The organism is Parahoeflea olei, from assembly GCF_001703635.1.
In the GTDB taxonomy this organism is placed as follows: Bacteria; Pseudomonadota; Alphaproteobacteria; order Rhizobiales; family Rhizobiaceae; genus Hoeflea; species Hoeflea olei.
In genome coordinates this window covers 1-57,671 of sequence record NZ_LQZT01000042.1, presented here as the reverse complement: position 1 = coordinate 57,671, position 57,671 = coordinate 1, and the positions used below count along the sequence as shown (strand labels likewise).

The 57,671-nt window shown below is 65.0% G+C and carries 48 protein-coding genes and 1 pseudogene (1 of these 49 running past the window's edge); 37 read left to right on the top strand and 12 right to left on the bottom strand.

Features of this window, described 5'->3' with window-relative positions:
* The 24 genes from AWJ14_RS16965 to AWJ14_RS16850 all read left to right on the top strand — a co-directional run.
* Nucleotides 1-370 carry the 3' portion of a flagellar basal body-associated FliL family protein gene (locus AWJ14_RS16965; protein WP_066181918.1) on the top strand. It extends 152 nt beyond the left edge of the window, so the window shows 370 of its 522 coding nt (coding positions 153-522); its start codon lies beyond the left edge, outside the window; its stop codon occupies nt 368-370.
* Complete coding sequence (gene fliP, locus AWJ14_RS16960) at nt 367-1,104, top strand: flagellar type III secretion system pore protein FliP (protein WP_066181915.1); 738 nt, start codon at nt 367-369, stop codon at nt 1,102-1,104. Before AWJ14_RS16965 ends, fliP begins: the two co-directional genes overlap by 4 nt.
* A gap of 413 nt (nt 1,105-1,517) precedes the next feature.
* The gene (locus AWJ14_RS16955) at nt 1,518-2,492 is read left to right on the top strand and encodes a flagellin N-terminal helical domain-containing protein (protein WP_066181912.1); all 975 of its coding nucleotides are present in this window, start codon (nt 1,518-1,520) and stop codon (nt 2,490-2,492) included.
* Nucleotides 2,493-2,763: 271 nt separating this feature from the next.
* Nucleotides 2,764-3,738 (top strand): flagellin N-terminal helical domain-containing protein, encoded by a 975-nt coding sequence (locus tag AWJ14_RS16950; RefSeq protein ID WP_066181909.1) that lies wholly within the window; start codon nt 2,764-2,766, stop codon nt 3,736-3,738.
* 272 nt (nt 3,739-4,010) lie between these two features.
* Entirely contained in the window at nt 4,011-4,988 is a 978-nt protein-coding gene (locus AWJ14_RS16945) for a flagellin N-terminal helical domain-containing protein (protein ID WP_066182717.1), read from the top strand.
* 312 nt (nt 4,989-5,300) lie between these two features.
* Entirely contained in the window at nt 5,301-5,918 is a 618-nt protein-coding gene (locus AWJ14_RS16940) for a hypothetical protein (RefSeq protein ID WP_066181906.1), read from the top strand.
* Complete coding sequence (locus AWJ14_RS16935; protein WP_066181903.1) at nt 5,915-7,165, top strand: MotB family protein; 1,251 nt, start codon at nt 5,915-5,917, stop codon at nt 7,163-7,165. Before AWJ14_RS16940 ends, AWJ14_RS16935 begins: the two co-directional genes overlap by 4 nt.
* Before the next feature lie 2 nt (nt 7,166-7,167).
* Entirely contained in the window at nt 7,168-8,811 is a 1,644-nt protein-coding gene (locus tag AWJ14_RS16930; protein ID WP_139112683.1) for a chemotaxis protein, read from the top strand.
* Complete coding sequence (gene fliK / locus AWJ14_RS16925; RefSeq protein WP_066181900.1) at nt 8,808-10,238, top strand: flagellar hook-length control protein FliK; 1,431 nt, start codon at nt 8,808-8,810, stop codon at nt 10,236-10,238. Before AWJ14_RS16930 ends, fliK begins: the two co-directional genes overlap by 4 nt.
* Nucleotides 10,207-10,758, top strand: a complete 552-nt coding sequence (locus tag AWJ14_RS16920; protein WP_425349657.1) for a transglycosylase SLT domain-containing protein — start codon at nt 10,207-10,209, stop codon at nt 10,756-10,758. The genes fliK and AWJ14_RS16920 overlap by 32 nt, the downstream gene beginning before the upstream one ends.
* 281 nt (nt 10,759-11,039) lie before the next feature.
* Nucleotides 11,040-11,711: a transcriptional activator Rem gene (rem, locus tag AWJ14_RS16915; RefSeq protein WP_066181897.1), complete on the top strand. Its 672-nt coding sequence runs from the start codon at nt 11,040-11,042 to the stop codon at nt 11,709-11,711.
* Between the two features lie 117 nt (nt 11,712-11,828).
* Nucleotides 11,829-13,091, top strand: a complete 1,263-nt coding sequence (locus AWJ14_RS16910) for a flagellar hook protein FlgE (protein WP_066181894.1) — start codon at nt 11,829-11,831, stop codon at nt 13,089-13,091.
* A 37-nt stretch (nt 13,092-13,128) separates the two neighbouring features.
* The gene (gene flgK, locus AWJ14_RS16905) at nt 13,129-14,592 is read left to right on the top strand and encodes a flagellar hook-associated protein FlgK (protein ID WP_066181891.1); all 1,464 of its coding nucleotides are present in this window, start codon (nt 13,129-13,131) and stop codon (nt 14,590-14,592) included.
* A 4-nt stretch (nt 14,593-14,596) separates the two neighbouring features.
* Nucleotides 14,597-15,649, top strand: a complete 1,053-nt coding sequence (locus tag AWJ14_RS16900; protein ID WP_066181887.1) for a flagellar hook-associated family protein — start codon at nt 14,597-14,599, stop codon at nt 15,647-15,649.
* Between the two features lie 52 nt (nt 15,650-15,701).
* Nucleotides 15,702-16,049, top strand: coding sequence for a flagellar biosynthesis regulator FlaF (gene flaF, locus AWJ14_RS16895; protein ID WP_066181884.1), 348 nt, complete (start codon nt 15,702-15,704; stop codon nt 16,047-16,049).
* Nucleotides 16,046-16,495: a flagellar biosynthesis repressor FlbT gene (gene flbT / locus AWJ14_RS16890; protein ID WP_066181881.1), complete on the top strand. Its 450-nt coding sequence runs from the start codon at nt 16,046-16,048 to the stop codon at nt 16,493-16,495. Before flaF ends, flbT begins: the two co-directional genes overlap by 4 nt.
* Entirely contained in the window at nt 16,486-16,887 is a 402-nt protein-coding gene (gene flgD, locus AWJ14_RS16885; protein WP_066181879.1) for a flagellar hook assembly protein FlgD, read from the top strand. The genes flbT and flgD overlap by 10 nt, the downstream gene beginning before the upstream one ends.
* A gap of 1 nt (nt 16,888) precedes the next feature.
* Nucleotides 16,889-17,155, top strand: a complete 267-nt coding sequence (locus AWJ14_RS16880; protein WP_066181877.1) for a flagellar biosynthetic protein FliQ — start codon at nt 16,889-16,891, stop codon at nt 17,153-17,155.
* Between the two features lie 167 nt (nt 17,156-17,322).
* Nucleotides 17,323-19,410: a flagellar biosynthesis protein FlhA gene (flhA, locus tag AWJ14_RS16875; protein WP_066181874.1), complete on the top strand. Its 2,088-nt coding sequence runs from the start codon at nt 17,323-17,325 to the stop codon at nt 19,408-19,410.
* On the top strand, nt 19,407-20,162 hold the full coding sequence (fliR, locus tag AWJ14_RS16870; RefSeq protein WP_066181872.1) for a flagellar biosynthetic protein FliR: 756 nt from the start codon (nt 19,407-19,409) through the stop codon (nt 20,160-20,162). Before flhA ends, fliR begins: the two co-directional genes overlap by 4 nt.
* 1 nt (nt 20,163) lies before the next feature.
* A complete protein-coding gene (locus AWJ14_RS16865; protein WP_066181869.1) occupies nt 20,164-20,571 on the top strand; it encodes a hypothetical protein in 408 nt (135 codons plus the stop codon).
* Nucleotides 20,572-20,628: 57 nt separating this feature from the next.
* Complete coding sequence (locus tag AWJ14_RS16860) at nt 20,629-21,207, top strand: rod-binding protein (RefSeq protein WP_066181865.1); 579 nt, start codon at nt 20,629-20,631, stop codon at nt 21,205-21,207.
* Between the two features lie 5 nt (nt 21,208-21,212).
* The gene (locus AWJ14_RS16855) at nt 21,213-21,584 is read left to right on the top strand and encodes a hypothetical protein (RefSeq protein ID WP_066181863.1); all 372 of its coding nucleotides are present in this window, start codon (nt 21,213-21,215) and stop codon (nt 21,582-21,584) included.
* The gene (locus AWJ14_RS16850; RefSeq protein WP_066181861.1) at nt 21,581-22,126 is read left to right on the top strand and encodes a hypothetical protein; all 546 of its coding nucleotides are present in this window, start codon (nt 21,581-21,583) and stop codon (nt 22,124-22,126) included. The genes AWJ14_RS16855 and AWJ14_RS16850 overlap by 4 nt, the downstream gene beginning before the upstream one ends.
* Before the next feature lie 37 nt (nt 22,127-22,163).
* Here the strand turns inward: AWJ14_RS16850 and AWJ14_RS16845 are convergent, their stop codons facing one another.
* Complete coding sequence (locus AWJ14_RS16845; protein WP_066181857.1) at nt 22,164-23,153, bottom strand: glycosyltransferase family 2 protein; 990 nt, start codon at nt 23,151-23,153, stop codon at nt 22,164-22,166.
* A gap of 147 nt (nt 23,154-23,300) precedes the next feature.
* Between AWJ14_RS16845 and AWJ14_RS16840 the strand changes: the two genes are divergently transcribed.
* The 3 genes from AWJ14_RS16840 to AWJ14_RS16830 all read left to right on the top strand — a co-directional run bounded on the left by AWJ14_RS16840 (nt 23,301) and on the right by AWJ14_RS16830 (nt 26,302).
* Entirely contained in the window at nt 23,301-24,473 is a 1,173-nt protein-coding gene (locus tag AWJ14_RS16840) for a glycosyltransferase family 4 protein (protein WP_066181854.1), read from the top strand.
* 121 nt (nt 24,474-24,594) lie between these two features.
* A complete protein-coding gene (locus AWJ14_RS16835; RefSeq protein ID WP_139112682.1) occupies nt 24,595-25,380 on the top strand; it encodes a WecB/TagA/CpsF family glycosyltransferase in 786 nt (261 codons plus the stop codon).
* 43 nt (nt 25,381-25,423) lie between these two features.
* Nucleotides 25,424-26,302 (top strand): DUF6492 family protein, encoded by an 879-nt coding sequence (locus tag AWJ14_RS16830; protein ID WP_066181848.1) that lies wholly within the window; start codon nt 25,424-25,426, stop codon nt 26,300-26,302.
* Nucleotides 26,303-26,320: 18 nt separating this feature from the next.
* Here AWJ14_RS16830 and AWJ14_RS16825 read toward each other — a convergent pair whose 3' ends face one another.
* Nucleotides 26,321-27,586 carry a lipopolysaccharide biosynthesis protein gene (locus AWJ14_RS16825; RefSeq protein ID WP_066181845.1) on the bottom strand — a complete coding sequence of 422 codons (1,266 nt, stop codon included), beginning with the start codon at nt 27,584-27,586 and terminating at the stop codon, nt 26,321-26,323.
* Nucleotides 27,587-27,851: 265 nt separating this feature from the next.
* On the opposite strand from AWJ14_RS16825, the gene AWJ14_RS16820 reads away from it, so the two are divergent.
* Nucleotides 27,852-30,806 carry a GNVR domain-containing protein gene (locus AWJ14_RS16820; RefSeq protein ID WP_171904897.1) on the top strand — a complete coding sequence of 985 codons (2,955 nt, stop codon included), beginning with the start codon at nt 27,852-27,854 and terminating at the stop codon, nt 30,804-30,806.
* A gap of 203 nt (nt 30,807-31,009) precedes the next feature.
* On the top strand, nt 31,010-31,909 hold the full coding sequence (folD, locus tag AWJ14_RS16815; protein WP_066181839.1) for a bifunctional methylenetetrahydrofolate dehydrogenase/methenyltetrahydrofolate cyclohydrolase FolD: 900 nt from the start codon (nt 31,010-31,012) through the stop codon (nt 31,907-31,909).
* 210 nt (nt 31,910-32,119) lie between these two features.
* Here the strand turns inward: folD and AWJ14_RS16810 are convergent, their stop codons facing one another.
* The 3 genes from AWJ14_RS16810 to AWJ14_RS16800 all read right to left on the bottom strand — a co-directional run bounded on the left by AWJ14_RS16810 (nt 32,120) and on the right by AWJ14_RS16800 (nt 36,800).
* The gene (locus AWJ14_RS16810) at nt 32,120-34,159 is read right to left on the bottom strand and encodes an ATP-binding protein (protein ID WP_066181836.1); all 2,040 of its coding nucleotides are present in this window, start codon (nt 34,157-34,159) and stop codon (nt 32,120-32,122) included.
* Nucleotides 34,160-34,333: 174 nt separating this feature from the next.
* Nucleotides 34,334-35,593 carry a 6-phosphofructokinase gene (locus tag AWJ14_RS16805; protein WP_066181833.1) on the bottom strand — a complete coding sequence of 420 codons (1,260 nt, stop codon included), beginning with the start codon at nt 35,591-35,593 and terminating at the stop codon, nt 34,334-34,336.
* 169 nt (nt 35,594-35,762) lie between these two features.
* Nucleotides 35,763-36,800 carry a LacI family DNA-binding transcriptional regulator gene (locus AWJ14_RS16800; protein ID WP_066181830.1) on the bottom strand — a complete coding sequence of 346 codons (1,038 nt, stop codon included), beginning with the start codon at nt 36,798-36,800 and terminating at the stop codon, nt 35,763-35,765.
* 369 nt (nt 36,801-37,169) lie between these two features.
* Between AWJ14_RS16800 and AWJ14_RS16795 the strand changes: the two genes are divergently transcribed.
* The 5 genes and pseudogenes from AWJ14_RS16795 to AWJ14_RS16775 all read left to right on the top strand — a co-directional run bounded on the left by AWJ14_RS16795 (nt 37,170) and on the right by AWJ14_RS16775 (nt 44,079).
* Entirely contained in the window at nt 37,170-38,519 is a 1,350-nt protein-coding gene (locus tag AWJ14_RS16795; RefSeq protein WP_066181823.1) for an ABC transporter substrate-binding protein, read from the top strand.
* A gap of 420 nt (nt 38,520-38,939) precedes the next feature.
* Nucleotides 38,940-40,118: a carbohydrate ABC transporter permease gene (locus AWJ14_RS16790; RefSeq protein WP_425349653.1), complete on the top strand. Its 1,179-nt coding sequence runs from the start codon at nt 38,940-38,942 to the stop codon at nt 40,116-40,118.
* 11 nt (nt 40,119-40,129) lie between these two features.
* Nucleotides 40,130-41,272: a carbohydrate ABC transporter permease gene (locus tag AWJ14_RS16785; protein WP_066181820.1), complete on the top strand. Its 1,143-nt coding sequence runs from the start codon at nt 40,130-40,132 to the stop codon at nt 41,270-41,272.
* Nucleotides 41,273-41,282: 10 nt separating this feature from the next.
* Nucleotides 41,283-42,959, top strand: coding sequence for a beta-galactosidase BglA (gene bglA / locus AWJ14_RS16780; protein WP_139112680.1), 1,677 nt, complete (start codon nt 41,283-41,285; stop codon nt 42,957-42,959).
* Nucleotides 42,960-42,988: 29 nt separating this feature from the next.
* Nucleotides 42,989-44,079 (top strand): annotated as a pseudogene (locus AWJ14_RS16775) (ABC transporter ATP-binding protein).
* A gap of 252 nt (nt 44,080-44,331) precedes the next feature.
* Here AWJ14_RS16775 and AWJ14_RS16770 read toward each other — a convergent pair.
* Together AWJ14_RS16770 and AWJ14_RS16765 are read right to left on the bottom strand one after the other, a co-directional pair.
* Nucleotides 44,332-44,631 (bottom strand): hypothetical protein, encoded by a 300-nt coding sequence (locus tag AWJ14_RS16770; protein WP_066181814.1) that lies wholly within the window; start codon nt 44,629-44,631, stop codon nt 44,332-44,334.
* A 166-nt stretch (nt 44,632-44,797) separates the two neighbouring features.
* A complete protein-coding gene (locus tag AWJ14_RS16765; protein WP_066181810.1) occupies nt 44,798-45,097 on the bottom strand; it encodes a hypothetical protein in 300 nt (99 codons plus the stop codon).
* A 568-nt stretch (nt 45,098-45,665) separates the two neighbouring features.
* Between AWJ14_RS16765 and AWJ14_RS16760 the strand changes: the two genes are divergently transcribed.
* Nucleotides 45,666-46,064, top strand: a complete 399-nt coding sequence (locus tag AWJ14_RS16760; RefSeq protein ID WP_066181807.1) for a hypothetical protein — start codon at nt 45,666-45,668, stop codon at nt 46,062-46,064.
* Nucleotides 46,065-46,112: 48 nt separating this feature from the next.
* On the opposite strand, the gene edd is transcribed toward AWJ14_RS16760, so the two are convergent.
* From edd to zwf, 3 genes are all read right to left on the bottom strand, one after another.
* On the bottom strand, nt 46,113-47,930 hold the full coding sequence (gene edd, locus AWJ14_RS16755; RefSeq protein WP_066181804.1) for a phosphogluconate dehydratase: 1,818 nt from the start codon (nt 47,928-47,930) through the stop codon (nt 46,113-46,115).
* 89 nt (nt 47,931-48,019) lie between these two features.
* A complete protein-coding gene (gene pgl, locus AWJ14_RS16750) occupies nt 48,020-48,751 on the bottom strand; it encodes a 6-phosphogluconolactonase (RefSeq protein ID WP_066181799.1) in 732 nt (243 codons plus the stop codon).
* Entirely contained in the window at nt 48,738-50,210 is a 1,473-nt protein-coding gene (gene zwf, locus AWJ14_RS16745) for a glucose-6-phosphate dehydrogenase (protein ID WP_066181796.1), read from the bottom strand. The genes pgl and zwf overlap by 14 nt, the downstream gene beginning before the upstream one ends.
* Nucleotides 50,211-50,733: 523 nt before the next feature.
* Between zwf and AWJ14_RS16740 the strand changes: the two genes are divergently transcribed.
* On the top strand, nt 50,734-51,261 hold the full coding sequence (locus AWJ14_RS16740; RefSeq protein ID WP_245304343.1) for a hypothetical protein: 528 nt from the start codon (nt 50,734-50,736) through the stop codon (nt 51,259-51,261).
* Between the two features lie 6 nt (nt 51,262-51,267).
* Here the strand turns inward: AWJ14_RS16740 and AWJ14_RS16735 are convergent, their stop codons facing one another.
* Both AWJ14_RS16735 and AWJ14_RS16730 read right to left on the bottom strand, forming a co-directional pair.
* A complete protein-coding gene (locus AWJ14_RS16735; protein ID WP_066181792.1) occupies nt 51,268-52,554 on the bottom strand; it encodes an NAD(P)/FAD-dependent oxidoreductase in 1,287 nt (428 codons plus the stop codon).
* Nucleotides 52,555-52,566: 12 nt separating this feature from the next.
* Nucleotides 52,567-54,006, bottom strand: coding sequence for a glutamine synthetase family protein (locus AWJ14_RS16730; protein WP_066181787.1), 1,440 nt, complete (start codon nt 54,004-54,006; stop codon nt 52,567-52,569).
* Between the two features lie 302 nt (nt 54,007-54,308).
* Here AWJ14_RS16730 and AWJ14_RS16725 point away from each other — a divergent pair, with 302 nt between their 5' ends.
* Nucleotides 54,309-56,834, top strand: a complete 2,526-nt coding sequence (locus AWJ14_RS16725; protein ID WP_066181784.1) for a methyl-accepting chemotaxis protein — start codon at nt 54,309-54,311, stop codon at nt 56,832-56,834.
* The last annotated feature ends 837 nt before the right edge of the window (nt 56,835-57,671 follow it).

The following is a 57,671-nucleotide window of genomic DNA, read 5'->3' as shown; positions in this document are numbered from 1 at the left end:
GGAGGAAGCGGCCGCGGCCGCGGCCGAGGCGCCTGCAGCCCATGGCGGCGAAGGCGAAAAGAAGGGCGAGGCCGGGGCCAGGGTGCGCGAAAACCTGGTGACGCTTGAGCCGATCACCACAAATCTGTCATACCCCTCCGACAACTGGATCCGAATCGAGGTATCGCTGGTGTTCGTCGGCGAGACCGACGACGACCTTGCCGACAAGATCCAGGAGGACATCCTGGCCTACCTGCGAACCGTCTCGCTTCAGCAGATCGAGGGGCCGCGGGGCTACCAGTATCTGCAGGACGATCTGCGTGAACGCGTCAAGCTGCGGTCCAAGGGCCGCGTCAACAATATCCTGATGAGGACATTTGTGATCGAATGATCCGGTTTCTAACGGCCCTTGCCGCCATGATGGCATTCGCAACGGCGGCGCATGCGCAGGGCCTGGACCAGAGCGTGCTGCAGCTGCCGGTCGACGGCTCGGTCGCAAGCTGGATCATCCGCACCTTCGGGCTGCTCACCGTCCTGTCGGTGGCGCCCGGCATCCTGATCATGGTGACGAGCTTCCCGCGCTTCATCATCGCGTTTGCGATCCTGCGCTCGGGCATGGGGCTGGCGACGACGCCGGCCAACATGATCCTGGTGAGCCTCGCCCTGTTCATGACCTTCTACGTGATGGCGCCGACCTTCGACCGGGCCTGGGAAAACGGCGTCAATCCGCTGCTCGAGAACCAGATCACGGAGCAGGAGGCGATCGGCCGCATCGCCGATCCGTTCCGCGATTTCATGCTCGCCAACACCCGGCCCAAGGATCTCGCGCTGTTCGTCGACATCGCCACCGAGCGCAACCAGACCACCGAGACCGCGGGCAAGATCGACCTCAGGGTGCTGGTGCCGGCCTTCATGATTTCCGAGATCCGGCGCGGCTTCGAAATCGGTTTTCTCGTGGTCCTGCCGTTTCTGGTGATCGACCTGGTGGTCGCCACCATCACCATGTCGATGGGCATGATGATGCTGCCGCCGACGGCGATCTCGCTGCCGTTCAAGATCCTGTTCTTCGTCCTGATCGACGGCTGGAACCTGCTGGTCGGCAGCCTCGTTCGCTCCTTCGTCTAGCCTGCCGCGCGTCCGCTTCGGGCGCGCATGCGGACTTTTGCCGGCCCTGCGCATGTGTCAGGGGGGCGTGTCAGGCCTGCGCCTGGGGGCGGGATTTTCCGGTCCCGCGACCGGCCGTGCAGGGCCTGCTGCGGCCGGTCGCGCCGCTGCCGGACCGGCGCTCGGGGGCCGGAATGTTTTCCGCGCATCCCTCCACGGCTTTAACCAACCATTTACCACATTGAAATAACAACGGGTTTTGGATTTCGATTAATCTATTCGAAAGTCCGATCAGCGACTATGGATGTGCACGACGGCAAGGAAGTCCGATGCGTTCGGGTTCCGACAGGCATGACGCCATCTCGCCGTGACCGGTAAATCCATAAGTCCGGTATGTCCCTCCTCAGTATCTCGTAAAAACAAGGGACACCCCTATGACAAGCATCATGACAAACTCTTCGGCGATGGCTGCCCTGCAGACTCTCCGGTCGATCAACTCCGACATGGAGTCCACGCAGAACCGCATTTCGTCGGGTTACAGGGTCCAGAACGCTGCCGACAACTCCGCTTACTGGTCGATCGCGACCACCATGCGCTCCGACAACAAGGCCCTTGCAACCGTTCAGGATGCTCTGGGTCTCGGCGCCGCCAAGGTGGACGTGGCCTATACCGGTATGGATTCGGCCATCGACGTGGTTTCCGAAATCAAGGTCAAGCTCCTGGCCGCACGCGAGCCGGGCGTCGACAAGACCAAGATCAACAAGGAAATCACCGAGCTCAAGAACCAGCTCGTGTCGATCTCGGAATCGGCTTCGTTCTCGGGTGAGAACTGGCTGAACAACACCGCAACCACCGCTTCGGGCACCAAGAACATCGTCGGCGGCTTCAACCGCGACTCGTCCGGCCTGGTGACGATCACGACGCTCGATGTGAACACCACCTCGACCACCCTGATCGGTGCGGCCAACGAAAGCCTCGGCATCCTCACCAAGGATATCGACGCCAACGCGCTCGACCCGAACGCCACCACCACCACCGCCCGCAACTACTACCTGATCGACACCGGTTCGACCACGGGTACGCAGGCCTCCGGTACGGCGATCACGCTCACGTCGGCCACCACCGACACGCAGGTCGACGACATGCTCCGCGCCGTCGATTCGATGCTGAGCCAGATGACCGACGCCGCCTCCAACCTCGGTGCGGTCAACAAGCGCATCTCGATGCAGGAAGACTTCGTCTCCAACCTGATGTCCTCGGTGGACAAGGGTGTGGGCCGTCTGGTCGACGCTGACATGAACGAGGAATCGACCCGCCTGAAGGCACTGCAGACGCAGCAGCAGCTGGGCATCCAGTCGCTGTCGATCGCCAACAACAGCTCGCAGAACATCCTGTCGCTGTTCCGTTAAGCTTGGCACGCATCGCGGCTCCCTTTCCGGGAGCCCGTTTGAAGAACGCCGGGGAGCGATCCCCGGCGTTTTTTTAACCCACTGAGAAAATTTAAAATCTTCCAGTTCGGATTAAACCTTCTGTAACCATAACCCGTCATTAATGTGCTCGGTAAAGCGACGGGCCGTCCAGAACGTAATGAGTGGCGGCAGGCATGAAGCGTATCCGTAGCTGCCGGTGTTTGAGTCCGGCATGTCCCGTGTAATTTCGTGTCTAAAGGGACGATCTACTATGACAAGCATTATGACGAACGCCTCGGCGATGGCCGCACTGCAGACCCTCCGTTCGATCAACTCCGACATGGAGACAACCCAGAACCGCATTTCTTCGGGTTACAAGGTCGCCACTGCAGCCGACAACTCCGCCTATTGGTCGATCGCGACCACCATGCGCTCCGACAACAAGGCCCTGGCAACCGTTCAGGACGCTCTGGGTCTCGGCGCCGCCAAGGTGGACGTGGCCTATACCGGTATGGATTCGGCCATCGACGTGGTTTCCGAAATCAAGGTCAAGCTGCTGGCCGCGCGCGAGCCGGGCGTCGACAAGACCAAGATCAACAAGGAACTGACCGAGCTCAAGAACCAGCTCGTGTCGATTTCGGAATCGGCTTCGTTCTCGGGTGAGAACTGGCTCAACAACACCTCCACCACCGCTTCGGGCACCAAGAACGTCGTCGGCGGCTTCAACCGCGATTCCAACGGCCTGGTGACGATCACGACGCTCGACGTGAACACCACCTCGACCACCCTGATCGGTGCGGCCAACGAAAGCCTCGGCATCCTCACCAAGGATATCGACGCCAACGCGCTCGATCCGAACGCCACCACCACCACGGCCCGCAACTACTACCTGATCGACACCGGTTCGACCACGGGTACGCCCTCTTCGGGTACCGCCATCACGCTGACCTCGGCCACCACCGACCAGCAGGTCGACGACATGCTCCGCGTCGTCGATTCGATGCTGAACCAGATGACCGACGCTGCCTCCAACCTCGGTGCGGTCAACAAGCGCATCTCGATGCAGGAAGACTTCGTGTCCAACCTGATGGACTCCATCGACAGCGGCGTGGGCCGGCTGGTCGATGCGGACATGAACGAGGAATCGACCCGTCTGAAGGCGCTGCAGACGCAGCAGCAGCTGGGCATCCAGTCGCTGACGATCGCCAACACCAACTCGCAGAACATCCTGTCGCTGTTCCGTTAAGAGCGAACGAGCCAGTCAGTCCCCGGACTGACGCGGTTATCCCCGAACATCAAGGCCGCATCGGAAACGATGCGGCTTTTTTTCGTTCTCGCTCAAATACCTGCAAGAAGTTGGGGTTGAGTTAACTACCGATTAACCATAAACGTTTAGACCTTGATTACCGACGGTGAACCGGGATGCATGGGCAATGTATGCACCGGTCTGCATGATGCAAGATCACCGTAACCGGAACTTCGGCCGGTATGTCCCTGGGCAATTTTTGGGGCATTCACATGACCAGTATCATGACCAACACCGCCGCCATGGCGGCACTGCAGACGCTTCGGACCATCAACTCCGATCTTGAAATGACGCAGGCGCGCGTCTCCTCCGGCTTCCGTGTGGAAAATGCCGGCGACAATGCCGCCTACTGGTCGATCGCCACCACGATGCGGTCCGACAACAAGGCCTTGTCGACCGTCAAGGATGCGCTCGGACTTGGCGCCGCCAAGGTCGATATCGCCTATACCGCGATGAACAGCTCGATCGACGTGATCACCGAGGTCAAGGCCAAGTTGCTGGCAGCCCGCGAGCCCGGCGTCGACAAGACCAAGATCGACAAGGAACTGACCGAGCTCAAGAACCAGCTCAAGTCGATCTCCGAATCGGCCTCGTTCTCCGGCGAGAACTGGCTCAACAATTCCTCCACCGCCGCGGCCGGCACCAAATCCGTGGTCGGCGGCTTCAACCGCGACGTCAACGGCCTGGTGACCATCACCACGCTCGACATCAACGTCACCAGCCTGACGATGATCGGTGCGGCCAACGAAAGCCTCGGCATCCTGACCAAGGATATCGACGCCAACGCGCTCGATCCGGACGCGACCACCACCACGGCCCGCAATTACTATCTGATCGATACCGGCTCGACCACGGGTACGCCCTCGTCCGGTGCCGCCATCGCGCTGACCGCGACCACCACCGACCAGCAGGTCGATGACATGCTGCGCGTCGTCGATTCGATGCTGAGCCAGATGACCGACGCGGCCTCCAATCTCGGCGCGATCAACAAGCGCGTCTCGATGCAGGAAGACTTCGTCGCCAACCTGATGGACTCCATCGACAAGGGTGTGGGCCGTCTGGTCGACGCCGACATGAACGAGGAGTCGACGCGGCTCAAGGCACTGCAGACACAGCAGCAGCTGGGCATTCAGTCGCTGTCGATCGCCAACACCAACTCCCAGAACATTCTCTCGCTCTTCAAGGGCTAAGCGAAAGACCGTCCTGATCGGGGACGGATCGGGAGACTTCATTCCGCTGTGCCGCCGGTCATCGGCTATGGTGGATCAGTTGGACCGCGCCAAAATTGCCCTTGGTGCGGTCCAACGGCGTTTTGGGCACGGCATCTGCCCCAGATGGGGACCGGCCGGGCGGATGCTGTTCATGTTCACGCAAGTTTTGCTCTCTAGGATTCTGCCGGTGACCGCTTGGGTGCGCGCGTCCTGCGGCGCCCATCGTCGCCAATCGAAGGATATGATGTTGACCCGGCACCTGCCAGCCACTGTCCTCAGCCGGAGAAGACCATGACGGCCAGCCTTGCCCGGTACCTGCCGGATTTCGAAGGGACGCATATCGCGGCCTTTCAGGTGTCGCGTCACGACGGCGCGTCCACCCCACCCACGCTCCCTGCCATCGACATTGCCTCCGAGCGCGCCGCGGCCCGTGCGGAAGGCGAGGCCGCCGTGCGCGCCGAACTTGCCGCGCGCCACAAGGCCGAACGCGAGGCCGAGGCCGCGCGTCACGCGGCGGAACTCGAGGCGCTGCGGGCCGAGCTCGAGGTGAAGGCCGTGGCCACGCTTGCGGGCGCCTTGGCCGCGCAACGCGCCGAGATCGCCGAACAGCTCGCCGACGGCGTCGAGGCGGTGCTGGCCCCGATTGTCGACCGGACAATCCGCGCCCGGATGGTCGCGGCCCTCGCCGCGGAGATCCGGGACAGTCTCGATCCCGAGGCCGCCGGCCGCATCGTCGTCTCCGGGCCGGAAGGCCTGGTCGTCGCGCTGCGCGAGACCCTGGGGCCTGCCGCCGACAAGCTCGTCGTCCGCGACGGCGGCGGCATCGACATCGAGGTGGAGATCGACCGTACCCGCTTCGCCACCCGCATGGCGGCCTGGGCGGACGCGCTGGCGGAGACCGCTGAATGAGCGACTCCTCGACCACCCACCAGGGCAAGAACGAAATCATCATCGTCAAGCGCCGGCGCGGTGGCGAGGACGGTCATCACGGCGGCGTCTGGAAGATCGCCTATGCCGACTTCATGACCGCGCTGATGGCGTTCTTTCTCGTCATGTGGCTGGTCAATGCCGCCAACGAGGAAACCAAGGCGGCGGTCGCGAGCTATTTCAACCCGATCAAGCTGATGGACGACCAGCCGACCGACCGCGGCATCAAGCAGGTCGGCAACAGTTCCGACGGCGAGGCGACCAAACCCAAATCCCAGACCGACGGCGACGCCACCACCAATGGCCAGGGCGCCGAATCCGGCCAGATGGAAAACACCACCGCCGGCGAAAAACAGTCCTATTCGGAAGCCGATTACTTCGAAAACCCCTATTCGGTGCTGGCAGAGATCGCCCAGGAAACCGGGACGCAGACCAATATCTCGTCGAAGGGCGACGGCGGGGCAGCAGAATCCGGCCCGGCCACCGGCGCTTCGGGCGGCGAGGCCTATCGCGATCCTTTCGATCCGGATTTCTGGACCAAGCAGATGGCGCAGCAATCGAGCGCGCCCCCCGAGGATGGCCAGGCCATGGTCCAGCTCGACCCGGTGGTGCAGAGCGGTGTCGGACCGGGTCCTGTGCCGGCTGCCGCCGATGCGGCTGCTGCGGGCAATCCCGACGCCGGTCCGCAAGGCGACAAGATGGCCCCGATCGACGGCGAGGGCGGCTCCGGCGCGCAACAGTCGCCCGAACAGCTCGCCAGGGCCGAGGTCGAAGCCGAGGCGCTCAAGGACGAGATCTCGAAGGCGCTCGGCGGCGAACTGGGCAAGCTCGCCGAAGGCATCACCGTCACCCCGTCCGAAGGCGGGCTTCTGGTTTCCATCACCGACCAGCTCGATTTCGGGATGTTCGAGGTGGGCTCAGCCGTGCCGGGGCGCGATCTCGTCGTGGCCATGGAAAAGATCGGCGAGATCCTGTCCGAGCGCAAGGGCGCGATCGCCATCCGCGGCCATACCGACGCCCGGCCCTTCGCGTCCGGCACGGATGACAACTGGCGGCTTTCGATGGCGCGCGCGCATTCGGCGCTGTTCATGCTGGTGCGCGGCGGCGTTCCGGAAGAGCGGATTGTCCAGGTCTCGGGCTTTGCCGACCGGCGCCTGAAAGACCCCTCCAACCCGCTCTCCGAGGTCAACCGCCGCATCGAGATCCTGGTCGAGACCGAAGGGAGCTGACCGTGCCGCGCCTGTCCCGTCCCGGCCTCCTGCACGTCGCCCTGCTTGCAGCGGCGACGTTCGCCGTCCCGGCCGCAGCCGAGACGGCGGCACCTGCCCATGAGACGGCCGGCGACCCGGCTGCGCCCGCCGAAGCCGCACCGCATGCTGCGCCCGCCCATGAGGCGGCCGGTGCACCCGCGGAAGCCGCGCCGCACGAGGCGCCCGCTCCCGAGGCTGCCGGGCACGCCGCTGCGGATGCTGCAGCTTCCGACGTCTCCGCGCACGACGCCCCGGCACACGACGCCCCCACCCACGACGTCCCAGCCCACGGCGTCCCAGCCCAAGAAGCGCCTGCCGGGGAAGCGCCAGCGGAGGTCGCCGGTCCGGCCGGGGAGGCGCCCGCGCAGGCAGGCCTGGCCGCGCCCGGCTTTTCCATGGACGGCGATCTCGATTCGCTCGCCCCCTACAAATTGATGCGCTCGCTGCAATTCGTTCAGGATGCGGTGGTGCGCGGCGATCACTCGGCCATGGAAATGCAGCGCTTCCTGATCGGCGTCATCGACAGCCGGCTGCGCAGCGCCGACCAGAAGGTGTTCGACGATCCGCGCAATGTCGATGCCGCGCTGGTCTATGCCATGAGCGGCGGCAATCCCGAGACCCTCGACATTCTCGCGGCCAAGGACAAGTTCGGCAATTTCGACAACGAAGTCACCACCGTGCTCCGGGCCTATCTCAATGGCCGCGCCGCGAAGACCAAGACGACGCTCTCCGAAGTGGTCGAACTTTACCGCGACACCGAGATCGGGCCTTACCTGACCCTTGTCGCGGCCAATGTGATGGCGGCGCTGAACAAGGACGACGAGGCGCTCGAGATGTTCGACTGGGCGCGACTGACCTTGCCGGGCACGCTGGTTGAGGAAGCCGCGCTGCGCCGGTCGCTGTTCGTCGCCGCGCGCAAGAACCTGGTCGACCGGGCACTGCTCTATGCCGAGCTCTATGCCCGGCGCTTCATCAACTCGCCCTATGCCGGCCAGTACGCCGACCTGCTGGTCGACCTGGTGGTGCCCAACTACGGCAAGGTGGGCAACCAGCGGCTCGAACAGATCCTGTCCTTCATGGACCGCCCGCGCAAGCGCGAGGTCTATCTGCGGATCGCCCGCAAGGCGGTCATCTCGGGGCTGCGCGATCTCGCGGTCTTCGCCTCCGCCAAGGCCGAAGAACTGCTCGACCCCGAGGACACCGCGCCGCAGACGCTCGCCGATCTCTATTCCGGCATGGCCCGGATTCCGACCGATGGCGTGGGCGGGGTTCTGGCCCGGCTCGAAGCGCTGCCGGAGGCGCAATTGTCGCAGCGCGACCGGGCCTTGCGCGATGCCGCTCGGCGCATCGCCGAGGACGTTCTGCGCAAGCCGGACCCCGACAGCCTCACGCAAGCAATCGGGTCCAATGTGGGGACACCGGAAGGCGGGGATCCGCTCGGTGGCCGTCCGCCCGTCGAAGGCGACAATGGCAACACCGGGCCCGAACAGACCCTTGCCGCCGGGATGGATGCGGCCACGGCCGCGGCAGACGAGGCCTTCCAGGGCTTTGTCGCCACCAGCAAGGACGCGCTCGACCGCATCGACAAGATGCTCGAGCAGGAGAAGAAGGATGCAGGGTCGTGAGCACCTTGGATATTGTCTTGCCGCGACAGGTGCCTGTCCGCCCCCCGCTCAATGGCGGCGGCGAGGGCCCGAAGTCGGACCCGGCCGACCGCTCCGGCGGTGATGCGTTTTCCTCGCTGCTGGCGGGACAGAAGCGTCCGTCCTCCGGGGATCGCGACCAGGTCTCCGGTGAGGCCGGCGCGAAAGCCGATGCCGCCAAACCCGAGCACGAAAGCGAAGAGGACCTGACGGAGGCGGAAGGTTCGTCGAGCGCCGACGCCATGCTCGCGCTGCTGGCAAGCCTGCGGTCGCAGACGCCGGTCGCGGAAGACGAGATCACCCCGTCGGCAGACGAGCCGGCTGCGGATGCCGGCGATGACGCCGTTGCGGCCGACCCCGACGCGAAGGTCGTCAAGGGCCGGGCCCGGCCGGACAAGGATGACATGGCGGCTGCCGACAAGCCGGCCGCCGCACCCGCGGACGGCAAGGCTGCCGCTGCCGCCACCCGCCCCGAGACCGTGCCCGCAGGCACCGCCGCGCATGCCGCCGCAACCGCCGCCCAGGCCACCCGGACCGCGCCCGCCCAGGCGGTGGCGCAGGGGGCTGCCACGGCCGCCGCGCCTCGCACCGAGGCGCCGTCCCGCGCCAGGACCCAGGGCGACGACACCGTACGGACCAGGGACACCGCTGCGGCCGAATACAGGGAAGCCCTGCGCGCGCTCGGCGCGGCGCGGGACTCGGGCGCAAGCTCCCGGGCCACGACATCCGCCGACGCCCGTGCCGAAGGCGGGGCGGGGCGCCGGAGCGCGGGTTCCGGCGACGAGGCTGTGTCCGCAAGGGCAGGGCAGCCGGTCGAGGTCATCGAATCGCGCCGGTTCATGCCGTCGCAGTCGCTTGCCGGCAATGCGCAGATGCTTGCGCGCTCGCTGGCCGAGGCCACCGATTCCGCCTTGTCGACCCACCGCGCCGCTGCGGCCCAGGCCGCAAACGCAGCGCAGCCCGCCACCGGGCAGACGCTGCACACGCTCAAGCTCCAGCTCAATCCGCTGTCGCTCGGCAGCGTCACGGCGGTGCTCAAGCTCACCGGTGAAGAGCTGTCGGTCGCCATCCAGGTGGAAACCGGCGAGGCTTACCGGCAGCTCAAGGACGACAACCAGGCCATCGTCAAGGCGATGCGCGCCCAGGGCTATTCGGTGGACAGCATCACGGTCCAGCAGATGACGCCGTCCGACCGGTCTTCCGGCCAGAACGCGCAGCAGCAGGGCGCCCAGGGCGGGTTCCAGGGCCAGGGATCGAACGGCTCGGGCGATGCGCAGTCATCGGCGGGCCAGCGCAACGAAGGCAACAGCTCGGGTCATCAGGGAGGCCGGCAGAATGGCGGACAGATCCGTGAACAGGTCTCGCATCCGGGCGCTGCTGCTGGCCGCGCTGACGGCGTTTATCTGTAACGCCGGCACACCCGGCACCGCGCGGGCCGCAGCCGGCGTGTGCGAGGCGGAAATCCTGGCTGCGGCCAAGACCTACGGGGTGCCGCCCGGCATCCTCTATTCCGTCGGACTGACCGAAACCGGACGCAAGGGATCGCTCTATCCCTACGCGCTCAACATCGAGGGCAAGACGGTCTACGCAAAGGACCGCAAGGAGGCGCTGGTCGAGTTCGAACGGGCGAGAGCCGAAGGCAAGAAGCTGATCGACCTGGGATGCATGCAGATCAATCACCGCTACCACGGCGCCGAATTCGCCTCCGTGACGGCGATGCTCGACCCGCGCGCCAATGTCGATTACGCGGCGCGGTTCCTGGCCCGGCTGCACGCCCGTCATGAGACATGGACCATGGCGGTGGCGCGCTATCACGCCGGCCCCGACAACGATCCGGCGCAGAAGCGCTATGTCTGCCGGGTGATCGCAAACCTGGTGGCGACGGGCTACGGAGCCTGGACGGATGGCGCCAGAAGCTTCTGTCGTTGACGCAACCTGAGCGCGAAAATTCGTGTCGAGGAACTGCTTCTGGGTAATGTGACGGCAAAGAGGCAAAAGTTAACGGTGCAAGCGAAAAATTAAGCTTTTGTTAACTTTTGGCCGAGGAAATAGTCCTTATCCACAGCTATCCCACTAGATCTAGCCAAATCAGTGCGAAACATGGTTAATCAACTCTGAATTCACACCCTGCCGAATTCATAGTTTACCCAAATTCACCCAATTCGTACCTCTATCAGCGTGATGTACCACACTGATTCGGAGGCGGACGAATGATCGTAGTGGTTGATGACCGGCAATTGGTCAAAGACGGATACTCATCTCTTTTCGGCAGGGAAGGCGTGCCCTCGGCAAGCTTCGATTCCCATGAATTTGGCGAATGGGTCCATGCGGCGGCGGACTCCGATCTGGAGGCTGTCGAAGCCTTCCTGATCGGGCAGGGCAGCCGGACGCTGGACCTGCCACGGGCGATCCGTGACCGGTCGCAGGCCCCGGTGATCGCGGTCAGCGATACGCCGTCCCTGGAGTCGACGCTTGCGTTCTTCGACAGCGGCGTCGACGACGTGGTGCGCAAGCCGGTCCATCCCCGGGAAATCCTGGCCCGTGCCGCGGCGATCCGCCGCCGGCTGAAGAGCCTGGCCACCCACACCGACATCGGCCCGATCCGCGTGTTCTCCGACGGACGCGACCCGGAAATCGACAATCAGGTCTTCGCCCTGCCGCGGCGCGAGCGGCGGATCCTGGAATATCTTGTCGCCAACCGTGGCCGTCGCGTGACGAAGCAGCAGATCTTCAACGCCATCTACGGCATCTTCGACGAGGACGTCGAAGAGAACGTCGTCGAAAGCCACATTTCCAAGCTGCGCAAGAAACTGCGCAAGAAGCTGGGTTTCGATCCGATCGATTCCAAGCGGTTCCTCGGCTACCTGATCGACTGGAACTGACGCTGTTGCCGCCGGTCGAGCCCTTCGACCGGCGCTTTGTTTAGAGGTGCCGGAAACAGGTTCACGCAAGGCCCGCCAGCTAGTCTGGGAATATCGTTTGAAACGAGGATAGACGCGATGAGCCTTTATGGAATGATGAGCACGGGTGCTTCCGGAATGAACGCCCAGGCCAACCGGTTGAGCACGGTGGCGGACAATATCGCCAACGCCAACACCACGGCCTACAAGAAGGCCTCGGTGCAGTTTTCATCCCTGGTTCTGCCCAGCGCCAACGGCTCGTACAATTCGGGTGCCGTCTCCACCGACGTGCGCTATGCGATTGCGCAGTCGGGCAACCTTGAATTCACCACCTCGGGTTCGGACCTCGCCATCGATGGCGACGGCTTCTTCATCGTCGAGGATTCGGCCGGCATCCCGTTCCTGACCCGCGCCGGTTCCTTCAAATCCGATGGCCAGGGCAACCTGGTCAATGCCGCCGGGTTCACCCTGCTCGGCTACGATTACAACAGCGGCGTTCCTGCCCCGGTCGTCAACGGTTTCGACGGCCTGGTGCCGGTCAACATCTCCGCTGGCAGCCTGTCGGCGAAAGCCTCGACCACCGGCATCTTCTCGGCCAACCTCAAATCCAGCTCGACCGCGGTTGCCGCCGCCGATCTGCCGTCGACCAACTCCCCGACCGCCGAGTATACCCACAAGAGCTCGCTGGTGGCTTATGACAATCTCGGCGGCGAAGTGCTGCTCGACTTCTATTACACCAAGACCGGGGCCGACACCTGGGAAGTCTCGGTCTACGACCGCGCCGGCGCAACCGCGGGCACTTCCTTCCCCTATGCATCCGGACCGCTCGCCACCACGACGCTGACCTTCGACCCCACCAATGAGGGGCAGCTGGCAGCTGCGAGCGCGACCGACATCACCTTTAACGTGCCCGGCGGCGCCTCGCTCAACATCGACCTGTCCGGCATGACCCAGCTCAACTACGCCTTCACGGTCGATGATGCCGACGTCAACGGCAACGCGCCCAGCGCGGTTGAAAACATCGTCATTTCCAAGGACGGCACGATCTACGCCAAGCAGGAAAACGGCGAACTCAAGCCGCTCTACCGTATGGCGCTGGCCACCGTGTCGAGCCCGGACAAGCTGCGCCCGATGGCGGGCAACGTGTTCCAGCAAGGCGTGGATTCCGGCGTCATCACCACCGGCTTCGCCGGCTCCGGCTCCTTCGGCCAGATCGTCTCCAACGCTCTGGAAAGCTCCAATGTCGACATGGCCCAAGAACTCACGGACATGATCGCCTCGCAACGCAGCTACACAGCAAACTCAAAGGTCTTTCAGACGGGGTCCGATCTCATGGACGTGCTCGTCAATCTCAAGAGATAGCTTTGCCAGTTCTGGTATGAAGAAAGGTTAGCGTATCATGTCCTTGTCCTCGGCGATCAGTTCCGCCCAGACGTCTTTGTCGAATTATGCGACGCAGACCAGCATTCTGGCGCGAAACATCTCCAATGCCTCCAATCTCGACTATTCGCGGCGGGCGGCCATTCTGTCGACATCGACGGTCGGGGCGCAGGTCGTCTCGATCCAGCGCGCCCAGGACGAGGGCCTGTTCCGCAAAACCATCACCAGCATGTCTGTGGCCTCCGGCCAGCAGACCTTGCTGAGTGGGCTGAGCGATCTCAAGAACATCTTCGGCGGCAACGATTACGAAAGTTCGCCCGCCTCGCTGATCGCGGGAATGCGCGACACCCTGGCGAGCTATGCGGCCAAGCCCGGCGAGAGCACGCTGGCGCAGACCGCCATCGCCGACGCCAACACCGTGGCGATGGGGCTGCGCGACGCTTCGGCGGCGGTGCAGAACGTCCGGTACCAGAGCGACCAGGAAATCTCGCGCCAGGTTCACACCCTCAACGAATTGCTGTCCCGTTTCGAGGCCAACAACAAGGCGGTCTATTCCGGCACCCAGACCGGCCGGGATGTCAGCGCCGAACTCGATGAACGCGACGCGCTGCTCAAGGGGATCTCGGAGATCGTCGGCGTGACCACGGTCACCCGCGATGGCAACGACATGTCGCTCTACACCTCCGACGGCACGACGCTGTTCGAGACCTCGGCGCGGCAGGTGACCTTCAAGGCCTCTTCGGGCTTCGCCGCCGGCATCGCCGGCAACTCCATCTATATCGACGGCGTGGCGCTGTCCGCGGGCACGGGTGCGACGACCACCTCGCGCGGTTCGCTGCAGTCGCTGCTGCAGATCCGCGACGTCTATGCGCCGACCATGCAGGAGCAGCTCGACGAGATCGCCCGCGGCCTCATCACCACGTTTGCCGAGACCGACCAGTCGGCCGTGCCGACGCTGCCCGACGCCCCCGGTCTCTTCACCTGGGTCGGAGGCACGGTGCCTCCCGCGGGCACGATCGTCCCGGGCATTGCAGCCACGATCACCGTCAATCCGGCGCTGGTGCAATCGCAGGGCGGCAATCCGCAATTGCTGCGCGACGGCGGCATCAACGGCGCGGCCTATGTGGCCAACGCCGACGGCAGCGCCGGCTACTCGTCGCTGCTCGATTCCTATGTGCTGGCGCTCGACACGCCGATGGCGTTCGATCCCGATGCCGAGCTGTCGAGCTCGCTGAGCCTGGTGGATTTCGCCGCCGATTCCGTCGGCTGGCTCGAACTCAACCGCAGCGAGGCCAATTCCGCCCAGGTGACCCGCGAGGCCACGCGCTTCCGGACAAGCGAAGCGCTTTCGAACGAAACCGGCGTGTCGCTGGACGAGGAAATGTCGATTCTGCTCGAACTGGAGCAGACCTACAAGGCGTCTGCCCGGTTGATCTCGGTTGTCGACGAGATGCTCAAGGCGCTTCTGGCAGCAGCAGGGTAAGATCATGAAAGTCAGTTTCATTTCCACAATGGCACAGCAGAACTCGATGCGGTCGACGGTCGCGCGGGCGCAAAAGGAAATCGACAAGCTCAACAAGGAGATCGTCACCGGTCGCTACGCCGATATCGGCCTGGCGCTCGGAGCGAAAACCTCGAACAGCGTCTCGCTCAACCACGATGTGTCGCGCCTCAAGACGATCCAGGATGCCAATGCGCTTTCCACGCAGCGGCTGTCGGCCTCCCAGTCCGCGCTGGAGCTGATGTCCGACAGTGCCCAGCAGATGATGGAAGCCTTCATCACGGCCAATGGCTCCGACGATTCCAACAACCTGCTGATCGCGCGCCGCGACATCGAATCCTCGCTCGGCTCGTTCACCGTCGCGATCAACACCTCGTCGAACGGCGAATATCTGTTCGCCGGCATCAACACTGGCGTGAAGCCCGTGGAGGAGTATCTCGCCGCCGGGTCGACCCCGAAGGCCTTCTTCGACGCCACGTTCTCTGCCCATTTCGGCTTTGCGCAGGACGATCCGGCTGCCGCGGGCATTACCGTCGCGCAGATGGACGATTTCATCACCAACGTGCTCGAGCCCTCTTTCATGGGCCCCGACTGGAACACCAACTGGTCGAGCGCATCCGACACCAACATGACCAGCCGTATCCTTTCGAACGAGGTCGTGGAATCGAGCGTCAACGCCAACGAGAAGGGGATGCGCTATTTCGCGCTCGCCGCTGTGATCGGCATCGAACTGCTCGGTTCCCCGGTCAGCTCCGAGGTGCGCAACTCGATCAACGCCAAGGCGATCGAATATGCCGGCCAGGCGGTGACCGGCATCGACAACCAGCGCTCCAATCTCGGCGTGGCCGAACACCGCCTGGCCAAGGCCAAGGTGTCGCTGGAATCGCAGGTCAAGATCATCAAGCTGCATCTGGGCGACATCGAGGGCGTGGATGCCTACGAGGCCTCGACCCGGATGGATACCTTGGTTGACCAGGTGGAGTTGTCCTACACGCTCACCGCCCGGATACAACAGCTTAACCTAACGAACTACTTGTAGCTGCGTTCCCCGGTCCGCCGGGATAGAATGGACAAACATGAAGGGTGTCTGAATGTACCAGTTTTCCTATGCGGATGTGCAGGAGGATGGCGTTGCCGAAGCGCGCGAACGCGAACGCGAGGCAATAACCCATTCGATCTCGTTGCTCGAGGCTGCCAAGGCCAGCGGGCTGGAATCCCGCGACGCCACCGAGGCCGTCTATTTCGTCAGCCGCCTCTGGGTCCGGTTCGTGGAAGACCTGGCGTCGCCCGAAAACCAGCTGTCCGAGGAACTGCGCGCCAACCTGATCTCGATCGGCATCTGGATCCTCAAGGAAGCCGAGCGGATCCGCCAGCGCAAGTCGAACAATTTCCAGGGCATCATCGACATCTCACGCATGATCAGGGATGGCTTGAAATGAAAAGTTCACTGCGGATTTCCCTCAAGGCCGGCGAACGCATCTTCATCAACGGCGCCGTGCTGCGCGTCGACCGCAAGGTCGCGCTCGAGTTTCTCAACGACGTGACTTTTCTGCTCGAAAACCACGTGCTCCAGCCGGAGCAGGCGACCACGCCGCTCAAGCAGCTCTATTTCATCGTGCAGATGATGCTGATCAACCCCGAAGGCGCGGAACAGGCCATGGTCATGTTCCGCAAGTCGGTGGTCATGCTGCTGACCTGCTTCAAGAGCGAGGAAGTGCTCGCCGAACTCAAGCACATCGACGGCATGGTCACCCAGGGCCGGGCCTTCGAGGCGCTCAAGGCGATCCGCGCGCTCTATCCCATCGAGGAGCAGATCCTCAATTCGGCGGCGATGCCGGCCGGCACCATCGAACAAATCCGCAGGGAGCTCGCACCATGGTCGTAGTCAGCGGCGTCAACCCGGCAGCCACGGGCAATTCGCAGTCGGAGGCGGCGGCGCGCAAGACGACGCTCGATTACGACACCTTCCTGACGCTGCTCGTCCAGCAGATGAAAAGCCAGGATCCGACCGATCCGATGGATTCGACCGAGCAGATCGCGCAGCTGGCGACCTTCAGCCAGGTCGAGCAGACCATCATCACCAACACCAATCTCGAAAACCTGCTGCAGTCGTCGACCCTCAACCAGGCTGGCTCGATCATCGGGCGCACGCTGACCAATGCGGACGAGAGCATCAGCGGCATCGTCAAGGAGGTCAAGGTCGATTCCGACGGTCTCATCGCGGTGCTCGACAACGGCAAGCAGGTGCACGTCACCGCCGGCGTCACGATCAGCTAGGATGAACGAAGCCGACGCCCTTGATATCGTCCAGACCATGATCTGGACGGTGCTGGTCTGCTCCGGACCGGCCGTGTTCGTGGCCATGTTCGTGGGCGTGGGCATCGCCTTCGTCCAGGCGCTGACTCAGGTCCAGGAAATCACGCTGACCTTCGTGCCGAAAATCGTGGCGATCCTGGTCACGGTGGCGATCTCCGCCCCCTTCGTCGGCGCCCAGATCTCGACGTTCACCAACATCGTCTTCCAGCGCATCGAGTCCGGCTTCTAGTCGGCCGCGCGTCGAGCGCGCACGCGCAAGCGGGCTTTCGCGCCTTTGGGCGAAGTCCTTCCCTCCGCCCCGGCCGCTGCCACCTTCGCGCAAGCTTCACCCCTTAGGGTCGCCGCATCAGGTGCGCCCGCATGATGCCGGCGCCATGCTCCGGAGCTCCGCAAGAAATGGCCAATCCGCAGGCGCTGGCGATCCAGAAGACGAGTTTCCAGGGAAAGGACATGGGCTTTGCCTTCGGCATCGTCGTCATCCTTTCGATCCTGTTCCTGCCGATCCCGGCCTTCCTGATCGACCTCGGGCTCGCCTTTTCCATCGCCTTCTCGGTGCTGATCCTGATGGTGGCGCTGTGGATCAAGCGTCCGCTGGATTTCTCCTCGTTCCCGACCATCCTGCTGATCGCGACGATGATGCGGCTGTCGCTCAACATCGCCACCACGCGCGTGATCCTGTCCGAGGGCCATCTGGGCGCGGAGGCTGCCGGCAAGGTGATCGGCGGCTTCTCGCAAATGGTCATGTCGGGCGATTTCGTCATCGGCATGATCGTGTTCCTGATCCTGGTGACGGTGAACTTCATCGTCATCACCAAGGGCGCGACCCGCATCGCCGAAGTGGGCGCACGCTTCACCCTCGACGCCATCCCCGGCAAGCAGATGGCGATCGACGCCGACCTGTCGGCCGGGATGATCAACGACAAGCAGGCCCATGACCGGCGCCGCGAGCTGGAGATGGAAAGCTCCTTCTTCGGCTCCATGGACGGCGCGTCGAAATTCGTGCGCGGCGATGCCATCGCCGGCCTCCTGATCACCGGCATCAACATGTTCGGCGGCATCATCATCGGCTATGCCCGTCACGGCATGGAAATCGGCGAGGCCGCGGACGTGTTCGTGCGCCTGTCGGTCGGCGACGGTCTCGTCAGCCAGATCCCGGCGCTGATCGTCTCGCTCGCCGCAGGCCTTCTGGTCTCGCGCGGCGGCCAGCTCGGCACCACCGACGAGGCGGTGATCGACCAGCTCGCCGGCTATCCGCGCGCCCTGTTCGCCGCCTCCGGCCTCTTGTTCCTGCTGGCGCTGATGCCCGGCCTTCCCTTCGTCCCCTTCGTCCTGCTCGCCGGCGTCATGGCTTTCGGCAGCTGGGTGATCCCGCGCCAGCGCGACCGCAAGGCCCGTGCAGAGGCGCAGGAAATGCACCGCGCCGAGCAGGAGGAACAGGACAAGGAGAAGGATTCGGTCAAGTCGATCCTCAAGACCGCCGAAATCGAGCTGGTGCTCGGCAAGCAGGTCGCCACCCGGCTGCTGGGCAGCCATGAGGAGCTGGCGTTCCGCGTGGCCAAGATGCGCAAGAAATTCGCCACCCAGTTCGGCTTCGTCGTGCCCGAGATCAAGGTCACCGACGACATCTCGATCAAGGACAAGAGCTACCAGATCCGGATTCATGGCACCACGGTGGCGGCCAACGACCTGCGCGTGGGCGAACTGATGGTGGTTCTGGCCGGCAGCCGCCGCCCGTCGCTGCCCGGCGACGAGATCCGCGAGCCCGCCTTCGGCCTGCCGGCGCTGTCGGTTCCCGAAAACTTCGCCGAGGACTTGAAGCGCGAGGGCTTCCAGCCGATCGACAACATCTCGGTGGTGCTCACCCACCTCTCCGAGGTGATCCGCAACAACCTGCCGCAGCTGCTCTCCTACAAGGACATGAAGATCCTGATCGACCGGCTCGATCCGGAATACCGCAAGCTCGCCGACGAGATCTGCACCTCGCACATGTCCTATTCCGGCTTCCAGGCGGTGCTCAAGCTGCTGCTTGCCGAGCGCGTCTCGATCCGCAACCTGCATCTCATCCTCGAAGCCGTCGCCGAGCTCGCGCCGCATGTGCGCAAGACCGAGCAGATCGTCGAGCATGTGCGTATCCGCATGGCCCAGCAGCTGTGCGGCGACATCGCCCGCAACGGCCAGCTCAATGTCCTGAGGCTCGGCAACCGCTGGGATCTGGCCTTCCACCAGGCCTTGAAGCGCGACCCCAAGGGCGAGGTCATCGAGTTCGACATCGACCCGCGCATGCTCGAGGAGTTCTCCGAGGAAACCACCAAGGTGGTGCGCGAGCACATGGACAAGGGCGTTCCCTTCGTGCTCGTCACCTCGCCCGACTCGCGGCCCTATGTGCGGATGATCGTCGAGCGCATCTTCGCCACGCTGCCGGTCCTGTCCCATGTCGAGATCGCCAAGGGAATCGAGGTCAAGCTCTTGGGCTCCATTTCGTGATCGAGGATCCGGAAGGCACGGTGCTGGCCCTGTTTGCGGCATTCTGCCGGATCGGGGCCTGCATCATGGTGCTTCCCGGATTTTCCAGCTTCCGCGTACCCGTGATGATCCGCCTGTTCATCGCGGTGGCCGTTTCCATGGCACTGCTGCCGGTGATGTGGGACGCGGTCTATCCGCGGGTCCAGGGCGGCGGCGCGTCCTACCTTCTGCTGGTGGGCATCGAGATGCTGATCGGCGTCACCATGGGGCTGATCGCGCGGTACATCGTGATGGCGCTGCAATTTGCCGGCACCGGCATTTCCATGGCGATCGGCTTCAACGCCTCGCCCGGCAGCGGCATCATCGAGATGGAGCCCGAGGGCCACATCACGGCGGTGATCACCTTCACCGCCCTGTTCGTGTTGTTCCTGACCGACTTCCATCACATGGTGATCGCGGCGCTGGTGCGCTCCTACGATTTCATGCCGATGGGCTCGGGCTTCGATCCGCAAATGGCGCTGACGACGTTGGCCGACACGCTGGCCGGCGCCTTCATGCTGGCGCTCCGGCTGGCAAGCCCGTTCCTGGTCTACGGCCTGATCTTCAACCTCTCGATCGGCATGGTCAACAAGCTCTCGCCGCAGATCCCGGTCTACTTCATCTCGATTCCGTTCATCCTGTTCGGCGGCCTGGTGCTGTTCTATTTCGGGTCGCGCTCGTTCTTCACGTTGTTCGTCGCCGGCTTCGAGCCGCTGTATCTGGGATTGCCCTGAGATGTCCGGGTCGCGCGCACAAAAACTCGCCCGGCTGGTCAGGGTCCAGCGCCAGATCGAGCGGATGAGCGAAACCGAACTGTCGCACATCGTGCGCGAGCAGGCGGCGCTGGACGCGAGCCAGGATGCGCTGGTCCAGGCGATCGGCTCGTTCGACCCGGTCCACGCCTCGATGTCGCACCAGTATGCGCTGCGCTTCCAGCGCCTGTCCGCCCAGACCCAGCAGCTCGCGGGCATGAAAGCGGTGCAGGAAAAGCGTGTCCTGATCGAGAAGACCCGGGCCGACCGGCTCGCCGAGCAGGCGTCTGCGGCAGCCGAGGGCGAGGACCGCCTGGCCCAGGACGAGGGCCTGCTCGACCTGCTCGAATCCATGCTCGGCGCATCGCTGCAAGGCACAAGGCCAGCGTAAGCTTCATCTGGGAGAGTGGCCCGGACAACCTCCGTCTCCAGTTTCGCGGTGAAAGCCTTGGCTATTCAGACAGCAACCGATCTCATCCTCGACGTGGTCAATGCCGCCGACCCTGCGGTGGCGCGTAAGACCGAGGCGATGCTTGAGGCGGCTTCCGTCCGCAGGTCGGCGCAGGTCGCGTCGACCCCGGCGTTCGAACGCCAGCTTCTCGCCTCCGCCGATCCGGACGCCGTGGCCTTGCCCTCGCGGCCGGCCGTCGATGGCGACCGCAGCGCGGCCGCCAAATCCTACGAGCGCTTCGAGGCGATGATCCTGCAGAACTTCATCGGCTCGATGCTGCCGCAGGACAGCGAGGAGCTGTACGGCAAGGGCACCGCCGGCGAAATCTGGAAGGGCATGATGGCCGAACAGCTCGCCGCCGTGCTGGCCAAGGGCGGCGGCATCGGGATCGCCGAGCGCATGCTGGCCGACCGGTTCTCGAACCAGACCCGGCCCGAACCGGCCGGCGGCATCGATGCGAATGTGAGCAACCGCGCCGCATCCCTCGTCAACGACATCCAGAAGCGGATTTTCGCCAATATCTCGACCACGGGTGAGCCGGTAGAGCCCACCCCCAACACCCATCTCGGAGCATGACCCCCATGAGCGAAGCGATCTCTCAGGCCCAGCGTATCAACGGCGTTCTGACGCGTCTCGAAGCCGTTCTTGACGCCGAGAACGACGGCATCGGTTCGGATCGGGGCTTCGACCTCAAGCAGTCCAACGCCCTCAAGAGCCGCTGCCTGTATGACCTGACGGTGCTGTTCCGCTCGCTGGCCCCGGCCGATCTCGATGCCGACCAGAAGCAGCTTCTCGCGACCGTCAAGGCCAAGCTCGACCTGAACCAGCTCAAGGCCCGGGCGCATATGGAAGCGGTGCGCGACATCGCCGACATGATCAAGCAGACCGTCACCGCCTCTGAAGCGGACGGAACCTATTCGGCCGACCAGTTCAAGGCCCATCAATTGTCATGATCAAACTGCTGATCACCGGCATCTGGATATGCGCGGTGGCGCTGGCCTCGGTCTATTTCTCGGTCCAGATGGCCAACAAGAAGGAAACCGTCGAGCCGCCGGCGGCCATGTTCGGCGGGCTCGAAACCATCCGCGGCGAAATGGTCTCGATCCCGGTGATCCGGGACGGGGCCGTTCAGGGCTATTTCCTCACCCGGCTCTCCTACACGGTCGATCCGGAGCGGGCGAAGGCGATGAGCGTGCCGTTGCCGGAACTGGCCACCGACGTGCTCTACACCGCGCTTGTCGGCGAGCAGGTGATCGATTTCACCGGCGCGCGCAAGTTCGACCTTGAGGCCTTCAAGACACAGGTCAAGGAAACCCTCAACGCCAAGCTTGGCGAGGAGGTGTTTCACGATGTCCTGGTCGAGCAGATCGATTTCCTGTCGAAAGCCGATATCCGCTCCAACATGCGCCGCGGCAATGTCGAGACGAAGAAGGGCGAGTCGATGGGTCCGGTCGATGGCCCGCCCGCCGAGGACAAGGCCGCGTCCGGCCATTGAGGCCAAATCGCGCGCCGAGCCGCCGGCCCGGCCGCGCTCAGTTGCTTTCAGGGTTGCGGTACTGCTCGTTGACCAGCCCGAATTCCTCCATCAGCCGGCCGAGCGCCACCTGCAGGTGATAGAGCCCGATCACCGCCGAGCCGGTCTTCAGACCGAGCCTCAGCCCGCGCCAGGGAGCCGCCGCCAGCAGCGCCAGCGACTTGGCGAATGTCCGCACCCGGCCCTGCAGCCCGGGCGATTGCCGCTTTTCGAGGATCGACGAGATCGCGCCGTTCCGGAGCGAGCGCGCATTGAGCCAGGAGAATTCGGCCCGCCGCGGCATCAGCGTTTCCATCACCGCCGCCTCCGCGCACCAGGCGAAGGTGAAGCCGCAGATCCGGGCCCTGCGATAGAAATCGCTGTCGCCGCCGCCGATGAAATTGAACGCCGGGTCGAGGAACGGCCGCGGCATCATGTCGAGCACCGCGCGCGCGATCAGCACATTGCCGGAGGAATACAGGATCGGCACCGGGCCGGTCTCGCGGTAATGCGGGGTGAACACCGGATGCCTGCGCCAGCCGTCGAGCGTCTTGTCGGCGAAGACCGGGATCTGCGGTCCGCCGACCAGGTCTGCGCCGGTCTTGCGCGCGGTCGTCATCAGCCCCTCGATCCAGCCCGGCCCGGCGATCTCGTCGTCGTCGATCACGGCGATGTGGGTGAGCCGCGGAAAGCTGGCGAGCGCCTTTTCCCAGCCGGCATTGTAGGCATGGCAGTTGCCGCGCTGGTGCGCGACGATGACGATGCCCTGCACCGGAGAGGTCTTGAACCAGTCGGCCGCGGCTTCCGCGCCCGCAAGCCCTTCGGCGTCATTGTCCATCACGATCACCGCCACTTCGGTGCCGAGGCCCTGGGCCTGGATCGAATCCAGTGTCGAGATCAGGTGGTCGGGCCGCCGGAAGGTCGGCAGCGTCACGGCCACCCGCACCGCTTCCGGTTTCAGTCCGGCAGAGCGCGCATGCTCGGAAACAGGGGCGAGGTCAGGGGTCATTGTCTGGCATCCGCATCGTGAGACCCTGATCCAAGCACACGAATCTGAAGATTGCCTGAAAATCGGATGCGACATTTGAACCGAGGCCTTAATGCGCCTTTCAGGTGGATCGGCTAGATTGCCCCTTCGACTGAACCTGGACCCCGCATGCATTTCGTTTTCGTCTCCTCGCTCGTTCCCGTCCGTGCCCCGGCCTCCGGCTATGACATCGCCAACCGGGTGATCGTCGATGCCGTGCGGCTTGCCGGGCACCGCGTCTCGGTCATCGGCTTCCTGCAGCCCGGGCAGGAGCCCGACATGCCGGAGCAGACCCGCCTGCTCGGGCGGCTCGAAGTCACCAATGCCCGGGTCTCCCGAATGCAGCAGGCGCTGTGGCTGAAGGATGCCTTCGTCCATGGCGAGCCGGTGTCGGTCGCCAAGATGCATGCCGCCAGCCCCGCCGATCTTAGGGCGGCGCTCGAAAGCCTTGGCCCGGTCGACGGGCTGATCCTCAATTCGGTGCAACTGCCGGGCGCGTTTCTGGACCTGTTCAGGCAGTGGCCCTGCCTGTTCGTCGCCCACAATGTCGAGGCCCGCAGCGCCGCGGACAATGCGGCCGGCGCCGCAAGTCCGGTCACACGCTTCCTGTTCCGGCGCGAGGCCCGGTTGCTGGCCGAGCTCGAACGGGAACTCTGCACGCTGGCGCGCCATGTCTTCACCCTGGCCGAGGCCGACCGGGCGGAGCTCGGGGTCGGCGGCGACGACCGCTCGTCCGTGCTGCCGCTCGTCACCTCCATCACGCCGCCGGACGGGCCTGCGCCGCGCGCCGTCACTTGCGACGCCGGCATGATCGGATCCTGGACCTGGGCCGCCAACCGGGCCGGGCTCGATTGGTTCCTGGGCGAGGTGGTGCCGCGGCTGCCCTCCGATTTCTCCATCGCCATCGCCGGCTCCACCGGCGGCGACACGCCGCCTGCGCCCGGCAATGTCTCGTTCCTGGGCCGTGTCGCCGATGCCCGTGCCTTCATCCGCTCCTGCCGCGTGGTGCCGCTGATCTCGCGCACCGGCACCGGCGTGCAGCTCAAGACCATCGAGACCTTCGAAATGGGATTGCCGTCGGTGGCGACCCTCAACGCCTTGCGCGGCATTGCCGCGCCGCCGTCCAACTGCCTCGCCGCCGACGACCCCGATGCCTTTGCCGCGGCGCTGGTCGCGACCGTTGCGCGCTCGCGTGCGGGCGAGGGACTCGATCTCGACGGCCGCGCCTTCCACGCGGCCCAGCTCGCGGGGCTCGGCGAAGCCCTGGCCCGGGGCCTGGCGCGCTGCGGCAAACAGGGTTAACGGATGGTGAACCGGCAGTTTAACTGCATTTTCCGAATGCCGGTGCGGACGCGTTAAGAAACTGGTAACAGCTCTATCTGGACGGGCCAGGGGCGCCCCCTGCAACCGACGGGCGCCTGGAATGGACACACGAGCAATGGAACAGCAGCGGCATCGCGACATTATCGGCATCCAGGTGGCAGCGCTCGGCTGGCGCCAGGCGCTCGACGAGCTCGTTCTCGGTCTCGACGATCCGCAGCCGCAGCGCGTGTTCAACTTCCTCAACGCCAACAACGCCAATCTCGCCATGCGCGATCCGGCCTATCGCGACGTGCTCACGCGCAGCGAAGTGCTGCCGGACGGGGTCGGCGTCGACATCGCCTCGCGTGTGCTGCACGGGCTGTCGTTTCCCGCCAATCTGAACGGCACCGACCTGATCCCCGCATTGCTGGTGCATGCCGAGCGTCCGCTCCAGGTGGCGCTGATCGGGGCGCGGCCCGAAATGCTCGCCGGCGCGCTCGCGAAGTTCCGGGCGCTCACGCCCTGGCACAGCTTCCACGCGGTTGCCGACGGCTATTTCGACAAGGCCGACAGTTCCGCCGTCCTCGCGCGGCTCGCCGAGATCGACCCGGACATCACGCTGGTGGCGATGGGAACCCCGCAGCAGGAGATCTGGATCGACACCCATCTCCGTCCCGGTCACGGCCGGCTGGTCTTCGGCGTCGGCGCGCTGTTCGATTTCGTCTCCGGCGCGGTGCCGCGCGCACCGCTTTCGGTCCGCAACATGCGGCTCGAATGGGTCTGGCGCCTGATCCAGGAGCCGTCGCGGCTGTGGTACCGCTATATTGTCGGCAATCCGGTTTTCCTGTTCCACGTCTTCCGCTACAAGTTTGGCGGGGGGCTGCGCGATCGCCAGGTTCCCGCCTGAGTTTCGCGCACGAGCCATTTCGGTCAAATCCAACGGTGCCCGCATGAAAACAGCCGTCATGACCGCCTCCTATGCCGGCGACTACGACCGCTGCGCGCTGTTGTGCGAAAGCATGGACCGGTTCATGCGCGGCGACTGGCAGCATGTCCTGCTGGTCGAACGTGCCGATGTCGCCCGTTTCCGCGCGCTCGAAGGGCCGCAACGCCGGGTGATCAGCGAGGCCGAGCTGTTGCCCGGCTGGCTCAGGGCGTTTCCCGATCCCTCGAGCCTGGGCCGGCGGCGGATCTGGCTGAGCCCGTTTTCGGCGCCGCTCCGCGGCTGGCACGTGCAGCAGCTGCGCCGGCTCGCGATGGCGCGCCATGTCGAGGCCGATGCGCTGCTGTCGATCGATTCCGACGTGGTGATGGTGCGCCCCTTCGATCCCGCCAGCATGTGGGACGGCAACCGCCTCAGGCTGTTCCGCGTCGACAACGGCGCGCAGAAGACCAGGCTCGGCCATCTCGCCTGGCTCGCCCATGCCGGCCGGCTTCTCGGGCTGCCGCTCCGGCCGGAGCCCGCCCACGACTATATTTCCACCTTCATCGCCTGGCGCACCGACAGCGCGCGCGCGCTGCTCGACCATATCGAGGCGCATACCGGCCGCAACTGGGTGCGGGCGGTGATTTCCTCCCGCGACATTTCCGAATGCATGATCTATGGCCGCTTCGTCGACGAGGTCCTGGGCGGCGCCGGCCACTATCCCGATCCGCGCTCGCTCGCGCATGTGCTGTGGTTCCGCGAAACCTTCCCGCAGACGCCGGAAGGCCTGGCAAGTTTCATGCGCGGTCTGGGGCCCGACCAGGTCGCCGTCGGCGTCCAGTCCTTCGTCGATCATTCGCTCGCGGATATCCGCCGTGCGGCCTTTTCCGTCACGCCCGACTGAGGCGCCGGCGCCAGCCGCTCAGATCGGCCGTTTCTTGATTGACCGGAGCATCCGGTAGGTGATCAGTGCCGACTGGAGATAGAGCACCAGGAAGGCCGCATTGAGCAGGCCGACCCAGACCGGCGTGTCGAACCCGCCGGTGAGCACCGCCGCGAGCAGCACCGCCTTGGACCCGGCCAGCGAGGCCAGCACCAGCATGCGGATGAAGGTGCGGCCGGTCGCATAGAGAAGCTCGGACTGGTATTCGATCAGGTTGCGGAACGCCGGCACCAGCGCCACCAGGATCAGCAGCGGCGCCGCCTCGGCCACATTGGCCCCGAGCGCGTTGGGAAAGATCCACAGGAAGCCCGCCATCGCCAGCAGGCCGGCGGTCGACACCGCCGCCACGGCGGCTTCGAGCAGCACCCTGTTCCGGAGCGAGGTGATCATGCTGGCGCTGCGCATCAGCCGCTGGGTCAGCACCGTGAGGAAGGCGCGCACCGGCAGCGCGGTCAGGTCCACCAGCCGCATGATCATGGCATAGACCCCCGCCGCCGCCGGGCCGCCGAGCGAGAGCACCAGCACCTTGTCGAGTTCGGACTGCACGTAGAACAGCATCTCGGCGCCGGCCACCGACACCGCGTCCGCCCAGCGCCTGAGATAGAGCACCGGCTTCCAGCGCAGCCTGACCCGGGGATAGAAGAACATAACCGCGACGATCGCCGCCAGATCGTTGGCGATGAGGTAATAGGTCGCCCAGACTTCCAGCGATCCCTCGGTCAGCCACGAGAACAGCACCGCCGCCACGGTCTTGAAGGAGGTGGCGATCACCACCAGCACCGAGCCCGCGGTAAAGCGGTTGACGCCGTAGCTGACGATCACCGCGATCTCCATCAGCCGCCAGCACAGCACTTCCGACAGGATGATCTTGCCATAGGTGACGGCGTCCATTTCGCCCGCGAACACCAGCGCATGCACGAGCCAGGCCGCCAGCGCGATCAGCGGGATCGACAGCACCATGCCGCCCAGGAAGCCCGCGGTGTAGGTGCCGAGCAGGCGCGGCTTGACGGTGGCGATCCGGTAGAGCGGCGAGACGAAGCCGAAGGCTAAAAGCCGCGACAGCATGATGCCGCAGGCCGAGGCGGTGGCGAACAGCCCGAACGCGCTGATCGACAGCGTGTTGGCGATGGCGATGAAATACACCAGCGAAATCACCAGCCGCCCCGCCGATCCGCCCACCATGGACAGATAGGCGCGGATCGAGCCGCTGTGATCGCGGGTGAAATTCTTCAGGCGAGCGCGCATGTACACCGTGTCAGGAGTGGATCGCGGCGGTCCGCGATCCCCGTTTCAGTCCTCACGTCATACTCTCAATGTGTTAACCCGGCGTTTGATCGCCGCGACGGCTGGAGCAGCCGGGGTTTCGCAGGCTTGCCCGGGGGAGGGGAATTGCCGGAATAATTTGCCGGATCGGGCACTGGCCGTCCGAAATTAACGATTTGTTACCCATGAATTAATAGCTTGCTTCGGGAAAGTTGCTAACGCGCCAGCAAGGATGGCCAATCCGGATATGAGCGATTCCACCAAAGACCGCAGGCCTCCCGCCCGCCGGGGTTCGCTGCTCGACCATGCCGGCGAGGATTCCGCCGCGCCGGCCGGTGCGCCTGACGGTCCGGGCATGCGCGCGCCCGCGTCCGGCGGTGCATCCGGCGTCCGCCGTCCCGCGCCCTCGCTCCTGTCCACGCCGCCGGCGCGCAGCCCGCGGCTCTCCACCGCCGACTATGTTCCCCAGCGCCCCGCCGCATCCGATCGGCCCGCGGTCGCATCGCCCGGGCCTGCCGCCGCCCCGCGCCCGTCCCCGGAACCGGCCTCTGAAGCGCGGAACGAACCGGGCAATCGGCCCGGCCCCGCAGCGCAGGACCTGCGGTTCGGCGACCGGATCGCGCGCCTGATCGGCGCCGTGCCGCCGCGCGGCCGGGAGCCTGCCGGCGAACCGTCCCCGGAACCTTTGGCCGCCCGGGCCGAGGCGCCAGCACCCCCGCCAGTACCCCCGGCCCCCGAGCATCGCCCGCAATCCGCCGGGACCGTCTCCTCCTGGGACGGCGATGACCCCGCGGCGCCCCGCTACGACCGGCGCCGGCAAGAGCCTTACCGTTGGTCCGCGCCGGCGGGCGGCGATGCCGAGCGTCCCTTGCTCGACGCCTCGATCCTGGTGCAGGCGGTGGTTCGCTACCGCAAGCACATCGCCGCCGCCGCGATCCTCGGCGCCGTTCTCGGCGTGGCGGTCGCGCTGTCGACGCCGCACCGCTATTATGCCGAAAGCCGGCTGTTCATCGATCCGCGCGAGGTCCGCGTCACCGAGGACGACATCCGCAATCAGCAGCTGTCCACCGAGGCGATGCTCGCCATCACCGACAGCCAGCTGCAAATCCTGTCCTCGACCAGCGTGCTCGAAAAGGTCGTCACCGATCTGGGTCTGGAGCGCGATCCGGAGTTCAACGGCTCCCTGTCCAAAGGCGGGATTTCCGGCGGCATCGCGCTGATCAAGGAACTGGTCACGGGTGCGGGCGGCCCCCCGGAGTCCGAGCAGAAGGCGCTCGAGAAGCTGCGCGATTCGCTCAGCGTCTCCCGTGACGCCAAGACCTTCGTCATCATCGTCGGCGTCACCTCGCGCGACGCCGACAAGTCGGCGCTGATCGCCAACCGGATCGTCGAGACCTATCTCGATTCCGAAGGCCGGGCGCAGTCGAACCTGCTCGAGCGCACCTCGGTCTCGATCGACAACCGGCTCAACGCGCTGCGCGCCGATCTCGACGCCGCCGAGCGCGCGGTGGAAAAGTTCAAGGCCGAAAACGGCCTGGTCGGCGTCGGCGGCCAGTATATCGACGACAAGGTGATCCTGGCGCTGAGCGACCAGCTCGCCAATGCCCGGGCCATGAAGGTCGGCATCCGGGTCAAGGCCAACAACCTCGCCAAGGTCAATATCGACGACGTGCTCTCCGGCGCCTTTCCGGAGGAGCTGCTGTCGACCAACCTGACCGAGCTGCGCAAACAATACACCGAGACCAAGGCGAGCGCGGATTCGCTCGCCACCGGGCTCGGGCCGCGGCATCCGCGCTATATCGCCGCCAAATCCTCGCTCGACACCATCCGCAACGAAATCAGCGCCGAACTGCGCCGCATCGTCGCCAGCTCGCAGACCGAGCTGCAGCGCGCGGTGGAGACCGAGCAGGAACTGGCAAGCCAGATGGCGGTGGCGAAAAGCCGGGCCATGGACCAGTCGGTCGAATTCGTCACGCTGCGCGAACTCGAGCGCAAGGCCGCCGCCACCCGCGGCATCTACGAGGCCTTTCTCAGCCGCTCGCGCGAGACCTCCGAGCGCTCGAACCTCTCCACCCGCAACATCCGCGTGATCTCGCCGGCCGAACCCGCGCTGCAGCCGATGGGGCCGTCGCGCAAGCTGATTGCCATCGGCGGGCTGTTTGCCGGCCTGTTCGCGGGCATCGGCCTGGCGCTGCTGGCCGGCGCCTTCGAGAGCATCCGCGCCTACAATGCCGGCTCCGTTCGCGCCCGCTTCCAGGCGCGCCCCTTCGAGGACTATCCGGTCGACCCCGATCCCGGCCCGCGCCCGCCGTCGGGCGGTCCGTCCCGCAACAGCCACGCCGAGAACACCCGGGCATCCGTCACGGAGTTCGACCGCGCCGCCGATCAGGCCACCGCGCCCGCCTTCGCCGCGCCGCGCGCGCAGGAACATTCAGCTGCTGCCGTTCAAACCCGGCCGGAGTCCGCCGCCTCGGACATCGCGCCTGTCCCGGCCGCCGCAACGCAGACCATGCCCCCGCCGGGCTGGTCCTCCGTTGCGGCGGCGGGTCTGCATGCCGCCGCCCCTGAGCACGCCGCGCCCGCGCCGCATGCCGCGCCCGGGTTTGCCGCACCCCGCTATGCCGGATCTACCCATGGCGACCACGGCCATGGGGGCGCCCCGGCGTATCCGGCAGAGCCCGCGCCCTGGCCGCAGGCCGCCGCGCCGGGTTACGCAGAGCCGCCGCTGTCTGCGTCGCAGACATGGCCCGCCGCCGCCCCGGCGCATCCGTCTTATCCGCCGGCCCCTTACCCGCCGGCGGCGCCCGCTCAGCCCTATGGCACGTCCGCCGGTTATGCGGCCGGCTGGGGTCAGGCCCCGGTGCCGCCGCGGGCGCAGCCCGGCTTCGCGGCGGACGGCGATCCGGCACCGTCCCACGGGTCGGCCGAAACCTGGCGCACGCCCCCCGCGGCCTTTGCCGCATCCGGCTTTACAGCGCCCGGCTTCCGCACGCCCCATGGCGTGGCGCCGGTCCCCGGCCTTGCCCCGGCCCATGCGCCCGCCGGCCCCAGCTTCGCACCCGCCGGCCCCGGTTTCGCGCCGGCGCCCTCCTTTGCCCGCACGCTGCCGGTGCGCGGGGAGGCGGTCGACCGCATCCGTCGCGACATGGATGCCTTGCGCGCGCGCATCGCCGGCTACGGCGCGTCGCGCCGCCGCGGCTGAGCATCATCCCGGGTTGTTTTTTGACACCGAAGGACGCAAAGAGGCTATCGGGCCCGGCGTCAGGTTTCGTAGTGTCCGCCGCGGCGGGCCGACGTGCCGCGTGCGGCCCGGGCGGAACCACGCATAGCGGGTCCGCGGACGAAAACGGGGGCCGGAATCAGGACCCTCGGCAGAGGCAGCTTGCGGACCGGGAAGGATCAGACATGGCGAGCGTAATCGACGGCAAGGCCGTTTCGGCGGATGTGATCGCGCAGGTGACGGCGGCCAGTGCGGCGCTCGAGGCGCAGACCGGGGCGCGGCCGGGGCTTGCGGTGGTGATCGTCGGCGACGATCCGGCCTCCCATGTCTATGTCTCGTCGAAAAGCCGCATGGCCAAGCAGTGCGGCTTCAAGTCGGTGCAGCACACGCTGCCCGCCGAAACCTCGCAGGCCGATCTCGAGGCGCTGGTGGCCACCTTGAACGACGATCCCGAAATCCACGGCATCCTCGTGCAATTGCCGCTGCCCACCCATCTCGACAGCGACGCCGTGATCCAGTCGATCCGGCCGGAAAAGGATGTCGACGGCCTGCATGTCGTCAATGCCGGAAAGCTGATGACCGGCGATCTCGAGGGCGGGCTCATCTCCTGCACCCCCGCCGGCGCCATGCTGTTCGTGCGCCAGACCCACGGCCCCGATCTGTCGGGCCTCAACGCCGTGGTGATCGGCCGCTCCAACCTGTTCGGCAAGCCGATGGCAGCGCTTCTGCTCGCCGCCAACGCCACCGTGACCACCGCGCATTCGCGCACCAAGGATCTCCCCGCCGTCTGCCGCAACGCCGACATCCTGGTCGCCGCCGTCGGCCGCCCGCAGATGGTCAAGGCGGACTGGGTCAAGCCCGGCGCTACCGTCATCGACGTCGGCATCAACCGCATCGACGCCCCCGAACGTGGGCCAGGCAAGACCCGCCTCGTCGGCGACGTCGCCTTCGCCGAATGCGCGGACGTGGCCTCCACCATCACCCCCGTCCCCGGCGGGGTGGGCCCCATGACCATCGCCATGCTGATGGCCAACACCGTGATCGCCGCGATGCGGGCGCACGGGCTGAAACCGCCGAGTTTTTGAGGGGGTGGGGGGACGGGGACCAACCATCTTGGGTTGATGTCCGTTCTACCCCCACCTTTCTGTCTCAAACGATTATCAGACGGTCATTCAAAGCGGACGTCGGCAGTTACTTGTTTGGGTAGGGAGACGAATGCAGCGATATAGCAAAGTTTCCTAATATTTATTGTTAGATCTTTCGATTGCATATGTTCAGGAAATATTAATTCGCAATTACTCCGGGATGAGACCCGGAACCTTCTGAAGCCGCGTCTTCATCCAGGAATAGCTATTTTGAAAATCATCGAAATCCTTTGTGCTGACTGGCTTGGTATGAGCTTCGTACCGTCGGGCAATGTTGATTGTGTCGAGATTCATCTCGAATCGGTCAGATTTTGAACCAAAGTAAGCAGAAAAATTGTCCCAGTTCTTGATAAAAACAATCTTCAAGTCGCTCAAATAAAGTTCGCTGACCGCGTCCTTTGGTAATCTTCCGACGAAAAGCTGCGCCCTGTCGCCGTTGCTTTTTGGTAAAGCACCGCTGATCGCGCTTGCTACCTTTGCTTCATCGAATGCGAATCGATACTCCAAAACAGTTATTAGTAGCTTACGTAGCGCATACTCAACCTCAGTTCTGCGTTCAAAAAGCGCAGCGAGATCGGCGATATTCGGCTCCTCCGGCAGGTATTCTAAGGGAAGGTCGCCACGAGTGAACGGCGAAATCGCCTTCTTATACTCTAATCCCGAATTGACGAGGAAATTTCGAAGCTCCTTGATGGCGAATGAGCCATTGTCAGCTTCCAGCAAACCATAGCGCGCGAACCGCGATGCCTTCTCAGGCTCGGCAGCCAAAAATTCTTGGACGAACATTGTATCGCCGTCCGCGAGGAGGCAAAGTAAGTCATATTCTTCTGGGTACCACCACACTAGGGACAGAAGTATATCTTTGATCGGCTGAGCTATTCGGACGGCAATCTTGTCATGGGCGGATTCGAAATTGGACTTAGAGACCTTGATCTTCTTATCTACCGGTAGTTCGCCAAGCGAACGCAGAACCTCGCTGCATGCGAGGCGTATCAAATACGGATGTCCACCGTATTCTGCGTTCAGTAGATCAAAGCAGTCCTCGTCAAGCGCTGCACCGGAATATTTTGCGATTGCCCGAACCATCTCGCGAACACTGAGACGAGTTAGCGGGTCTAGGTAAAATGGAATCGCCAACTGGAAGATCGGATTGGGAATCTGATCAAAATGCGATTGCTCCACGCTAGATGGGTTCACGCCAGCCACGCAGAAGGTAAGAAAACCTTTCGTCTCCTGCGATGCGGATCGGATCGTTTGCCACAAGGGCAGGTGGTCGCTGTCCCAATGCTGGCCGAGATGATTGGCGATAGCAGGTGTAATGAACTCAACCTCGTCTAAGAGCAGTACGATCTGCCCCACCGTAGACTTGTTTTGTATCCACTTCACCGTTCGGATAAATGAGTTCGCTGCGCCGCTCGCATCAAATGAGAATTCCGTGGGTGCTGGGCACCCGGTCTTCTCCGCGGCCTCTAGCATTCGACGGCAGAGCTCCTCAAGTACCGCCCACCAACGGCTACCGTAGATGCCGGGACTTTGGCAGTCTACGTATTCGGCAATAGCGCCTTTCTCGGAAATCCGTCGCTGGACCGCAAACAATACGGACGTCTTGCCAGTCTTACGAAGTCCGAAAAGTCCGGATTGCTCCTTACGGATCAGCGCTCGCTGCACCAGTTCTTGGACTATCGCGTCCCGACCATAAAAGTATTTGTCATGCTTGATCGGCGAAGACATCCCGAAGAGATCAAAGCGACCAATCGTTGCGGCCATCCTTAATCGGATGAGGAAAGTCTGTGCGCCCCTGTTTTTAAGTTCTGTCGCTGACAGGGGGACGATTACCCAGTCTTTGCTCTGTGCTGCCAAACCCTCGATCGACGCCTTGTCTCCCTCGTAGACGACTAGTGCAACAACGTTTTCCACGCGGTGTCGAAACTCGGGTGCACGAGAAATGTTCTCAAGTGCCGTCAGCAGGCGTGCATCAGCCCGCGCATGAGGTGAATAAACCGCAATAACTTCGCGCTGAAGGCCAAATCTCTCGGCCGCAAACGGCTTGGGTTGGCAAAGCCAGAATGCTTGCCCGAACTGGTAAGAGCCGTATGTAACATCAAATACCTCATCGAGCGCTGCCGCGAGTGGCTCTTGCTCCCGGTGGGTCCGAAAGAACGCGTTCAGTGCATCCTCTCTAATTGCCATGGTATCTCCTCCCCAAGTCGTTCGCTACTTTTATTGCTATGTGAAGCCAATATACATAAGATCGTCAAGTATTGGTGTAAGGCAACTTTTCTAAAGGGGCAGATTAAAAGCCTCCAGACAACAAGCGACCGTTTAGAAATTCATCTCCGCTGCACGCACAGAACCCCGCCCCCCTCATCCCCCCGCCAATATCTTCGCCACCTTGTTCGGCCTCAGCCGATGCGCGTCCGGCATGCCCTTGCCCAAGAGCGGCCTGAGATAGAGCCGGAATTCGTCGGTCACGTCGTGGCCGGAGGGGGCGATGAAGGCGTCGGGCATGGTGCGGGTCTTGCCGGCGACCATTTCCAGCGGCACCAGTTCGTAGTCGACCGAATAGTGCCCGGTGCGTTTGATCGTGACCGAGCCGTCGCGGTCGCCGAACATGCCGTATTGCACGGCCTTTTCGCCCACCTCGCGGGCCTCGTTCTGGTCGACGTCGGAGACGCAGCCGATGAAGCTTCGCTGCATGTAGCCGAGCGTGTCGCCGCGCACGCGGGTGATCTTGAGCGCGTCCTTGACCTTCTGCGTGAGCAGGTCGGCGAGCGCGCCCGAGCCCGACAGCTGCACATTGCCATGCGCGTCGCGTTCCACTTCCCTGGCGAGCCGGGAGATGATCGGCTGGCCCGAGGCGTCGTGGATGCCTTCGCTGACGGCCACGACGCAGCGCCCGTGCCGCTCGTAGACCTGCTTGACGTCGCTCAGGAACCGGTCGATCTCGAACACCCGCTCGGGCATGTAGATCAGATGCGGCCCGTCGTCCGAAAATTTCTTGCCGAGCGCGGAGGCCGCGGTCAGGAACCCCGCATGCCGCCCCATGACCACGCCGATATAGATGCCGGGCAGCGCCGCATTGTCGAGATTGATGCCCATGAAGGCCTGCGCCACATAGCGCGCGGCGGAGGGAAAGCCCGGCGTGTGGTCGTTCTCGACGAGATCGTTGTCGATGGTCTTGGGGATATGGATGCAGCGCAGGTTGTAGTTCGCCTTGCGCGCCTCGTCGTTGACGATCCGCACCGTGTCCGAGGAATCGTTGCCGCCGGTGTAGAAGAAATAGCCGATCTCGTGGGCGCGCAGCACCTTGAAGATCTCCTGGCAGTATTTCAGGTCCGGCTTGTCGCGGGTGGAGCCGAGCGCGGAGGAGGGCGTGTTGGCGACCATTTCCAGGTTGTGCGTGGTCTCCTGGGTCAGGTCGTAGAAATCCTCGTCGACGATGCCGCGCACGCCGTGCACCGCGCCATAGATCAGCTCGACCGCGCGGAACTTGCGCGATTCCAGAACCGCACCCACCATCGACTGGTTGATGACCGCCGTCGGACCGCCCCCCTGGGCGACCAGTACCTTGCCGTGAAACACCGAACTCTCCTTCTTCGCGCAGGCGCCGACAGCGCCGCGCATCCGACCGGATGCGACAACGACGCCGTCAAACCTTCAATCCATGCCTGTCGCGTTGCCCCGAATGCATGTGAACGCGACAGCTCCTAGACTGGCACCGATCGGGGCCTGCGAACAAGCGTTTAATCGCGCCTGCGCGCTTTGCGCCCGCGCAGGGGCGCGGCGCGCGCCGCTAGCCCGCCCGTGGCGCAGGCCCGGTCGAGGCGCGCACCACCAGCTCCACCGGCCAGATTTCCCCGAGCGGGGCTTTCTCCTCGCCGGTGATGATGTTGACCAGCCGCTCGCAGATGCGCGCGCCCGCCGCGCGGATCGACGAGCGGGTGGTCGTCAGCGGCACCGTGAAGCTGTCGGGCTTGAGGAACGGAAACACGTCGTCATGGCTGATGACCGACACGTCCCGCGGCATTTTCAGCCCCAGCTGGTCGAGGGCGCGCACGATCCCGAGCGTGGTGAACATCGAGGCGCTGAGCACCGCCGTGGGCCGGGTGGCAGGATCGGCGTCGCGGAACAGCGCCATCGCCAGCCGGTAGCCGTTGCCCTCGGTCATCGCCGCGGCATGGTGGCGAAGCGCGGCGTCCGGCAGGCCGTGGCCGGCCATCGCCCGCTTGACGCCGTCGAGCCGGTGCACGGCGAAGGTGAAGTCGGTGTCGCCGTTGACGAAGGCGAGCCGCCGGTGCCCCAATTGCAGCAGCAGCTGGGCCGCGTCGAAAAACGCACCCTCGTTGTCGATGTCGACGAAGCCGTAGCCGGCCGCGGGATCGAGCGCGCGGCCATGGGCGATGAAGGGCAGGCCGAGCTCGCGCACCAGCGCGATGCGCTGCTCGTCATTGCGCATCGACGACAGGTAGACGCCGTCAACCGAGCGGCTGGCGGCGATGCGGCGATAGGCCTCCTGTTCGCGCTCGCGCGGCGCGGGCGTGAGCGACAGGTCGACCTCGCGCATCAGCGCATGTTCGCCCAGCCCCGCCAGGAACTCGACGAAATGCGGATCGAGATCGACATTGCGCCCCACCGGCAACACGTATCCGATCGCCCCGGCCCGGCCGGTGGCCAGCTTGCGGGCATTGGAATTGGCCTTGTAGCCATGGCGCTGCGCCGCCTCCAGCACCCGCCGGCGCGTCTCGGCGGAGACTTCCGGATAGCCGTTGAGCGCGCGCGACACCGTGGTCTGCGACAAATGGAGAAGCTCTGACAACTGTTTCAGGTTCACGGGCAGGCGGATCCGGTCGAGTTCAAAGCGCTTTGGAAAACCGGTCGGCCGTGGCGTGTCCGCCGGTCTCCTGGGGCTGTCATCTAATCGCACCTTGGCGCGCAAACCTAGCCCTGCAGACCGTTTTCGCGATGCAAAACAATGCTGCGCCGCGGCGCGGCCGCGCCATCACGCCGCACCCGGACAAGGCCCGGATTTGCACGGCAAACGGGTTGAATTCCCGACGCGGGGCCAACTTAAAGCTTGACTTGGCCATGGCTGTCGTAATCCTCTGAAGCCAAGCCAAAGCGCTTTGACTTTTCTGCGGCTTGGCTCGGAAAACCTATTCTGCTCTACTAGAAGGCCAGGTCTGGCCGGGAGGAAGATAAGATGAAGAAGTTGTTTCTGATGAGCGCGGCCGCGGCTGCGCTGGCGCTGGGCTCGGCCCATGCCGCCGATCTCAAATTCGCGCCGGGCGAGGGCGCCTTCAACTGGGACAGCTACGAGGCGCTCAAGGAGACCCGGCTCGACGGCGAGGAGGTCACGGTGTTCGGCCCCTGGCTCGGACCCGACCAGGCTTTCGCCGAATCGGTGCTCGCCTATTTCGCCGAAGCCACCGGCGCCAACGTCAAATATGTGGGCTCCGACAGCTTCGAGCAGCAGATCGTGATCGACGCGGAAGCGGGCTCGGCGCCCAATATCGCGGTCTTCCCGCAGCCGGGCCTCGCCTCCGACATGGCCAGCCGCGGCTTCCTCACGCCGCTGCCGGACGGCACCGCCGACTGGGTCAAGGACAATTATGCCGCCGGCCAGTCCTGGGTCGATCTCGGCACCTACAAGGGCAAGGACGGCGAGGACCACCTCTACGGCTTCTTCTACAAGGTCGATGTGAAGTCGCTGGTCTGGTACATTCCCGAAAACTTCGAGGACGCGGGCTATGAGATCCCCCAGACCATGGAAGAGCTGAAGGCGCTGACCGAGAAGATCGTCGCCGACGGCGGCACGCCCTGGTGCATCGGGCTCGGTTCGGGCGGCGCCACCGGCTGGCCCGCCACCGACTGGGTCGAGGACATGATGCTGCGCACCCAGGCGCCCGACGTCTATGACAAGTGGGTCACCAACGAAGTCAAGTTCACCGATCCCGCCGTGATCGGCGCCATCGAGGAATTCGGCTGGTTCGCCCGCAACGACGATTTCGTCGCCGGCGGCGCCAACACGGTCGCCACCACCGACTTCCGCGACAGCCCCAAGGGCCTGTTCTCCTCGCCGCCGCAGTGCTACCTGCACCACCAGGCCTCGTTCATCCCCGCCTTCTTCCCCGAAGGCACCCAGGTCGGCGTCGATGCGGACTTCTTCTACATGCCCGCCTATGAGAGCAAGGATCTCGGCAAGCCGGTGCTCGGTGCCGGCACGCTCTGGGCCATCACCAAGGACAGCCCCGGCGCCCGCGCGCTGATCGAGTTCCTCAAGAGCCCGATCGCGCACGAGGTGTGGATGGCGCAGAAGGGCTTCCTGACGCCCTACAAGGCCGTCAACACCGAGGTGTTCAGCGATCCGACGCTCAAGAAGATGAACGACGTCCTGCTCGGCGCCACCACCTTCCGCTTCGACGGGTCCGACCTGATGCCCGGCGGCGTCGGCGCCGGCTCGTTCTGGACCGGCATGGTCGATTATGTCGGCGGCAAGTCGGCCGAGGACGTGGCCCAGTCGATCCAGAACTCCTGGGACGCGCTGAAGTAAGCCACTCCAGTTCGATCGAGGAAGACCCCGGCACCAGGCCGGGGTTTTCCGCCTCTATCGCCTTTTTGGGAGGAAAGGATGCATCCGGCACTTCAGGGTCTCATCACCATCATTGTCGGCGTCGGCGGATGCGTGGGCTATTTCTACCTTTCCAACCAGTTCCTCGACAGGGTTCTGTTTCCGGCCCGAGATATTCGGGGCAAGGATGTTCAGGGGCAGCGGTTGAAGGTCTCGGCCACAATCGCATCGATCCCGCTGCTTTTTGTATTTGTCATTCGCATATTGCCTCCGCTTATCACTATCCTTGGAAATTATTACAGGCAGTATACTGGAGGTGGAGAGTCGGGCTCGGTGCCCCTCGAGTTTGAATCCAGCCTCTTGTTCAGTGTTATGGCGAGAGATATTGCTGTAGCGCTGCTTGTGTTTGCCATTGTGTTCATCGCCAGCTTTCTTCTCTATGGAGGTGGAGAGCAAGGCGCCGGCCGCAACATAACCCGCGCCAACCAGGTCAGGCCCTGGCTGTTCCTGTTTCCGGCGCTGGCCGCGCTCGGCCTCTATCTCGCCTATCCGGTCTTCGCCACGCTCTGGCTGTCTGTGACCGACCGCAGCGCCGGCGGCGCCTTTGTCGGGCTTGCCAATTACAAGCAGATGGCCCGCGAGCCGAAATTCTGGGAAGCCATGCGCAACAACATGCTGTGGCTGATCGTGGTGCCGGCCGCCTCCACCGCGGTCGGCCTGCTCGCCGCCCAGCTCACCGACCGCATCAAATGGGGCAACATCGCCAAGTCGCTGATCTTCATGCCGATGGCGATTTCCTTCGTCGGCGCCGCGGTGATCTGGAAGCTGGTCTACGACACCCGCCCCGCCGGCAAGGACCAGATCGGCGTGCTCAACGCCATCTGGCTGCAGTTCGACGGCGGGGTTTCCTCGCTGATCTTCCTCAAGCTCGTGCCGGCGCTGCTGCTCGCGCTGTTCGCGGCGTTCCTGGGCTGGCTCGCGATCCAGGCGGTGCGGCCGCTGGTCAAGGCCGAGATCGGCCACCGCCCCACACCGTGGTGGTTCGTGCCGCTGCGCGTGGCCTTCGCCATCTTCGCCGCCTGGCTGATCTGGCTGTCGCTCGGCGCCATCGTCGCGCTGTTCATGGCCGCGCCGCCCTATGGCGAGCCGCAGACCTGGCTCACGATTCCCTTCTGGAATTCCTTCTTCCTGATGGCGGTGCTGATCTGGATCCAGACCGGCTTCGCCATGGTGATCCTGTCGGCCGCGCTGCGCGGCATTCCCGAGGAAACCATCGAGGCCGCGGTGATCGACGGCGCCAATCCGTTCCAGATCTTCTTCAAGATCAAGGTGCCGCAGATCATGGGCACCATCGTCGTGGTCTGGACCACCATCACCATCGTCGTGCTCAAGGTGTTCGACATCGTCTTCGCCATGACCAACGGCCAGTGGCAGACCCAGGTTCTCGCCAACTACATGTATGACAAGCTGTTCCGCGCCAATGACTGGGGCGTGGGTTCGGCCAGCGCCATGGTGATCATGCTGCTGGTCACGCCGATCCTTGCCTGGAACGTCTACAACGCCCGCAAAGAAACGCGCTGAGGGAGGCCCGGATGAACTCGACATCATCGAAGAAATCGCCTCTCGTCTGGGCCCTGCACCTGTCGGTGGTGGCGCTTGTGGCGCTGTGGCTGTTCCCCACCGTCGGCCTGTTCGTGTCCTCGTTCCGCACCGCCGACCAGATCGCCAATACCGGCTGGTGGAACGCGATGTTCACGCAGGAGCGCCAGCGTCCGGCAATCCGCATCGAGGGCAGCGAAACCCGCGACGGCGACAGTTACGTGATCGAGGGCACCCTGTTTGCGGTCGATGATGTCGTCATCAGCCGCTGGGGCACGAGTTCGCGCGCGCCCGAGGCCTATGAGCCGGGCGAAACCGTCGACGCCGGCGACGGGGCCAGCCTGACGGTTGAGGAGAACGGCGCGTTCCGCCTGTCCTCGCCCGAGAGCTTCGCCGGAAAGCGCCTGCCGCGGGTCTTCACCACCGCCGAGGCGCCACCGGAATTCACGCTGCAGAACTACCGCTTCGTGCTGTTCGATCCCAACAACCGCGAGGGCATGGCGAAAGCCTTCTTCAACACGCTGACGGTGACCATTCCCGCCACCATCATCCCGATCGTGATCGCCGCCTTCGCGGCCTATGCGCTGGCCTGGATGCGCTTTCCCGGCCGTGCGTTGCTGATCGCCGCCGTCGTCGGGCTCCTGGTGGTGCCGCTGCAGCTGGCGCTGATCCCGCTGTTGCGGCTGCACAACGATATCGGCATCGGCAAGGGCTATCTCGGCGTCTGGCTCGCCCATACCGGCTTCGGCCTGCCGCTCGCCATCTACCTGTTGCGCAACTACATGGTCGGCCTGCCGCGCGACATCATCGAGAACGCCCGGGTCGACGGCGCCACGGATTTCCAGATCTTCGTCAAGATCATCCTGCCGCTGTCGTTTCCCGCTCTTGCGTCCTTCGCCATTTTCCAGTTCCTGTGGACCTGGAACGATCTTCTGGTCGCGCTGGTCTTCCTGATCGACTCGACCGGGGAAACCACCGTGATGACCAAGCAGATCGTCGAGCTGCTCGGCACCCGCGGCGGCAACTGGGAGATCCTTGCGACCTCGGCCTTCGTGTCGATCGCGGTGCCGCTGGCGGTCTTCTTCGCGATGCAGAAATATCTCGTGCGCGGACTCCTGTCCGGATCCGTGAAATAATGGAGCTCGAATGAAAGTCATGACTCTCGCCGGCAAACGGCTGCAAACCGGCGATGCACTCGCACCTGACGCCGACTGGTGGCGTGGGGGCGTGATTTACCAGGTCTATCCGCGGTCGTTCCAGGACACCAGCGGCGACGGCGTCGGCGATCTCATCGGCATCGCCGAGCGCATCGGCTATATCGCCTCGCTCGGCGTCGACGCGATCTGGATCTCGCCTTTCTTCACCTCGCCGATGAAGGATTTCGGCTACGACGTCTCGGACTACACCAATGTCGATCCGATGTTCGGCACGCTGGGAGACTTCGACTACCTGGTCAAGGTCGCCCACGAGCACGGCATCCGCATCATCATCGACCTGGTGATCTCGCATTCCTCCGACCAGCATCCCTGGTTCCTGGAAAGCCGCAAGAGCCGCACCAACCCGAAATCCGACTGGTATGTCTGGGCCGATCCCAAGCCCGACGGCACGCCGCCCAACAACTGGCTGTCGATCTTCGGCGGCTCGGCCTGGCAGTGGGACGGCACGCGTGAACAGTATTTCATGCACAACTTCCTCACTTCGCAGCCGGACCTGAACCTGCACAACGAGGAGGTCCAGGCGGCCCTTCTCGACGTGGTGCGCTTCTGGCTCGACCGCGGCGTCGACGGCTTCCGCCTCGACACCATCAATTTCTACTTCCACGACAAGGAATTGAGGGACAATCCGCCGCTGGCCAAGGAGCTGCGCAACGACACCATCGCGCCGGCGGTCAATCCCTACAACCACCAGCTCCATGTCTACGACAAGAACCGGCCGGAAAACCTCGACTTCCTGCGCCGTCTCCGGTCGCTGCTCGACGAATATCCCGGCACCACCGCGGTGGGCGAGGTGGGCGACGCGCAGATCGGGCTTCAGATCGTCGCCGACTACACCTCGGGCGGCGACAAGATGCACATGTGCTACGCCTTCGATTTCCTGGCCAACGAACGGCTGACCGTGGCCCGCATCCGCAAGACGCTCACCGATTTCATGACGGCGGCGCCGGAGGGATGGGCCTGCTGGGCGTTTTCCAACCACGATGTCGTCCGCCATGCCACCCGCTGGGGCTCGGGCATTCACGAGCGCGAGCATTATCTGCGCATGCTGGCCGGCATCATCATGTCGCTCCGCGGCTCGATCAGCCTCTACCAAGGCGAGGAACTGGGATTGACCGAGGCCGATCTCGCCTTCGAGGACCTGCGCGACCCCTACGGCATCCAGTTCTGGCCCGATTTCAAGGGCCGCGACGGCTGCCGCACGCCGATGGTCTGGTCCGAATACGAGCAGTCGGCCGGCTTCACCAACGGCCAGCCCTGGCTGCCGGTACCGCCCGAGCATCGCCATCTCGCCGTCGATACCCAGGAGAACGTGCAGGCGTCGATGCTCAATCACTATCGCCGCATGCTCGCCTTCCGGCGCGCCCACCGGCCGCTGGTCAAGGGCAGTCTCGAATTTCTCGAGACCGGCGATCACGTGCTGTCGATGATCCGGCGCGAGGGCAACGAGGCGGTCTATTGCGCCTTCAACCTGAGCGAGGAGATGCAGGTGGTCGAGCGGCCGCAGGGCCTTGTGGAATCGCTCGACGGGCACGGGTTCTCCGGCTTCCTGCGCGCAGATACCATCGAAATACCGCCCTATGACGCCTTTTTCGGGCGCATCGGGTGAGACATGACGTGTTCTAGCGGGAGGAAACCATGGCCGGCTTGAAACTGAAGGGCCTCAAGAAGTCCTACGGCGCCGTGAAAGTGATCCACGGCGTGGATCTCGAGATCAACCAGGGTGAGTTCATCGTCTTCGTCGGTCCGTCCGGCTGCGGCAAGTCTACGCTGCTCAGGATGATCGCCGGGCTCGAGGAAATCACCGGCGGCACGCTCGAGATCGACGGCATGGTCGTCAACGACGTGCCGCCGTCCAAGCGCGGCATCGCCATGGTGTTCCAGTCCTATGCGCTCTATCCGCACATGACGGTCTACGACAACATGGCCTTCGGCATGCGGATCGCCGGCGAGAGCACGGCAGAGATCGACCGCCGGGTGCGCTCGGCGGCCTCGATCCTGCAGCTCGAACCCTATCTCGACCGCCTGCCCAAGGCGCTGTCGGGCGGGCAGCGGCAGCGCGTCGCCATCGGCCGCGCCATCTGCCGCAATCCCAAGGTGTTCCTGTTCGACGAGCCGCTGTCCAACCTCGATGCGGCGCTGCGCGTGGCCACCCGCATCGAGATCGCCAAGCTCAACGAATCCATGCCCGACACCACCATGATCTACGTCACCCACGACCAGGTCGAGGCGATGACGCTGGCCGATCGCATCGTCGTGCTGTCGGGCGGCCTGATCGAGCAGGTGGGGCCGCCGATGGAGCTTTACGACCGGCCCGGCAACCTGTTCGTCGCCCGCTTCATCGGCTCGCCCGCGCCATGAACATCATGCCGGCCACGCTCGAGCGGGCCGGGCCGAGCGCCGTGGTCACGCTCTCGGGCGGTAAGTCGGTGGATACCGGCATCGCCGTGGACGAGGCCGACACCGGCGCCAAGGTCTCCTTCGGCGTGCGTCCCGAAGACCTCGAGATCACCACCGGCGAGGATTTCCTGTTCGAGGGCACGGTCTCGATCGTCGAGGCGCTCGGCGAGGTCACGCTGCTTTATGTCGAGGGTCTGAGCGAGCACGAGCCGATCATCGCCAAGGTGGCGGGCCACCAGAAGAACTTCCGCGGCGAAAGGCTGCGCTTCACCGCCGACAAGTCCAAGCTGCATCTGTTCGATGCCGACGGCCTGAGCTACCGCCGCTAGAGCGGACCCCGGCCGGGTCAGCCCGCTTTGCGCCCGCGCCACTTCGCGCGGGGACGGCGAGGTTCGACGGCAAGGCCCGACAGCAAAATTCTGGGCATCGTTGTCCCTTGAATGGGCAGAAGCCCCGTCCGTGAGGGCGGGGCTTCCGTCGGCGGCTTCCATCAGGGGGTGACTTCGGCCGCGCGAGGCTCGTGACGGGCGGATCCGGCCTGGAGGCTTAACCGGCCGCGCCGTCAAACGCCTTTGTTTTGATTACCGGAACGTGGGCGAACCGTCGTTGTCGGCGCGGTGGTAGATCGCCTGGTCGCCGGATGCGGCGCCGATCGAGGCGGTGGCGGTGTAGTCGATGTTGCCCTGCGGAGCCGAGAAGCTCGGCGAGCCGTCATTGCCGGCGCGGGCATAGGACACCTGGGTGTTGGTGACGCCGGTTGCGGGCACGGTCAGCGCCAGGTTGGCGTTCGGAGCGGTATAGGCATCGAGCGCGCCGGAATCGGCGAGGGCACCGGTGGAAGCTGCGAGGGTGAGGCCGAGGGCCACGAGGATCTTGTTCATTGTTCTTGTCCTTGCTGTGTGTGTCGTCTTGGTATGCATGCGAAATCGCGAAGGCGGGGCGGCGCCCCGGAGGTCTCAGGGACGGAGCCGGCGGATGAGTGCCGGCCCCGCCATTCCCGGCCCCGGGGGGAGGGCCGGCCTGACCTCCTGGCGGCCTTAGGGCCGCTTAGCGGACGCTCGGCGAACCGTCGTTGCCGGCGCGGTGGTAGACCAGCTGGTCGTTCGAAGCCGAGCCGATCGAGGCGGTGGCGGTGTAGTCGACGCCGCCCTGCGGGGCTGCGAAGCTCGGCGAACCGTCATTGCCGGCGCGCTTGTAGCTCACCAGTTCGTTGCTTGCGCCGGTTGCGGGGGCGGTCAGCGCCAGGTTGGCCTGCTGGGGGACATAGGCGTCGAGAGCGCCCGACTGGGCGAAGGCGCCGGTGGAAGCGGCGAGGGTGAGGCCGAGTGCGATGAGGATCTTGTTCATGGTCGTTTTCCTTTGTGTCAGGTTCAAATTCTGTCGATCTTCTGGTGCGGTCGTCTTGGTCCGATCTGTCGGCCGGGCCGCGCCGTTTCGATGACCTGAATGTGGCGTTTCGTCAGATGACTTGCCATGCACATGGATGTGAGCGACGCGTGGCCGGTCCGTGTCCGGTCGCCACCCGTTTTGCCGGCTAACGGAGATGGGTGCTTTAAAAACAAAAGGTTAGCTGGGGTGCTGGCGGTCAGGACCCGGAGCTTCGTCAACCCCTGGCGGTCCGCACTGTTCACAATCGGGCGCTCGAAACACCGAAATCATGTGTTTTGGGGCCAGCTTTTCGCACCTTCGGGACAAGCTGTCGCAGCCGCGCCGGAAGCGTTTGTGACAGATTTTTGGCCCGATATCACGCCGGCTCACGAACGCGTGATCCGGCACGACTGGAGTTGATTAGACTTCGATCAAAAATGCCCCGCGCGGAGGCCGCGCGCGCTCATGGTCTGTTAATTTCCGTCGCCTAAAGTCCGGCTGTTTTCAGTAAGGAAATAGCAACCACAGTGCATTCGGAAGGAAGGCCATGAAGACCCCGGGACCGCATTATCTGCGCAGGGAAGAGTCCTTCATGTATGATCGCGAGAGCCGGTTCCCGATGCAGGAAACCCTCAATCACGCGCGCATCGAATATACCGAGAAGGGTGTCATGCACATGGCGGCGCGCCGCTGCGTGATCCGCGCCATCTCCCCGAGCGGCGCGATCCTGGCGCTGGCCACCCAGTTCACCATCCCCCGCCAGTTCTGTCTGGATGTGCCCGAGGCGCGCATTGGCCGCATCGGCTGCGTGCTGATGCGCATCAATGTCAACGACACCATCGAGGTGCGCTTCCTGAGGCTCGTCAGCGATGCCGATCTCAACCGGATCTTCGTCTTCAGCGATCATCCGGACCATCGCGGCCGGCTGCTCGACCTGCGCGCCTGAGGCGGTCCGCGGCCGGGGACTGCCCGGCCCGCCGGTCCCGGTTTTGGGTCAGTAGAGCACGCTCGCGCCCTGGTCGGCGGTGCCGGCGGCCTCGCGGAAGCGGGCGAAGAGGTCACGTCCGAGACCCCATTGATTGGCGCCGAGATCGGCCGTCGCCGGCGTGCGGGCGGCGAACTCGGCCGCGTCCACCAGCACTTCCAGGCTGCCGTTCACCGCATCGACACGAATCATGTCGCCCTCGCGGATCCGGGCGATCGGACCGCCGTCGCAGGCCTCGGGCGTCACGTGGATCGCCGCCGGCACCTTGCCAGAGGCGCCCGACATGCGCCCGTCGGTGACGAGAGCCACGGTCTGTCCGCGGTCCTGCAGCACGCCGAGCGGCGGCGTCAGCCGGTGCAGTTCGGGCATGCCGTTGGCCTTGGGCCCCTGGAACCGCACCACCGCCACGAAATCGCCCTCGAGCGCGCCCGCCTTGAAGGCTGCCTGCAGTTCCTCCTGGTCGTTGAACACCCGCGCCGGCGCCTCGATCACGTGACGTTCGGGCTTGACCGCCGAGATCTTGATCACCGCCTTGCCGAGATTGCCGGTGAGCATCTTGAGCCCGCCATTGGGCTGGAACGGGGCGTCCGCGGTGGTTGCCACCTTGGCGTCGCCGCTCGCCTTCGACACCGGCTCGCGCACCACCGCGCCATTGTCGCCGAGCCGCGCCTCCACCGCATAGGCCGACAGTCCCTTGCCCCAGACGGTGCGCACGTCCTCGTGCAACAGGCCCACGCTCAGGAGCTGGTCGATCAGGAAATTGATCCCGCCCGCGGCGTTGAAATGGTTCACGTCCGCCGGCCCGTTCGGGTAGACCCGCGCAAGCAGCGGCACCGCGTCCGACAGGTCGGAAATGTCCTCCCAGGTGAGCTGGATCCCCGCCGCCCGGGCCATCGCCACCAGGTGCAGCGTGTGGTTGGTCGACCCGCCGGTCGCATGCAGCCCGACCACGCCGTTGACCACCGAGCGCTCGTCGATCATCTCGCCCACCGGCGTGAACGCGTTGCCGAGCGCGGTGATCGCCAGCGCCCGCTTGGCGGCCTCCGCCGTCAGCGCTTCCCGAAGCGGCGTGCCCGGATTGACGAAGGACGAGCCCGGCGTGTGCAGCCCCATGATCTCCATCAGCATCTGGTTGGAGTTGGCGGTGCCGTAGAAGGTGCAGGTGCCCGGCCCGTGATAGGATTTCGATTCCGCCTCTAGCAGTTCCGCCCGGCCGACCTTGCCCTCGGCATAGAGCTGGCGGATCCTGACCTTCTCGTCATTGGGCAGCCCCGATGTCATCGGCCCTGCGGGAATGAAGATGGCCGGCAGATGCCCGAAGCTCAGCGCCGCGATCACCAGCCCCGGCACGATCTTGTCGCAAACGCCAAGATAGACCGCGGCGTCGAACATGTTGTGCGACAGCCCGACCGCGGCCGCCATGGCGATCACGTCGCGGGAGAACAGCGACAGTTCCATCCCCGGCTGGCCCTGGGTCACCCCATCGCACATCGCCGGCACGCTGCCCGCCACCTGCGCCACGCCACCCGCCTCGCGCGCCGCGCGGCGAATGGTTTCGGGATAGGTCTCGAACGGCTGATGCGCCGAGAGCATGTCGTTGTAGGAGGTGATGATGCCGAGATTGGGGACCCTGTCGCCCGCAAGGTTTGCCTTGTCGCCGGCGCCGCAGGCGGCAAAGCCGTGGGCCAGGTTGCCGCAGGACAGCGTCGTCCGGTGCGGCCCCTTCGAGGCCATCTCGCGCAGCCGGCCGAGATAGGTCTCGCGCGTGGGGCGGGAGCGCTCGACAATGCGGGCGGTGACGGCGGCAATGCGGGGATCGACACTCATGATAGCATCCTCTGGTTCTTGTGGCGGGCGCCATCCTGGTCCGCGCCCGGCTGATGCAGGCGCCCCGCCTCGGCGGGCGCCGGTCGGCGTCAGGGCGCCCAGAAAATCTCGACGGGCGTGGCCGTATGGCGCAGCACCGCGCGCACCGGCAGTTCGGCCTCCGGACCGGGCTCCAGCGCTGCGGCGAGCACGGCGTTCTTGGCTTCGCCTTCTATATGGAGCGCGATCATGCCGGCTTCCACCAGCCAGGGCAGGGTCAGGGTCAGCCGCGGCTCGCCCGCCCCCGGCGCCTCGATCGCCAGCACGCTGGTCGGGCAGGCGGGGTCGGTGACCGTGGCCAGCGTGGTGCCTTCGGGAAAGAACGAGGCGGTATGCCCGTCCGTGCCCATGCCGAGCACCACCACGTCGAACGGCCGCTCGATCGCGTCGATCGCCGCTGCCGCCCGCGCGGCCACGGTGTCCGCATCTCCCGGCTCGCTGTAGAGCGGCACGAACCGCGCCGCCGCGGCATGGTTCTGCAACAGGGTGCGGCTCACCAGCCGGTGGTTCGAGCGCTCGTGATCGGGCGGCGCCATGCGCTCGTCCACCAGCGTGATCGTCACCCGCCGCCAGTCGATCGCCTCGCGCGACAGCGCCTCGAACATCGCCTTGGGCGTGGTGCCGCCGGAGACGGCGAGCGTGGCCCGTCCGCGGGCGGCAATGGCGAGTGCCAGCCGGTCGGCGATCTTCCGGGCGAGCACGGGCGCGAGCGCCGCGCCGCTGTCGAAATCGGTGCGCCGGGTCGGCGGCGAGGTGGTGCGGGAGCTCTTAGTCGCTTTCATGCCAGGTCCTGCCGTCACGTTCGATCAGGGCGATCGCCTGGCTCGGGCCCCAGGTGCCGGCCGTATAGGGCTGCACCGACTGACCGGTTTCCTCCCAGGCGGACAGGATCGGGTCCACCCAGTTCCAGGCCGCTTCCACCTCGTCGCGGCGCATGAACAGGGTCTGGTTGCAGCGGATCACGTCGAGCAGAAGCCGCTCATAGGCATCCGGATTGCGCTCGGCGAAACTCTCGGCGAAGCTCATGTCGAGCGACACGTGGCGGAGCCGCATGCCGCCCGGGCCGGGATCCTTGATCATGATCCACTGCTTGACGCCCTCGTCGGGCTGCAGCCGCATCACCAGCTTGTTGGCGGTGATCCGGCCCGCGCCGGTATCGAAGATCGAATGCGGGATCGGCTTGAAGGCGACCACGATCTCCGAGATCCGCTCGCTCATGCGCTTGCCGGTCCTGAGATAGAACGGCACTCCGGCCCAGCGCCAGTTGTTGATCTCGGCCTTGATGGCGACGAAGGTCTCGGTGTTGGACACGCCGCCTTCGAGTTCGTCGAGATAGCCCTTCACCGCGCCGCCGGCGGAGGCGCCGGCCTTGTACTGGCCGCGCACGGTCAGCGCGTCGGCATTGGATTCGTTGATCGGCTTGAGCGAGCGCAGCACTTTCAGCTTCTCGTCGCGCACCGCTTCCGCGTCCATCGACGAGGGCGGCTCCATCGCCACCAGGCAGAGAAGCTGGGCGATGTGGTTCTGCACCATGTCTCTGAGCGCGCCGGCCTTGTCGTAATAGCCGGCCCGGCCTTCGAGCCCCACCGATTCCGCCACCGTGATCTGCACATGGTCGATATGGGCCGAGTTCCACAAGGGCTCGTAGAGCGCATTGGCGAAGCGGAGCGCCATCAGGTTCTGCACCGTCTCCTTGCCGAGATAATGATCGATCCGGTAGATCTGCTCTTCCTCGAACACCTCGCCGAGCGCGCGGTTGAGCGCTTTTGCCGATTGCAAGTCGCGGCCGATCGGCTTTTCCACCACGATCCGGGTCTTGCCGGTGATCAGCCCGGTCGAGCGGATCCGCTCGGAAATGTCGCCGATCAGCGAGGGGCTGACGGCGAGATAGAAGGCGCGCACGCGCTCCTCGCCCTCGGCCAGCAGCGCCTTGAGCGCCTCCCAGCCGCGTTCGGACTGGGCGTCCACCGACACGTAGAACAGCCGGTTAAGGAAGCGGTTGACGTCCTCGTCCTTGAGCTCATTGGCCTTCAGGTGCTGGTTCAGCGCATCGCGCGCAAATGCCCGGTAGGCATCGTGATCCATCTCCGAGCGCGAGGCGCCGATGATGCGCGTGGGATCGGTCAACTGGCCGGCAAGCTGGCGGTGATACAGCGCCGGCAGCAGCTTGCGCTCGGCAAGGTCCCCGGTGCCGCCAAAGACGACATAGTCGAACGGATCGACCGGAATGATCTGGCTCATGCGTGGCATCCTGTGCGTAAAAGGTGTCAAACACATAGTCTAATCGATTAGATAAAGCCAGAGGGCAGGGGAGGATTGATGCGTGTTTGTCGAACATCAGGCTTGTTTGCGGCCGCCACGATGATTGTGGGTTGTGCTGCATGAAGAATTGCACGCATGATCCGCAGTCTTTGGAACGGCGGGACGGATGAGGCCGCATGGTTCGCGGTGATCCGCTCCCGGCACGTGTCACAGGCGGGATGCACTGAATGTTGACAAATGTTAACGCAGATATCATCTTGGTGGTGAAGCATGGCTAGGCCGCGCCATCCCGACAAGGAGGTCGAACAAGCCGTGGCCTATGCCGAGTCAAGAGGATGGACCTTTCGAAAGCAGGGGCATTGGGGGCGCTTGTATTGCGCCAAAGCCGACCGGGACGGATGTCAGGTTGGCGTCAACGGGACGCCGCGGAACGCCGGAAACCATGCCCGGCAGATCTACCGCGCGATCGACCGTTGCCCGCATGCACACAAGGATGTCGCCGATGAAAGCCTATGAATTCAGTATCGTTGCCTCCGGCCCGGACCCTCACGCCGACGATTTCGAAGCTCGGTTCTATGACAATGGGTGCGACGATGCCTTGGTCTCCTTCCAGAAGGGGCGCGTCATCCTCGATTTCATTCGCGAAGCTGTATCCGTCGATCAGGCGATCGCCTCGGCCATCGAAAACGTGATGGCCACCGGCGCGGTGGTCGAACGGATCGAGCCGGACCCGCTGGTAAGTCTCGCGGAAATATCGGACCGTACGGGACTGACCAGGGCGGCTGTGTCGCTCTACGCCAAGGGCGATCGCGGAGAGGGGTTTCCTGCGCCGGTCGCCAAGGTGACCGGCGACCGCCCGCTCTGGCTCTGGCCCTCGGTGGCGCAATGGCTGTTTCAACGCAAACAGCTGTCCCGCGAGGCGGTGATTGAAGCGCTCGTTATCCAAGAGGCCAATGAAGCCGTTGCCTCCGGTGCCAAATCCCTCGGCAAGCGGTTGAAGCGGTGTGCCGAGATCCCGCTCGCGGCTTGAGGCTCCCTAAAACCTATCCCTCAGCGAGTACCAGGTCAGCGCCAGCAGCAACAGCGGCTTGCGGAAGCGGGCGCCGCCGGGGAAGGGGCCGATATTGAGCGCCCGCATCGCCTCGAGATCTTCCGAGCCGCCCAGCACATGGTCGGCATAGAGCTTGCCGCAATAGTTCGACAGCATCACCCCGTGGCCCGAGAAACCGCCGATCGACGTCACATTCGGCATCACCTCGCGCACGAAGGGCCGCCGCGACAGCGTGATCCCCACCGAGCCGCCCCAGGCATGGGTGATCTCGACATCGCCGAGCGCCGGGTAAAGCTCGGCGATCTGCTTGCGGATATGTTTGGAGATGTCGGTGGGATTGTCGGACGTATAGGCCTCGCGCCCGCCAAACAGCAGCCGCCCGTCGGCGCTCTTGCGGAAATAGCGCACAACGAAGCGGGAATCGTCGACCGATTCCCCGCCTGGGATCACCGGGCTGTCGGACCCAAGCGGCACGGTCGCGCCGATGAAGGAGCGGATCGGCATCACATGCGCGCTGGTCACCGGCTCAAGCCCGGCGATATAGGCGTTGCAGGCGATCAGTGCGCGGCCAGCGGTGATGTCACCGGCATCGGTCTTGACCGTCACCTTGCCGCCCGCGCTCGAAATCGCCTTGGCCCACGTGTTTTCGTGCAGCCGCGCGCCGGCCGTTGCCGCCGCCCGCGCGAGCCCAACCACATATTTGAGCGGGTTGATGTGCCCGGTCGCGCTGTCATGGATGCCGCCGTGATAGCGGGTCGTGCCGAGCTTGTTGGCCAGCGCCTCGCGGTCGAGGAAGGTGAGGCCCTGATAGCCGTAGTCCTCGGTCATGGTGCGCACGTGATTGCGGTAGTCTTTCACATAGGCGGTCTTGTGCGCGGCCGAGATCTGTCCGGGCCGGAAGTCGGCATCGATGCCGTGGGCTGCGGCAAAGCCGGTAAGATGCGCCTTGGCGCGCTCGGCGACCGCCAGTTGCAGCGCCGCGGTGTCGCGGCCGAAATCGGCCTCGAGCTCCTCCACCCAGGCCCGCTGCCCGGTGCCGAGCTGGCCGCCGTTGCGGCCCGAGGCGCCGTCGCCGAAGCGCGCCGCCTCGATCAGCACCACGTCCTTGCCGGCCGCTGCCAGATGATACGCGGCCTGCAACCCGGTGAAGCCGCCGCCGATGATCACCACGTCGGCGCTGGCGGGGCCCGTCAGCGCGCCATAAGTGGGACGGTCGCCGAGCGTGGCCTCGTAGAAGGAGACACCGGGGGCAATCGGGCTTTGGTAAGTCATGAATTACACTTTTCAAACGTTGAGCAGCAGGAATTCCCGTTCCCAGGGGCTGATCACCTGCATGAAGGTCTCGAATTCGCCGCGCTTGACGCCGGCATAGGTGTTGATGAACTCGGTGCCGAACACCTCCGCGAAGGCCGGCTCGCTTTCCAGCAGCGACACCGCCTCCAGAAGCCCGCGCGGCAGGTCGATCGAGCCCTCGTTGACGCTCATATAGGCGGGCTCGGTCGGCTTGATGGCGTTGACCATGCCGAGATAGCCGCAGGCGAGCGAGGCGGCGAGCGCCAGATAGGAATTGGCGTCCGACGACGGCAGCCGGTTCTCCACCCGTCGCGCCGCCGGTTCCGAATGCGGCACGCGGAAGGCGGTGGTGCGGTTGTCGTAGCCCCAGGCATTGTTGACCGGGCAGGCCTGGTCGGGCGTCAGTCGCCGGTAGGAGTTCACATAGGGCGCCATCATCACCAGCGCCTTCGGCACATAATGCTGCATGCCGCCGAGGAAATGGAAGAAGGCGTCGCTCGCCGTCTCGTCGCCGGGCATTGAAAAGATGTTCTTGCCGGTCTTCGCATCCACCACCGACTGGTGGATATGCATCGCCGAGCCCGCATATTCCTGCATGGGCTTGGCCATGAAGGTCGCGAACATGCCGTGCTTGATCGCCGCCTCGCGGATGGTGCGCTTGAACAGGAACACCTGGTCGGCAAGCTCGATCGGATCGCCATGGCGCAGGTTGATCTCGAGCTGCGCCGGGCCTTCCTCGTGGATCAGCGTGTCGATTTCCAATCCCTGCTTGTCGGAGAAATCATAGATGTCGTCCACCAGTTCGTCGAACTCGTTGACGCCCGCGATCGAATAGGACTGCCCGCCGGTAATGGTCCGGCCCGAGCGGCCCTTCGGCGGCTGCAACGGATAGTCGGGGTCGTCCGACTGTGCCACCAGGTAGAATTCGATTTCCGGCGCCACCACCGGCTTCCAGCCGCGCTCGGTGTAAAGCTCGACCACGCGCTTCAACACATTGCGCGGGGTGTAGTTGACCGGATCGCCCTTGGTGTTGACCATGTCGCAGATCACCTGCGCCGTCGGGTCGGTTTCCCACGGCACCACCGACAGCGTCGACAGGTCCGGCATCAGCTTCAGGTCGCCGTCGAGCGGATCGTAGCGGAAATCCCCGGTCTCTTCCGGGTACTCGCCCGAGATCGTGTGCCGGAACACCGCCGACGGCAGCGACAGCGAGGTGTTGGAGGTGAATTTCGACGAGGGCATCATCTTGCCGCGTGCCACGCCCGCGAAATCCGGCGTGATGCACTCGATGTCCTCGATGCCGCGGACCCTCAGCCACTCCGTGGCCTGGGTCCAGTTGGCGACGCCGCGCTTGGCGTCGAGATATTTGGGGGCGGCAGGCTGCGCCGCCGGTCTGGAGGAAGTCGTCTTTCCGGACTTTCTGGATGCCATAAATCACCGTGTTATTGCTGTTCCCGGGCGATCATAGAGGTTTTTCGCCGCCGCGCCAGCCATCCCGGGTGCGGGCGCGCCGGCCGGGCTGTCGGCACCACGCGCCAGCCGCTGACTCCAGGTCGCCGGGCCATCGGCTTCACCCCTGTTCAGGCCGCGTTAACCCGCTTCTGGCATCTTGCATCGCGTGGAAAAGACGCGCCCGGGTTGTGTCGCGGCGCCGTGCATGATGCACCCAGTCTTTGCGGCCGGCCGCATGTTGCCCGATCCCTTTCACAGGTTCAATTCCCAGGAACAGCTTCATGGATATCGACAGGTTGCTTGCGCGTTTTTCGATTCAGACCAAGGTCGTCGTCCTGGTCATGCCGCTGATCCTGGGCATGGCGGGCCTGGCCGCGATCAATCTTTACACCGGCTCGCTGCTCGGCGGGCGGCTGTCGGGCACCAGCGCCAGCATCGAGTCCCTGAGCGGGTTCAAGGAAGCCTATGCCGGCATGACCAATTTCCTGCACGACCAGCGCGAAGACAAGCGCGCGGCGGTGATGCAGAGCCTCGACGACCAGCTGGCGCGCATGGACAAGGTGCTCGCGCTTGCCGACAACCCGCGCGAATCCGAAGCGCTGGCCGGATCCCGGGCGCTGGCCGGGCAATTGCGCGGCGATGTCGACGCGCTGTGGGCGCTGCACACCAAGGAAACCGCCATCCGTGAGGGCCTCGCCGCAACCCTGGGCGAGATCGAGGCCTTGCGCGCCCGGCTCGACGCAGCCGTGGAGACCGCGTCGCAGCAGCTGGCGGATGCCGAGGGCGAAACCCGGACCCTGCTGCGCGCCGCCGACCAGCTCGGCGAGGGCGCGGAGGCGGTGGTCCGCATTTCCTCGGACATTTCCGCCGCGTCGAGCCCCGAAGAGGCCTTTGCCGCCGCGGACAAGCTCAAGCGCGACATCCGCAAGCTGGGCAAGGACCTGCCCCGGGTGATTCCGGCCACCAAACCCGCGCTCAAGAGCCTGATCGCCGACAACATGGCCGGCCTGACCGCCACGTTGAAGGCCGGCGCCGTCACCCAGGCCGGCATGATCGAATTGCAGAAATACGCCAATGCGCTGCGCCCCACCGGCATCATGCTGCAGGGGCTTGCCTCCCAGGTCGCCCGCGACGCCACCTTCAAGTTCGGCGCCATGGATGAGCAGATCGTCAAGAGCCAGAAGATGGTCGCCAATGCGCGCGATTTCCTCGCGGCACTGTCGGCGCTGGAGCTGGCGCTGGTCGAGTTTGCCGGCCAGCCCGACGCGACCACCGGCGAGGCCGTGACCGCCCGGCTCGGCGCACTCGCCTACCGCATCCAGACCATCTCTGTGGCCCCCGGCAGCGAGGCCATTGTCGACGCCATCGGCCAGGACTGGGCCGGCAAATCGGTCACCATCCCGCAGATGGTCGAGGATCTGATCGCCAGCACCGCGGAGCGTTCGGCGCTGTTCATGCAGTCCCAGGCGCGCATCAACGAAGCCTGGGCCGGCGTGCTCGATTTCGCGAGCAGCCAGCAGCAGGGCGCGGAAACGGTCAAGGACCGCGCAAGCTCGCTCACGCTGTCGGCGGCGCTCCTGATCTGCGGCTTCGGCCTCGCCGCCGCCGTCCTGCTGATCGCGGCCCTCAAGGGGCCGATCCGCCGCCTGGTCGCCGCCATGCGCACCGTCGCCGCCGGCGATCTCGATGTCGAGGTCTCGGACGGCGCCCGCGCCGACGAGATCGGCGAGATGGCCCGCGCGCTCGACGTCTTCAAGCGTTCGGCGATCGACAAGATCCGCGTCGAGGACGAGATGGGTCGCGACCGCGAACAGGCCGCCCGCGCCCGCGAGCTCGCCGACCGCGAAAAGGCCCGGGCTGATGCCGAACTCGCCTTTGCCGTGAGCCAGCTCGGCGAGGGCCTGCGCAAGCTCTCCCAGGGCGATCTCGCCTCCACGCTCGACACGCCGTTCACCGGTGAGCTCGAAACCCTGCGCGTCGATTTCAACGAGTCGATCGGCCGCATGCGCGACGCCATGCGCCACATCCGCGACAATGCGAGCTCGATCAGCGACAATTCCGCGCAGCTGCGCTCGGCCGCCGACGATCTCGCCCGCCGCACCGAGCAGCAGGCGGCCTCGCTCGAACAGACCGCTGCTGCCGTCGACGAGATCTCCGCCACCGTCCACACCGCCTCCGCGCGCGCCTCCGACACCGACAAGCTCGCGAGCCAGACCGCAAACGACGCCCGCGCCTCGGGCGAGATCGTCACCCGCGCCGTCGACGCCATGAGCCGCATCGAGGAAGCCTCGGGCAAGATCGACCGGATCATCGGCGTGATCGACGAGATCGCCTTCCAGACCAATCTTTTGGCGCTCAATGCCGGCGTCGAGGCCGCGCGCGCGGGCGAGGCCGGCCGCGGCTTCGCCGTGGTCGCTCAGGAAGTCCGCGATCTCGCCGGCCGCTCCGCCACCGCCGCCAAGGAGATCAAGGAGCTGATCGCCGCATCGGGCGCCGAAGTCCGCTCCGGCGTGGGGCTGGTGGGCGAGACCGGCGAGGCGATCACCCGCATCATCGCCCGCATCGAGGAAATCTCCGAACACGTCGCCGCCATGGCCACCGCCAGCCGCGAACAGTCGACCGGTCTCGGCGAGGTCAACGCCGCCGTCGGCCAGATGGACCAGATGACCCAGCAGAACGCCGCCATGGTCGAACAGTCCAACGCCGCGAGCCACACGCTCGCCCAGGAAGCCGCCCAACTGACCGCGCTGGTCGCGAGGTTCCGCCTGGACGACGCCCGGCGATCCGCCACCTCCCAGGCCGCCTGACCTGCGGCCCTCCCTTCTCGCCACCGGGGATAAGGTGTCAGCGAAGCTGACGGATGAGGGGGTGCTGCAACCGCCGAATGCGGTGGCCAGCAGAAACCAAAGCCCGAGTGTTGGTTCACCGCCCCCTTGAGGGGGGCCAAGGGACGGGGCGAGACCCGTGGCTTGCGCCAGGGAGAAGCAAGGCCGGAGGCCGCAGCTGATCCGGGTGGGGGTCACCATGGCCGCCGACAGCCCGGGGGCAGGCAGCCGCGCCCATACCCCCACCCGGATCGCCTGCGCTGCCTCTCGGCTCTCCGACCTCCCCTCAAGGGGGAGGTGGGTCCCGCAGCTCTCACCGTACCCCCTCATCCGTCCCGCCGCTCCGCGCCGGTCCACCTTCTCCCGGAGGGAGAAGGAGGCACCCGGCCGGAATATCGTCCCGGGCCTCTCCCATCCGCGCGGAGGCGAGGCTATCCGTCGCAGACCCGCGCCTCGCCCATCCCGGTGAAGCCGTTGGCATCCGTCGTAGACCGGCGTCTGGCTCCTCCCTTCGCCCCACCGGGGAGAAGGTGCCGGCGCAGCCGGCGGATGAGGGGCGATGCGAAAACCAAAGCCGGCGTGTTGGTTCACCTCCCCCTTGAGGGGAGGTCGGAGAAGCAAGGCCGGAGGCCGCAGCTGATCCGGGTGGGGGTCACCATCGCTCCCCGACAGCCACGGGCCAGACGGCTCGCTCATCCACCCCCACCCGGATCGCCTGCGCTGCCGCTTGGCTCTCCGACCTCCCCTCAAGGGGGAGGTGTGGGGATTGTGTGCGTCAAGTTCTGCAAATTGGGCGGCCATGAAGCTGGTCATGCGGCT

Excerpts from the sequence above, each read along its gene's own strand:
- AWJ14_RS16730 (WP_066181787.1), bottom strand. The coding sequence starts at position 54,006 with ATGGCATCCAGAAAGTCCGGAAAGACGACTTCCTCCAGACCGGCGGCG.
- AWJ14_RS16770 (WP_066181814.1), bottom strand. The coding sequence starts at position 44,631 with ATGAACAAGATCCTCGTGGCCCTCGGCCTCACCCTCGCAGCTTCCACC.
- AWJ14_RS16760 (WP_066181807.1), top strand. The coding sequence starts at position 45,666 with ATGAAGACCCCGGGACCGCATTATCTGCGCAGGGAAGAGTCCTTCATG.
- AWJ14_RS16735 (WP_066181792.1), bottom strand. The coding sequence starts at position 52,554 with ATGACTTACCAAAGCCCGATTGCCCCCGGTGTCTCCTTCTACGAGGCC.
- flbT (WP_066181881.1), top strand. The coding sequence starts at position 16,046 with ATGAAAAGTTCACTGCGGATTTCCCTCAAGGCCGGCGAACGCATCTTC.
- flgK (WP_066181891.1), top strand. The coding sequence starts at position 13,129 with ATGTCCTTGTCCTCGGCGATCAGTTCCGCCCAGACGTCTTTGTCGAAT.
- AWJ14_RS16840 (WP_066181854.1), top strand. The coding sequence starts at position 23,301 with ATGCATTTCGTTTTCGTCTCCTCGCTCGTTCCCGTCCGTGCCCCGGCC.
- AWJ14_RS16950 (WP_066181909.1), top strand. The coding sequence starts at position 2,764 with ATGACAAGCATTATGACGAACGCCTCGGCGATGGCCGCACTGCAGACC.
- AWJ14_RS16810 (WP_066181836.1), bottom strand. The coding sequence starts at position 34,159 with ATGGCAATTAGAGAGGATGCACTGAACGCGTTCTTTCGGACCCACCGG.
- fliP (WP_066181915.1), top strand. The coding sequence starts at position 367 with ATGATCCGGTTTCTAACGGCCCTTGCCGCCATGATGGCATTCGCAACG.
- AWJ14_RS16865 (WP_066181869.1), top strand. The coding sequence starts at position 20,164 with ATGTCCGGGTCGCGCGCACAAAAACTCGCCCGGCTGGTCAGGGTCCAG.
- AWJ14_RS16830 (WP_066181848.1), top strand. The coding sequence starts at position 25,424 with ATGAAAACAGCCGTCATGACCGCCTCCTATGCCGGCGACTACGACCGC.
- AWJ14_RS16880 (WP_066181877.1), top strand. The coding sequence starts at position 16,889 with ATGAACGAAGCCGACGCCCTTGATATCGTCCAGACCATGATCTGGACG.
- AWJ14_RS16945 (WP_066182717.1), top strand. The coding sequence starts at position 4,011 with ATGACCAGTATCATGACCAACACCGCCGCCATGGCGGCACTGCAGACG.
- AWJ14_RS16955 (WP_066181912.1), top strand. The coding sequence starts at position 1,518 with ATGACAAGCATCATGACAAACTCTTCGGCGATGGCTGCCCTGCAGACT.
- AWJ14_RS16825 (WP_066181845.1), bottom strand. The coding sequence starts at position 27,586 with ATGCGCGCTCGCCTGAAGAATTTCACCCGCGATCACAGCGGCTCGATC.
- edd (WP_066181804.1), bottom strand. The coding sequence starts at position 47,930 with ATGAGTGTCGATCCCCGCATTGCCGCCGTCACCGCCCGCATTGTCGAG.
- bglA (WP_139112680.1), top strand. The coding sequence starts at position 41,283 with ATGAAAGTCATGACTCTCGCCGGCAAACGGCTGCAAACCGGCGATGCA.
- AWJ14_RS16855 (WP_066181863.1), top strand. The coding sequence starts at position 21,213 with ATGAGCGAAGCGATCTCTCAGGCCCAGCGTATCAACGGCGTTCTGACG.
- flaF (WP_066181884.1), top strand. The coding sequence starts at position 15,702 with ATGTACCAGTTTTCCTATGCGGATGTGCAGGAGGATGGCGTTGCCGAA.
- flhA (WP_066181874.1), top strand. The coding sequence starts at position 17,323 with ATGGCCAATCCGCAGGCGCTGGCGATCCAGAAGACGAGTTTCCAGGGA.
- folD (WP_066181839.1), top strand. The coding sequence starts at position 31,010 with ATGGCGAGCGTAATCGACGGCAAGGCCGTTTCGGCGGATGTGATCGCG.
- AWJ14_RS16935 (WP_066181903.1), top strand. The coding sequence starts at position 5,915 with ATGAGCGACTCCTCGACCACCCACCAGGGCAAGAACGAAATCATCATC.
- zwf (WP_066181796.1), bottom strand. The coding sequence starts at position 50,210 with ATGAGCCAGATCATTCCGGTCGATCCGTTCGACTATGTCGTCTTTGGC.
- AWJ14_RS16725 (WP_066181784.1), top strand. The coding sequence starts at position 54,309 with ATGGATATCGACAGGTTGCTTGCGCGTTTTTCGATTCAGACCAAGGTC.
- AWJ14_RS16850 (WP_066181861.1), top strand. The coding sequence starts at position 21,581 with ATGATCAAACTGCTGATCACCGGCATCTGGATATGCGCGGTGGCGCTG.
- AWJ14_RS16805 (WP_066181833.1), bottom strand. The coding sequence starts at position 35,593 with ATGCGCGGCGCTGTCGGCGCCTGCGCGAAGAAGGAGAGTTCGGTGTTT.
- rem (WP_066181897.1), top strand. The coding sequence starts at position 11,040 with ATGATCGTAGTGGTTGATGACCGGCAATTGGTCAAAGACGGATACTCA.
- AWJ14_RS16900 (WP_066181887.1), top strand. The coding sequence starts at position 14,597 with ATGAAAGTCAGTTTCATTTCCACAATGGCACAGCAGAACTCGATGCGG.
- AWJ14_RS16940 (WP_066181906.1), top strand. The coding sequence starts at position 5,301 with ATGACGGCCAGCCTTGCCCGGTACCTGCCGGATTTCGAAGGGACGCAT.
- AWJ14_RS16795 (WP_066181823.1), top strand. The coding sequence starts at position 37,170 with ATGAAGAAGTTGTTTCTGATGAGCGCGGCCGCGGCTGCGCTGGCGCTG.
- AWJ14_RS16785 (WP_066181820.1), top strand. The coding sequence starts at position 40,130 with ATGAACTCGACATCATCGAAGAAATCGCCTCTCGTCTGGGCCCTGCAC.
- flgD (WP_066181879.1), top strand. The coding sequence starts at position 16,486 with ATGGTCGTAGTCAGCGGCGTCAACCCGGCAGCCACGGGCAATTCGCAG.
- AWJ14_RS16910 (WP_066181894.1), top strand. The coding sequence starts at position 11,829 with ATGAGCCTTTATGGAATGATGAGCACGGGTGCTTCCGGAATGAACGCC.
- AWJ14_RS16740 (WP_245304343.1), top strand. The coding sequence starts at position 50,734 with ATGAAAGCCTATGAATTCAGTATCGTTGCCTCCGGCCCGGACCCTCAC.
- AWJ14_RS16835 (WP_139112682.1), top strand. The coding sequence starts at position 24,595 with ATGGACACACGAGCAATGGAACAGCAGCGGCATCGCGACATTATCGGC.
- AWJ14_RS16765 (WP_066181810.1), bottom strand. The coding sequence starts at position 45,097 with ATGAACAAGATCCTCATCGCACTCGGCCTCACCCTCGCCGCTTCCACC.
- pgl (WP_066181799.1), bottom strand. The coding sequence starts at position 48,751 with ATGAAAGCGACTAAGAGCTCCCGCACCACCTCGCCGCCGACCCGGCGC.
- AWJ14_RS16820 (WP_171904897.1), top strand. The coding sequence starts at position 27,852 with ATGAGCGATTCCACCAAAGACCGCAGGCCTCCCGCCCGCCGGGGTTCG.
- AWJ14_RS16845 (WP_066181857.1), bottom strand. The coding sequence starts at position 23,153 with ATGACCCCTGACCTCGCCCCTGTTTCCGAGCATGCGCGCTCTGCCGGA.